Here is a 57,058-nt window from a genome sequence, read left to right as displayed (position 1 = left end):
CTCCGTTCGCCGAGCCCACCGCGTATTTCCCCGGCCCGGTGGCCGCGTTGCGCACCTTGAAGTCCGACGTACTGGTCGGTCTCGACGCGTCGACGGAGTCGGCTCTGGACGCCGCCCACGACCGGCGGTGGCGTACGGACGGCACGCACGCGCTGATCCAGATGCGGCCATGAACGTGCGCCGCTGATCAGGTCAGGTCACGTTTCCAGCGACGCACCGCTCGCCAGACACTCCCGCGGCGAACTGAGCGCTGCGGACGCCGCGTCGGGATCGTCGGACGCTGCCTCCAACTGCGCGTCGCCTACGGCTGCATGCTCGAATACCGCATCGCCCACGACCACCTCGATTCGCGCATCACCACCATCTACGGAGGCACCACGGAGATCATGAAGGAGATCGTCGCGCGCGACCTGGGTCCGTAGGCACAGGTCCGCCCCCGGTCGTTGTGTTGTTCACCTGCCCTCCGGACGGCATTGGGGATACCCTGGCCAGCTCGTAACTCCGGGGGTGCGGGAGGGGGTTGGGCAACATGGGGGACAGGGGCGGTTCAGCGGAGGATGTGGACGAGGGGCGGCGGCTGTCCGTCCTCGATCTGGTGGGACTCGCGGCGGGCGGCGTCGTGGGATCGGGCTGGCTGCTCGCGGCCGGGCAGGCGCACTGGGCGGCAGGCCGGGACGCCGTGTGGGCGTGGGTGATCGGCGGCGCCCTGATGCTGCTGATCGCCGCCGTCATGGTCGAGCTGGGTATCGCCGCGCCCAAGACCGGCGGCCTGATCTTCCTGCCGCTGCAGGCCGCCGGGCCGCTCGTGGCCACCGTCGTGGCCGCCGCCCTGTGGATCGTCTACGCGGTGAACCCGGCGAGCGAGGCCGCCGCCATGGTGCGCGGCCTCGCCCACTGGTTCCCGTCACTGCTGCGCAGCGGGCGGGCCGGCGCGGAGGTCGGCGGCCTGTCCCCGCAAGGCATGGAACGCGCCTACGACCTGTCGGTCACCGGCGCCCTCTTCGCCGTCGTTCTGATGGCGGTGATCGTCGGGTTCAATCTGCTGCCGGCCCGACGGCTGATCCGGCTGAACCTGTTCATCACCGTGGTCAAGGTGCTCGTCCCGCTGCTCATCATCGGCTGTCTCGCCCTGGCCGCGACCAGCACCGTCCGCGGCTGCGCCCCCGACCACGTCTGGTACCTCAGCGCCCAGTCGGGAAGCGTCCGGCATCTGCGCTCGGAGGCCGGACACTTCTCGCCCCTGTACGTGGTGCTCGGCGGCGGCATCATCTACGCGTACATCGGCTTCCAGGCCCCCTTGGACTTCGCGGGCAACGTCAAGCGGCGCGGCATGGGTGAGGCTGCCCGCCTGCGCTGGGCCGTCTACGGCACGCTCGTCGGCGCCGTCGCCCTGTACACGGCGCTGCAGTACGTGTTCTCCCGGCACTGCGGATCGCTCACCGCCGACATGCTGCAGTCGCCGTACGCCCAGTTCGCCACGGCCGCGTCCATGACATGGCTGGCCTGGCTGATCCGCCTGAACGCCGTGCTGTCCCCGATGGGCTCCGGCATCGTGTTCACCCACGCCCTGACCCGCGAGGTCGCCGCCCTCAGCCGCGCCCACCTCACCCATCGCGGACTGCAGACGGCGCGCCGGGCCTCGTTCCGCTTCCGGGGCGGGGAGATCGACGCGTACTGGATGATCCTCATCGTCAACCTCGTCATAGGGCTCGCCGCGCTCGCCGTCGTCCGCGGCAACTGGGAGGAACTCGTCGCCCTCAACAGCGTGCCGATCATGGTGGTCTACGCCATGCCGGGCGTGGTGCTCGTGGCGCTGCCCGGCGCCGACGTGAACGGTGTCCGCAGGGTGGTGCGGTGGTCCCTGGCGTACTGCGCGTTCGTGGCGATCGCCGTGGTGCTCCACGAGGCGGGGTGGGCCGACGTATGGCGGGGCATGGCGGCGGTCGGCATCGGCTCGGCGCTCCTGCTCGCACTGCCCTGGCTGGCCGTGCGCGACCTGCCGTACGTCGGGCGGCTGCTGCGCCACTACGACGCCCGCGAGCATCTCTCGCGTCTCGCCCGGCGGGGCGATCCCGCGGTGGCGCCGCTGTTCTTGCTGGTCGGCCACCTGGGTGTGCTGCTGGCCTGCACGGCGCTCCATGAACTGTTCGGAGACGGCATCGCGTCGGCCACGCGGTCCGGCTCCGTGCTGTCGGCCGTCGTGGTCTTCCCGCTGCTCGTACGGGCGGCCCGCCGCTACATGGACCAGGTGAGACCCACGCTGCCCACCGGACGCGGCGCGGCGAGCGCGCGCCCCCGGATCAGCGCAAGGACTTGACGATCCAGTCGGCCGCCTCGCGCCGGTCGGCCGAACGGAGGGCGTCGACCGCCTCGTCGCGGTGCCGCACGTCCGACCAGCGCCCCACGGTGGCCCGCAACAGCAGCTCCGCGTCGGGGAGCGGGATCGCCAGGATGCCGTTCACCACGACGAGCACGTCGCGCGGCTGCACCAACTGCTCGTTCTCCAGGAACCGTTCGAGGAGCGTCCAGGCCTCCTTCTCCAGGCCGACCATGTGCAACTGCCCCGCGACGTCGGCGACGAGCACCGCGTCGACCGTCAACTCCGGTGACGGATCGGACAGTTCACGGCACGCGGCGTCCACCGACTCGACATGCCTGCTCTGCCGCAGCACGCGCAGGCAGTCCACGAACCACTGCTGGTCGCCGAACGGATTCATCACGGTGACGGCCAGTTGCCGCCCCACCTCGTGCGCGGCGCGGGTGCGCTCGCGGCTGCGCTTGATCCGGTTCAGCAGTTCGGCGAGCTCGCTGCCGGATCGGCCGCGCACCTGTACGGCGGCGATATGGCACAGCAGCGCCGCGCAGGTGTCGTCGCCGCTCTCCTCCTCGTTCAGCCAGTCGCACAGCTGGGCGAGGACGTCGAGGGAGCGAGGCGCCCCGTCGGCGCCGACGGGGACGGTCACGATGTCGGTCAGCAGATCGCGCGTGGTCGTCGTCAGGACCGGGTCCCGGTGCCACAGCGATATCAGCTTGGCCAGCCCCTGGACATCCGTGTGCCCGGCGGCGTGGTGGCGCAGCAGCGCGCACTTGGCGGGGGAGTCCTCCTCGCGGGTCAGCAGGGCGCAGAGTTTGACCACGTCACGCGGTTGCGCGGTGCGGCCGATGTGGGCGGCCAGCGCGTCGTGCCCGGAGCCGCGCCGGGCGATCAGCCGGGCGATCAACTGCCGTGCGTGGTCCACCTGCCGGGCGTCCGGCGCGCTCAGCTGCGTCTGCGCCCACGTCTCCAGGATCTGCCCGTGCGGGCTGAGGTGCAGGAACGCCCCCGCGAGGTCGGCTATCTCCTCGCCCTGTTCCTCCGTGCCGCCGGGCCCGTCGGTGGCGACGGCGCGCAGCGTCAGCTCCAGCAGCCGGTCGGCCTGCCGAGGGCACTTCTCGTCGAGCAGCGCGGTGTGCAGCAGCACCTTGTCCAGGTTGGTGCGGCCCGAGCCGGGGCCGGCGAACACCGCCACCGTGCGGTCCGCGAGTTCGGAGTACTGCTCGTAGACGACCCGTACGAAGACCGCCACGTCGAACGCCGTGCGCTGGCAGGCGACGTCGTGCACGAGGCTCGCGGTGATCGGCGCGTTCGGGCGTCCGGTCTCGCGCACCTGTTGCAGCATGGCCAGTTCGGCGGCCTCGCTGACGGGGCGCGACAAAGCGGCGGTAGCCATGATCATGACGGCGTCCCGGGCATCGAACCCGTCCGACAGGTCCACCAGTTCGTCGACGCTGCGGCGCAGCGCGAAGGCGTGGAGCGCGCGCATCGCCATGGCCTCGCTGCGCGTGGACCGCATCTGGTCGAGGATCCGGGCGAACTGCGGCCCGTCGACCTGGGTGACCCACGCGTAGTCGTCCGTGAGCAGTTTGGCCACGTCCGGCTGGAACAGCAGATGGGTGCGGCGCCCGCCCGGGGCGCCGTCCCCGCCGCTCATCCGCCGCCCAGCAGCGCGGGCTCGATCTCACCCCAGTAGCGGACGAAGTCCACGGGGTTCGACAGCAGCGCCGCGGCGCCGCGCTCGACCCGGCTCGCCAGGTCGCGGCTCTGCTCGTCACCGGACTTGAGGCGGACCACCACGCGGCCCGCGAGGGCCGGCTCCCGCATCAGGCGGCGCAGCTTGCGCTCGCCGTACAGCCTGAGTTCGCGCACCCAGTCGTCCTCGGTCTGCGGCTCACGCCCTGGCGTGCGGCGGCCCTTGGCGTGATTGGTGAACAGCGATGCCGCCTCGGAGGCGTCGTTGAGCAGCATCCGGGGCGCGTCGTGGACCCCGCAGGCCTGCATGCCCTCGTCTATGCCGGCGCGCAGGGCGCCGAGCGTGAGGTCGTCGTCGTGCTCGGACATGCCCTCGCCGAGCACGTTCAGCAGATGTCCGCTGAAGGGGGTGCAGCCGTCGAGCGGGCCCGGCAGGTTGGCGCAGGCGTCGGCCGACGCGTTGTGCACGTGGCCGCCGACCGCGGTGAAGACGCAGGTTCCGTCGGAGCGGGTGCCCAGGATGCCGGGGAGCGGGGACTCCGGGCCGAGGTGGGGCAGCAGGTTCGAGTAACAGCAGTCCGTGATGAGGACCTTCAGGCCGGCCTTGCTCTGCCGCATCGCCCGGTACACGTACCAGGAGGACAGCCAGGTCCACGGCTCGTTGACGCGCGAGGAGCCGACGGCGAAGTGGACCTGTCCTCCGGGGACGTCCTTCCAGTACGCGCCGTGGCCGACATACACCACGAGCAGCGTGTCATCGGGTCCCTCGCCGGCCGATGCCGCGTCCTGCAGCGCGCGCATCACGCCGTCCGCGGAGCGCGCCGCGTCACCGGAGAGGATCACCGAGCGGGCCGCGTCGCCCCACCGCGGATCCCGCGCGAGGGTGTCCCCGTAGGCGCGGGCGCTCCTCTCGATCGTCGGATAACCGCTCATCCCGGAGTGCTCGTCGTAGGTCCCGACGCCTATCACCAGTGCCCGTGAGGCCACGTCCGTCAGCTCCCCTCGGGCGTGGCGGGGCCGTCGCCGTCGGCGGCGATCGGGGGCGGGGACGGCGGCGGTGGCGGGACGACGACGATGGTGACCGGCGGCGGATCGAGCCTGCGCCCACGCCAGTTGTCGATCGCGCGCTGAGCCGCGGCCTGCACCAGGGTGCTGGTGGCGCTGCTGAGCACCGCGATCAGCAGCGCCTCGCTCAGGCCTCCGTCGAGCGTTCCCCCGTCCTCGTCCGACGCGTCCAGCCGCCACTCGAGTCCGGTCTCCCGCCCCAGGTCGGTGAGGAGTTCCTCGGGCTCGTCGAGCCCGACGGGGCCCTCGACCCTCACGGAGATCGTCGCTGTCATGCCGTCCGTTCCTCCCCCGCGGCGGTCTGAACTCCTTTGTAGTCTGCCAGCCGGTCCGGCCCGGCGCGAGAGGGAGCCGATCTCCGTTACAGGCTCATGACACACATGAACTCCCCTTTCGCAGCCGTGTCTTGGCGGACATGGCTGCGCGGGCATGACGTGGCGTAGCCGGGCGAGGTGTCCCCGGTTCGCGGTGCCGCCGGCAGGTGAACCGACTAGGCTATGCCGGTTGTTTGATCCCAGGACCGGACAACCTCGGGCAAACCGGGGGTGGAACGGCGAACTCCCGGGGGTCCCCGGCCCTCGACGATAGGACCCGATGGACGCCACGCGCGCCAACGCTGAACTCGGCCTGCTGGAAGCCGAGTTGAGCGAACCCTTGGGGGAGCCCGCTCTCTTCGCCGCGGGGTGCGCGGCGCAGCCGCGCACCCTCATGGACATTCTCGACGCGACGGTGCGGTCGCACGCCGACGAGCCCGCCCTCGACGACGGCACCCGACAACTGACGTACCGGGCGCTGGCCGCGGAGGTGGAACAGCTACGGCGCGGGCTCGACGCCGCCGGAGTCGGCCGGGGCGACCGCGTCGGAGTCCGCGCGCCGAGTGGCACCAACGAGTTGTACATCGCGATCCTCGCCGTCCTCGCCGCCGGTGCCGCCTACGTTCCGGTCGACGCGGAGGACCCGGACGAGCGCGCCGACCTCGTCTTCGGCGAGGCGGAGGTCCGTACCGTCATCGGCGCCGGACACGGGTTCACCGTCGACAAGCCCGCCGACGTCCCCGCCGGACGGCCCGGGCCCGAGGACGACGCGTGGATCATCTTCACCTCCGGCTCGACCGGCAGGCCCAAGGGCGTCGCGGTCAGCAACCGCAGTGCCGCCGCGTTCGTGGACGCCGAGGCGAAGCTGTTCCTGACCGAGGAGCCGATCGGCCCCGGCGACCGCGTGATGGCCGGGCTGTCCGTCGCGTTCGACGCCTCGTGCGAGGAGATGTGGCTGGCCTGGCGGCACGGCGCCTGCCTGGTGCCGGTGCCGCGCGCGCAGGTGCGCAGCGGCGCCGACCTCGGGCCGTGGCTGGTCGAGCAGGAGATCACCGTGGTCTCCACCGTGCCGACCCTCGCCGCACTGTGGGAGCCCGAGGCACTGGGCGACGTACGCCTGCTGATCTTCGGTGGCGAGGCCTGTCCGCCGGAGCTCGCCCAGCGCCTGGTCACCGAGGGCCGCGAGGTGTGGAACACCTACGGCCCCACCGAGGCCACCGTCGTCGCGTGCGCCGCGCTGATGACAGGGGAGGAGCCCATCCGGATCGGACTGCCGCTGGACGGCTGGGAGTTGGCCGTCGTCGACGAGGCCGGCCGCCCCGTGCCGATGGGCGCGAGCGGCCAGCTCGTCATCGGCGGCGCGGGACTCGCCCGCTACCTCGACCCCGAGAAGGACGCCGAGAAGTACGCGCCCCTGGAGTCGATGGGCTGGCAGCGCGCCTATCGCAGCGGCGACCTCGTCAAGGCGGACCCCGCAGGCCTGATCTTCCTCGGCCGCGCCGACGAGCAGATCAAGCTCGGCGGCCGCCGCATCGAACTCGGCGAGGTCGACGCCGCCCTCCAGGCACTGCCCGGCGTCGCGGGCGCGGCCGCCGCCGTGCGCACGGCACGCGGCGGCAACCAGCTCCTCGTCGGCTACCTCGTCACCCAGGACAGCTTCGACCGCGCCGCCGCCGTCGGCCGACTGCGTGCCGAACTGCCCGCCGCACTCGTGCCGTTGCTGGTCCCCGTCGAGGAGCTGCCCACCCGCACCTCCGGCAAGGTCGACCGCAACGCGTTGCCCTGGCCGCTGCCCGACCTCGACACCGGCGCCGCGGCCGAGCAGCTGTACGGCACCGAGGCCTGGCTCGCCGAACAGTGGAGCGAGACCCTCGGCGCCTCCGTGACCGACGCGTCCGACGACTTCTTCGCGATCGGCGGCAGCAGCCTCGCCGCCGCCCGGCTCACCACCCGGCTGCGCACCCGCTATCCGCGCGCCGCCGTCATCGACATCTACGACCGGCCCATCCTGCGCAAGCTCGCCCGGCGGCTGGAAAAGTCCGTGCGGGACGACGGCGCGGCCCGGTCCGTCGCCCCCGTTCCCGTACGCGCCCAGGCGGCCCAACTAGCCCTCCTGTTACCGCTGTTCACCCTTGTCGGGCTGCGCTGGACCGTCGCGCTCGCCGCGCTCGGCAATGTCCTGCACCACTTCGGCGCCCACCCGTGGATCCCGACCGCCTCCTGGTGGCCGATCGCCGTCGGCGCCCTCGTCCTGTACAGCCCGCCCGGCCGTCTGGGCATCGCGGCGGGCGGCGCCCGGCTGCTCCTGCGCGGTGTCGCGCCCGGCAGCCATCCGCGCGGCGGCTCCGTCCACCTGCGCCTGTGGACCGCGGAACGCCTCGCCGAGTACAGCGGCGCGACCTCCCTGACCGGCTCCTGGCTGGAGCGGTACGCCCGCGCCCTCGGCGCCAGGGTCGGCCCCGACGTCGATCTGCACTCGCTGCCCCCGGTCACCGGTCTGCTCAGGCTCGGCCGCGGCTGCTCCGTCGGCACCGAGGTGGACCTGTCCGGGCACTGGCTGGACGGCGACCGCCTGGAGATCGGCGCCGTCAGGGTCGGCGCGGGAGCCGTGGTCGGCACGCGCAGCGTCCTGTTCCCGGGCGCCCGGGTCGGCAAGCGCGCCGAGGTCGCGCCCGGCTCGGCCGTGCGGGGGCAGATCCCGACCGGTCAGCGCTGGGCGGGAGCGCCCGCGCTCAAGCTGGGCAAGGCCAGGCGCGACTGGCCGAAGGAGCGACCGCCGCGCGCGGTGCACTGGCGTGCGATGTACGGCGCGACGGGCACGGCACTCAGCCTCCTCCCGGTCGCGGCCGCGGTACCCGCGCTCTTCGTGGCACGCGCCTTCGTGCCCGCCGATGCCGCACTCGGCGGGGCCGTACGCGGCGCACTGCTCGCGCTTGTCCCCGCGACCCTGGCCTTCGGCCTCGCCCACGCCGCGCTGATCCTCGTCGGCGTACGGCTGCTCGGCCTCGGCCTGCACACCGGCACCCACCCCACCCACAGCCGGGTCGGCTGGCAGGCCTGGACCGTCACCCAGCTCATGGACCTCTCCCGGCAGGTCCTCTTCCCGCTGTACGCCGCCCTCGTCACCCCACTCTGGATGCGACTGCTCGGCATGCGCGTCGGACGCGGCGCCGAAGTGTCCACCGTGCTCGCGCTGCCCGGCCTGACCACCGTCGGCGAAGGCGCCTTCCTCGCCGACGACACGCTGACCGCCCCGTACGAACTCGGCGGCGGCTGGGTCCTCATCGGCCGCGCGGAGATCGGCCGGCGCGCCTTCCTCGGCAACTCCGGCATGACCGGGCCCGGCCGCCGCGTGCCCGACGACGCGCTGATCGGCGTACTCTCGGCCACCCCGAAGAAGGCCAGGAAGGGCAGCTCCTACCTGGGGCTTCCGCCGGTCGAACTGCCCCGCCCGGCGGCCGCCCACGACGACAGCCGCACCTATGCGCCGCCCACCCGCCTGAAGTGGGCCCGCGCCCTGGTCGAGCTCTGCCGGATCGTCCCGGTGCTCTGCTCGGCGGTGCTCGTGATCCTCACGGCCGCGCTGCTCGCCGCGGCCGCGGAGCACGGGTGGTGGCTGGCGGCACTGCTGTCCGGGGCGGTGCTGCTGGGCGCCGGGGTGCTCGGCTGCCTCGCCGCCCTCGTCGCCAAATGGCTGCTCGTCGGCCGGCACCGCGCCGCAGAGCACCCGCTGTGGTGCGGCTTCGTCTGGCGCAACGAACTCGCCGACACCTTCGTCGAGACGGTCGCCGTGCCCTGGCTCGTCGGCGCCGTCCCCGGCACCCCGCTCCTGAACCTGTGGCTGCGCGGGCTCGGCGCCCGCGTCGGCCGGGGCGTGTGGTGCGAGAGCTACTGGCTGCCGGAGACCGATCTGGTCACTCTCGAACCCGCGGTGAGCGTGAACCGGGGCTGTGTACTGCAGACACACCTCTTCCATGATCGGATCCTGCGGACGGATACTGTGGTTCTCCGTGAGGGTGCCACCGTGGGCCCGGGCGGGATCGTGCTGCCCGGCAGCGAGATCGGAGCCCGTTCGACCCTGGGCCCCGCGTCCCTCGTGATGGCAGGCGAGTCGGTACCGGCGGACACCCGCTGGCTGGGCAACCCGATCGAGGCCTGGCGCCCCTGAGGCGGCGGGCCGCCACCGGACGACAACACGGCGGCACGTCGTACGAGTTCAGGGCAGGGAGCGGACCAGGCGTGAGCGGGCAGCAGAAGACGGCACCGGACCCCTACTTCCCGGGCAACGGTGACTCCCGCTTCCGGGTACACCGTTACGAGCTGGACCTCGACTACCGGCCGGGCCCCAACCGGCTGGAAGGATCGGCCCGGCTCAGCGCGATCGCGGGCCGGGCCCCGCTGGCCGAGTTCCAGCTGAACCTCGGCGACTTCCGGATCAACCGCATCCGCGTCGACGGCCGTGCCCCGCACTACACGCTGCGCGGCGGCAAGCTGCGGGTCCGCCCGGCGAAGACGCTGCCCGCCGGGTCCGCGTTCACCGTAGAGGTCCACTACTCGGGCAACCCGAGACCGGTCAACAGCCCCTGGGGCGGCATCGGTTGGGAGGAGCTGACCGACGGTGCGCTGGTCGCCAGCCAGCCGGTGGGGGCGCCGTCCTGGTTCCCGTGCAACGACCGGCCCGCCGACAAGGCCTCGTACCAGATCGCGGTCACCGCACCCTCGGCGTACCAGGTGGTGATGGGCGGACGGCTGCTGACGCGCACCACCAGAGCCTCCACCACCACATGGCTCTACGAACAGGCCGCGCCCACCTCCAGCTATCTGGTCGGGCTGTCCGTCGGCAGGTACCAGACGGTGCTGCTCGGCGACCCGGGGCTCAGGGGGGTGCCGCAGACCGGGCACTTCCCTGCCCATCTGCTCTCCGACTTCTCCCGGGACTTCGCGCGCCAGCCGCAGATGATGACGCTCTTCGAGGAACTCTTCGGGCCCTACCCCTTCGGCGAGTACGGCGTCGTCGTGGCCGACGAGGAGATCGACGTGCCCGTCGAGGCACAGGGCCTGTCGGTCTTCGGCGTCAACCACGTGGACGGGGCGCGTGGTTCGGAGCACCTGGTCGCGCACGAACTCGCCCACCAATGGTTCGGCAACAGCGTCACCGTCGCCGACTGGCGGCACATCTGGCTCAACGAGGGCCTCGCCAAGTACGCGGAATGGCTCTGGTCGGAACGCTCGGGCGCGCGCAGTGCCCAGGAACTGGCCGTGAGCGCACACCGCCTGCTCGCCACGCAGCCCCAGGACCTCAAACTGGCCGACCCCGGCCGCAAGTGGATGTTCGACGACCGGCTCTACGAACGCGGCGCTCTCGCCGTGCACGCGGTGCGACGCGCGCTCGGCGACGCGGCGTTCTTCCGGATGCTGCGCGAGTGGGCCGTCGTCCACCGGCACGGCGTGGTCGGCACGCAGATGTTCACCGCGCACGTGGAGAGGTTCGCGACCGGACCCGCGGACGAGCTGGACGAGCTGTTCGGCACGTGGTTGTACGGGACGCTGCTGCCCCCGCTCAGCTCGCCGTCCCCGCGCTGATGGCCGTCGCGGTCTCCGGGTGGTCCCAGGTAGAGGCGCGAGGCGGTGGGGTACGCGTCGCTTCCGTGCAGTGCTGACGGGCGTCGCACCATTGTGCGGCCCCGCAACTGCCTTCAGGATGCAGGCATGTCCGAGCCCACGGCAGCATCCGCCACAGCGTCCGGTTCTTCGTCGCCGTCCGTTCTCGCCGCCCTGGTGGCCGGGCTGCGGGGCGGGTCGATCGAAGTCGTCGATCTCACCGCGCCCTTGTCGTCCACCACGCCGGTGCTCCGACTGCCTGCCGAATTCGGGCAGACCGCCGAGTTCGCACTGGAGGAGATCAGCCGGTACGACGACCGGGGGCCCGCCTGGTACTGGAACAACTTCCGTTCCGGTGAGCACACCGGCACGCACTTCGACGCGCCCAACCACTGGGTCACCGGCAAGGACCTCGGGGACGTCGCCTCGGTGCCCGCCCGCCGGCTGGTGGCTCCCGCGGTGGTGCTCGACTTCACCGAGGAGGCCGCCAAGGACCCCGATCTCCTCATCGAGGTGGAGCACGTCCAGGCGTGGCAGGACCGGCACGGCGCGCTGCCCGATGGTGGGTGGCTCCTGGTGCGGACCGGGTGGAGCACCAGATCGCACACCCAGGAGTTGTTCCTCAACGCCGATGAGAACGGGCCGCACACGCCGGGCCTCTCCGCCGAGTGCGCCCGCTGGGTGGCCGAGGAGACGCCGGTGGCCGGGCTCGGCGTGGAGACGGTGGGTACCGACGCGGGCCGGGCGCACTCGTTCGAGCCGGCGTTCCCCTGTCACTCGTACCTGATGGGCAGCGGCAAGTACGGCCTGACGCAGCTGCAGAACCTGGCGGAACTGCCGCCGACCGGGGCCGTCGTGATCGCGGGGCCGCTGCCCATCGTCTCGGGCTCCGGGGCACCGGCGCGGGTCCTCGCCCTCGTCGAACGGGCGGGAGGGGCGTCGTGAAGGTCGCCGAGGCGGTCGGGCGGGCCCTGGTCGCGGCCGGGGTCGGACAGGTCTTCGGAGTGGTCGGCTCCGGCAACTTCCACGTCACCAACGCGATGGTGGCGGCGGGCGCGCGGTTCGTCGCGACGCGCCACGAAGGCGGCGCCGCCACCATGGCCGACGCGTACGCCAGGGTGCGGGGCACCGTGGCGGCGGTCAGTGTGCACCAGGGGTGCGGGCTCACGAACGCGCTCACCGGGATCGGCGAGGCGGCCAAGAGCCGTACGCCGCTCATAGTGGTCGCCGCGGAGGCGTCGCAGCCCGGCTCCAACTTCCGTGTCGACCAAGAGGGGCTGGCGCGGGCACTCGGCGCCGGGAGCGCCCGCGTGACATCCGCGGCGGACGCCGTCGCGCAGACGTACGCCGCCGTGCGCACAGCCGTCCAGGAGCGCCGCACCGTCGTGCTCAACCTGCCGCTCGATGTGCAGGCGCGGGAGTCTCCCGATCCGGACCGGGCGCTGGCCGCCGTCGTCCCGCCGCCTCCGCGCTCCGCCGTCGAGCCGGCCGAGGCGGACGTCGCGGCGCTCGCCGAGCTGCTCGCTCGGGCCGAGCGCCCGGTCCTCCTGGCCGGACGCGGCGCGCGCGGCCCCGGCTGCCGTCAGGCGCTGGAAGCGCTCGCCGAGAGCTGCGGTGCGCTCCTCGCGACCTCGGCGGTGGCCCACGGTCTGTTCCAGGGCAACCCCTGGTCGCTCGACGTGTCGGGCGGCTTCTCGTCACCGCTCGCGGCCGAACTGCTCCAGGGCGCCGATGTGGTCGTGGCCTGGGGCTGTTCGCTGACCATGTGGACGACGCGGCACGGCCGGCTCATCGGCCCGGACACGACCCTGGTCCAGGTCGACGACGACCCCGCGGCGCTCGGCACGCACCGCCCCGTGCACCTCGGGGTCACCGGCGACGTGCTCCTGACGGCGGACAGGACGCGCACCGCGCTCGGGGGGCGTGGCGGCCGCGGCCACCGCACGCCCGACACCGCCGCCGCCCTCGCCGCACGACTGCGGTGGCGCGACATCCCGTACGAGGACGAGGGCACCCGCGAGCGCATCGACCCGCGCACGCTCAGCATCGCCCTCGACGACATCCTCCCCGCCCAGCGCGTGATCGGCGTCGACTCCGGCAACTTCATGGGCCACCCGACGATGTACCTGTCCGTCCCCGACGAGCAGGGCCTCTGTTTCACGCAGGCCTTCCAGTCCATCGGCCTCGGCCTCGCCACCACGATCGGAGCGGCCCTGGCCCGCCCGGACCGCCTCGCGGTGGCCGCGCTCGGCGACGGCGGGACGCTGATGAGCGCCGTCGAACTCGACACGGTGCGACGGCTCGGGCTCCCCATGGTCATCGTCGTCTACAACGACGACGCGTACGGAGCGGAGGTGCACCACTTCGGCCCGGACGGATTCCCGCTCGGCACGGTCGAGTTCCCGCCCACCGACATCGCCGCCGTCGCACGCGGCTACGGCTTCGAGGCGGTCACCGTCCGGACGCCGGACGACCTGAAGCCCGTACGGGACTGGGTCGAGGGCGCGCGGACCGCGCCGCTGCTCGTGGATGCCAAGGTGGTGCGGGAGCGCGGGTCGTGGTGGCTGGAGGAGGCGTTCCGCGGACACTGAACCATGCCGCCCCCACGCTCGGCATGTCGGTCAGCCGGACCAGGGAGTCCCGTACTTGTCGGCCATCGCGCGCGCCTCCTCCTCGGTGAGGACGCGGGCCGGCAGGCCGCCGAGCGCGAGGAGCAGCGCTGCCGTCTCCTCCAGTTCGACGGCCGCCTCCATGGCGGCCGCGAGGGACGGTCCGGACACCACCGGGCCGTGGTTCTGCAGCAGCGCGGCCCGGAAGGGGAACGGCAACTGCTCCAGATCCGCGGCCTGTTGGACGTCTCCGGGCGGTGCGTAGGGGAGCAGGGGAGTCTGCCCCACGCGCATCACGAAGTACGGCGTCAGCGGCGGGAGTGCGCTGCGCTCCGACCAGGCGGGGCGGCAGGAGAACGCGGCTGCGTGGCGGGAGTGCAGGTGGATCACGGCGCGGGTGGCGGGGTCGCGCCGGTAGAACGCGGTGTGCAGGGGGAACTCCTTGGACGGGCGGGGGCCGTCCAGGTGGGTGCCGTCCAGGCCGAGGACGGTGAGACGGCCGGCGTCTATCGCGGCGAGGTCCGCCCCGGTGGGGGTGATCAGAACATGGTCGTCCTCGCGGATGCTGAGGTTGCCGGAGGAGCCGGGGCTCAGCCCCAGGGACGCGAGGTGGGCACCGGCGGCCGCGAGGTCGTGGCGGGCGGCGCTCATGCGAGCTCGTCCCAGGCCGAGGTGAAGATGGACGTGCCGCCGAAGTTGCCGGACTTCAGGGCCAGATCGATGCCCTCCGCACTTCCGCCCACTCCTGGCTGCGTGCGGGCCCAGGCGACGCCGGGGGCGATCTGCGCGCCGATGCCGAGCGTCCGGGCGCCGAGGGCGGTGACCACGGCGCCGGAGGTTTCGCCGCCGGCGACCAGCAGGCGGCGCGCGCCCGCCCCGACCAGCCCGACGGCGTAGTCGGCGAGGGCCCGCTCGATCAGTTCGGCCGCGGGGACGGAGCCCTCGGGCGTGTCGTGCTCCAGATCGTCGAGCGAGCCGACGGCGTAGACGAGCGGCGGCAGCGTCGGGTCGGTCCGCCAGCAGGCGCGGGCGAAGCCGACCAGCTCGGCGACGGCGGCCGCGGGGTCGGCCCGCAGCGCCGCGAGGTCCAGTTGGCGGTGCGGCAGCCGCTCCCGCGCGTGAGCGACCTGGGCGCGGGTGGCGGCCGAGGCGCTGCCGGCGAGGACGGCGCCGAAGTCACCGGGCCGGGAGGCCGCTGCGGCCCGCGCGGCCCCCTCGTGCGGCCCGGTCAGTCCGAGGGCGAGCCCCGCCGCGCCGGTGACCAGGCGCATCGACGAGGTCGCGGCGGAGATGGTGCGAAGGTCCTGGTCCTCGGTGGCGTCGACGACGGTGAGCGCGTCGGCGAACCCGGGTGCGGAGAGGGCCTCGCGCAGCGCGTGCACGCCGGCCCGCACCGTGTCCAGGCCGATGGTGCGCACCGGGCGCCGGGTCTGCGGTGCCAGCAGACGCACGAGGTGGGAGTCGCGCATCGGGGTCAGGGGATGGTCGCGCATGGGGCTCTCGTCGAGCAGGTCGTCGTGGACGAACAGCCGCGCCTTGTACACGGTGCGTCCGGTGGCCGGAAAGGCCGGGACGACCACGGTCGCGTTCTCGCCGAGGGCGTCCAGAAGGGCGTCCGTGACCGGGCCGATGTTGCCCCGGGGCGTGGAGTCGAAGGTGGAGCAGTACTTGAAGTAGAAGCTCCGGCACCCCGCGTCGGTCAGGGCGCGGAGGGCGGCCAGCGACGCCTCGACGGCCTCCGCGGGCGGCGTGGTGCGTGACTTGAGCGCGACGACGACGGCGTCGGCCCCGCGCACCTCCCGCGCGGCGGGCCCGTCGCCTGCCAGGTCCTCGGCGCCGACGGCCACCACCGTCCGGAACCCGCGGGCGACGAGCATCGTGGCGAGATCGGTGGCACCGGTGAAGTCGTCGGCGATGGCTCCGAGGAGTGGCATCGGACCTCCCTCTGTTCGTTGACGTTCATGGAACTTCGCTGGCGAGGTGACAGCGGGTGAGCGCCGAGCACCTTGCTCTGTGAAGTTATGTTAACAAGCTTTACTCGTATGGGAATGCCTGATACATGTTGTTAATCGGCGGAGTGTTTCCAGCCATGACGCTCCAGTCATTGCGCTCATCGAGGAGGGCCCATGAACCTGCACCACTTGTTCGCCACAGCCGACGTGGGGGCCGTGCGCTACGCACTGTCCGGCGCCGGCGGCGGATTCGCCCGGACCCTCCTTGCCCAGACCCTGCGCATCCCGGCGCTGGAGCCGACCGCGCTGTGCGACCGGGACCTGCCGCGACTGCGCGCGATGCTCGGCGAACTCGGTTACGACAGCGACCGGTTGGCGGACTGCGCGAACGCCGCGGAGGTCGAGCGCGCCGCACGGGACGGGCGCATCGCCCTGGTCGCCGACGGCGGACTGCTCGGCGCGGCCGGCTGGGACATCCTCGTCGAGGCGACCGGCAGCCCCGTGCACGGGTACGCCATGGCCAGGGAGGCCCTCCTCGCGGGGCGGCACGTGGCCATGGTCAGCAAGGAGGTCGACTCGGTCGCCGGTCTGCACCTGGCCGAGCTCGCCGCACGGTCCGGCCTCGTCTACACGACCGCCGACGGCGACCAGCCCGCCAACCTGATCGGCCTGGTGACCTGGGCCGAACTGCTCGGCCTCGACATCGTGGCGATCGGCAAGTCCAGCGAGTACGACCTCGTCCTCGATCCGGAGCGGGGGACCGTCACCCAGCTGGACACCACCGTCGAGGCACCGGGGCTCGACGCGCTGCTCGACCTCGGCGACGACGTGCCCGAGACCCTGGCGGCCCGGGCCCGTACCGTGTCCGCGCTGCCCGTCGGCGCGACCGCCGACTACTGCGAGATGGCCGTCGTCGCCACCAACACGGGCTTCGAGCCCGACACCGAGCTGCTGCACTACCCCGTGGCCCGCATCGCCGAACTCGCCGACATCTACCGGCCGCGCGAGGACGGCGGAGTCCTGCACAGGACCGGCGCGGTCGACGTGTTCAGCGCGCTGCGCCTGCCGGGCGAGGCCTCGTTCGCCGGCGGCGTCTTCGTCGTCGTGCGCACCGGCGACCCGGAGACCTGGGAGACCCTGCGCGGCAAGGGACACGTCGTCAGCCGCGACGGCAAGTACGCGGCCGTCTATCTCCCCTACCACCTGATGGGGGTGGAGACGCCCGTCTCCCTGCTCTCGGCGGTGCTGCACAAGCGCCCCTCCGGAGGCGCCGACCCCCGCGGACACGCCGTCCTCGCGGGCCGTGCCCGGCACGATCTGCCCGCCGGAACCGTCCTCGACATGGGCGGCCACCACCACGACGTCACCGGCGTCCAGGCCGTGCTGTTGCGCGACGAGGACACCCCCGCCGACATCGCGCCGCTCTACCTCGCCGCACACACGACACTCGCGCGCCCGGTCGCCGCGGGTGAACTGATCCGCCTCGGCGATCTCGCCGACGCCGACGACGAACTCCGCCACGCCTGGACCACCGGCCGCGCCGCCCGTCCCGCCGCCACGACCGCCGCGGCGGTGCGCTCGTGAGCACCGACATCCAGCACCTGCTGCTCGGCGCCGCGGCCGTCGTCGTGCTCGTCGTGCTGATCACCAAGTTCAAGATCCACCCGTTCCTCGCCCTGACCGTGTCCGCCCTGGGCCTCGGCCTCGCCGCCGGAATCGCGCCCGGCGCGACCGTCGAACACTTCCAGGACGGTTTCGGGGACGCCCTCGCCAGCAGCGGCCCGACCATCGGCCTCGGCACGCTCCTCGGCGGCATCCTGCTCGGCTCGGGCGGCGCGGACCGCATCGCGACGGTCTTCATCGGCGCCCGCCCCGTCAAGTGGATCCCCACCGCGATCACCGCGGCCGCGCTGCTCATCGGCATGCCGCACCTGTTCGACGTCAGCTTCGTCATGCTCGTGCCGCTGGTCTACGCCGTCGCCAAGCGCACCGGCTCCCACCTGCTCTACGTCGGCCTGCCGATGGCCGCGGGCCTGTACGTCTCGCACGGCCTGCTGCCCCCGCACCCCTCGCCGACCCTCGCCGTCTCCGCGTACGACGCCAACACCGGCCTGACGATCATGTACGGCCTCATCATCGGCATCCCGCTGGCGATCATCACCGGCCCCCTGCTGACGAAGTTCGCCTCCCGGTGGTTCGGCCCCGCGCCCGACCTCGACCGGGGACCCGTGCCCCAGGCCGACTTCGCCCCCGACAGCCAGCGCAAGCCCGTCTCCTTCGCGCTCGCGCTCATCACGGTGCTCCTGCCGCCCGGCCTCATGCTCATCGGCACGCTGGGCACGTCCAACACCGCCAAGGGCACACTGCCCTACGCGTTCTTCGAGGCCTGCGACTCCTCGGTGCTGTCCCTCCTCGCGGCCGTCGTGTTCGCCTTCTTCGCACTCGGCGTCCGCTCCGGATTCGGGCTCCCGCAGCTCCAGAAGATGGCGGGCAAGGGGCTCGGCCCGGTCGGTGCGATCGTGCTCATCCTCGGCGCGGGCGGCGGCCTCAAGGCGATGCTCACCGCGACCGGCATAGACAAGATCATCTCCGATTACGCCGTCGACTGGTCGGTACCGCCCCTGCTCCTGGCCTGGGTCGTCGCGGCGCTGCTGCGGATCTGCCTCGGCTCCGCGACCGTCGCCACCGCGGCGGCGACCGGCATCGTCGCCCCGCTGCTCACCGCTTACCCCGGGGTCTCCCCGGAGCTGATGGTCCTCGCCACCGCGTCCGGCGCCGTGATGCTCTCGCACGTCAACGACTCCGGGTTCTGGCTCTTCAAGGAGTACTTCCAGCTCTCCGTCTCCCAGACGTTCCGCACCTGGACGCTGATGCTGTCCCTGCAGTCGCTGCTGAGCCTCGGCGGAGTCCTGTTGCTCAGCACGTTCGTCGGCGGCTGAGAGCCTGCCCGACGAGCCGGGGCCGGGGCCGGGGCCGGGGCCGGGGTCGGTGCCGGGGCCGGCCCGGGGCCGGAAAAGAAGATCATCGGCTACCGTCGCGTACGAAAGAGACGTCGCGTACGAAAGTGAGAGGAGAGCGACGATGACCGCTCAGGAGCCCCTGCCGCTCATCCCGGACCAGCGGCGCGAGCAACTCCTGCGGCACCTGCGCAGAGAAGGCGTGCTGAGCGTTCAGCAGATCACCCAGCTCTTCGGCGTCTCCCACATGACCGTCCGCCGGGACATCGCCGAGCTGGAGCGGCAGGGCCTGGTCTTCTCGGTCCCCGGCGGCGTCCGGATCGCCAGTCACGTGAGCACCGAGCCCAGCTTCCAGGACAAGTCCGCCGTCGACCGGCCGGAGAAGCAGGCCATGGCCGCGCAGGCCGCCGAACTGGTCCAGGAGGGGATGACCGTCTATCTCGACGCGGGCACCACCCTCCTCGCGATGGTCCCGGCGCTCGCCCGCCTGAACTCCCTGACGGTGGTGACCAACGACTTCACCACCGTCGACCGGCTGATGACCGCGCCGCACCTGGACCTCGTGCACATCGGCGGCCAGGTCGACGTCGCCAACCGCTCCAGCGTGGGCCGGCTGGCCGCCGCGACGCTGCGCCAACTCGCCCTGGACATCGCCTTCATCAGCACCAGCTCCTGGGATCTGCTGCGCGGGGTGACGACGCCGTCGGAACCCAAGGTCGAGGTCAAGCAGGCGGCCATGGAATCGGCGGGCAGCTCGGTCCTCGTCGCGGGTTCCGCCAAGTTCGGCACGTTCGGCAAGTACCGGGTCGCTCCGCTGCCGGCGTTCGACACGGTCATCACGGACGCGGCCCTGACCGAGGCCGCCGCGGAGGGGGTCCGCGCGGGCGGAGCCGAACTGTGCGTGGCGCGTTCGTGAGCTCCGGTTCCTGGCCGGCGGGGCTCGCGAGCGGAGCCTGGGCGGTGGGGCCGTCGATGTCCCCCGAGCCAACAGGCCCTGGCCGACCGGCAGTTCCGCGGGACACGGCTCGCCCGAGTCGGCGGAGCGGCTGACCTTTTCCCAGGCTGTCGCCTCGGCCTGTTCGCGGCCCGAGTGGTCCAGGGCCATCTCCACCGCGTTCACACCGAGCAGGAGGTGGCTCGGGACCCGGCCGCGCCGGACGGCGCGCGCGAGGTGGTGATCCTGGACGCGGCGCGAGCGCTCGGGCGGCGGCGCGGCATCCGGGACGTCACCCTCACCGACATCGCCGCGGAAGTGGGCGTGCACAAGTCGGCCCTGCCGCGGTACTTCGAGACGAGGGAGCAGATCTTCCTGCGCCTCACGGCGGAGGGCCGGCGGCAGTGGTCCGCCGAGCTGCGCGGCGATCTCGGACGGAGGGAGCGGGCCGCTCCCGCGGAGATCGCCGCGGTCGTCGCCGCCACGCCGGCGGCGCGGCCCCTGTTCCGTGACCCGCCGGCGCAGGCGCCCATGAACCTGGAACGCAACGTGTCGGCCGACTCGGTGCTCGAGTTCAAGCTGGTGACGCTCGAGGAGATCGGGCTCATCGACGGCGAGCTGCGGCGGCTGCCGGGTCTGAGCGAGACGCGGACCGTCGACATGATCGCCACCGCGACCGGCATGGCCGGGGCCCTGTGGCAGACGGCCACTTTCGGCCCGCGCCTGCGGGAGCCCTATGAGAGCGACCCGCGGCTCGGCCATGCCGTCGTCGAGGTGGAGCCCCGGCCGCGACGCAGAGTCAGCAGGAGCCGTCCGACACCTTCAGGCCCTTGCCCGCGCCCGCCGTCCGGCCGACGATGTCCGGCACGCACTCCGCCTTGTCGAGCGTGTAGGCGTACGGGATCGAGACGGTGGTGGTGGACTTCGGGTCGGGCCCGGCCGGGTTGTTCTCGTCGCCGGGCGCGGACCAGGTCACGTTGTCGAAGATGTTGCCGCTGACCTGCCAGTAGCCGACGGCGTCGGTGTAGAAGGTGCCCAGGACGTCCTTGGAGTCCTTGAAGTAGTTGTTGTCCACCTTGGCCTTGGCGCCGGCGCGGGAGTTGATGCCGGACTCGTTCAGGCTCGCGTACGAGTTGTTGTAGATGTGGGCCGTGCCGCCGCGCAGCAGGGGCGCGCGCGAGTCGAGGTTCTCGTACAGGTTGTGGTGGAACGAGACGAAGCCGTTCGACAGGTCGCTCTCGCTGGAGCCGATCAGGCCGCCGCGGCCCGAGTTGCGCAGCGTGCTGTACGAGAGGGTCACGTACTGGGTGTTGTTCTTCATGTCGAAGAGGCCGTCGTAGCCCTCGGACTCGCCGCCGGACGCCAGCAGGGAGACGTGGTCCACCCAGACGTTGCGGACGTTCTTCTCCATCCCGATGGCGTCGCCGCCGTTGGAGGTGGGGGAGCCGGACTTCTTGACGTTCTTGACCGTCACGTTCTGGATGACGATGTTGCTCGACTCGCGGATGTGGATGCCCAGTTGGTCGAAGACGGCGCCGCTGCCGACGCCGACGATCGTGACGTTGCTGATCTGCTTCAGCTCGATCACGTCGGCCGCGGTGTTGCAGCTGTCGCCGGAGACCTTGCTGGTGTTGCCGTGGTTGATCGTGCCCTCGACCTGGATGGTGATCGGGGTGGAGTCGGCGGCGCGGTTGCACAGGGCCTGGTGGATCTGGGTGCCCGTGGTGGCGCGTACGGTCGTCCCGCCCGCGCCGCCCGTCGTCCCGCCGTTCTGGCTCGCGTAGCCGGTGGCACCGGCTGCGGCCGCGGAGGCCTGCGGCATCGACAACGCCATGCCCAGCCCGCCGGCGAGGGCGGCCGCGGCCAGCGTCGCGGCGAGCCGCGGCGCCATGGGCCGTTTCCTGCTGCTCGTCCTGCTTGCCCTGCTCGTCCTGCTCATCCTGGAGTCCCCAATTCGTCGTCGCGTAGCGGCAGTTGCGGGTGCAGCCTCTAGTGGTCGCGGCGACGCGATGGGTTGCCGGGTCAGGGATTCACGCGAGAACCTTCGCGACGAGCGCGGCGACGTTCGCCACGGTCCGCTCGATCTTCTCCTCGGTCGTGAGCGTCTCGTGCAGCCGTGCGCCGATGCCCGCGTCCTTCTTGCCGCGCACATACAGCGAGCAGGCGAGATCGCTGCAGATGTACGCCCCCACCGAGTTGCCCTGCTTCCCGGCTTTGCCCGCCTTCGGCGCGACCATCAGGGAGACGCCGCCGGTGTGTGTGGTGACGCACATCGAGCACATGCTGCGCCGCGTCTGCCACGACGCGGCGTGCGCGGAGCGCAGCGCGACCCCCTGAAGGCGGCCGTCGATCTCGGTCACGAGGTAGGCGCGGTCGGGGGCTCCCGGGTCGCGCCAGCCGAAGAAGTCCAGGTCGTCCCAGGGGCGCTCGGCCAGATCGTGCGGGACGTGCATGCGCTTCGCCTCGCCCTTGGTGCAGTTCACGAATGCGGAACGGATCTCCCGCTCGGTCAGTGGCTTCATAACAGCGAGGCTAATTTGCCTAAAGGTTTTAGGCAAATGCATAATGAGTGAGGGTTGGAGGTCGAGGGTTGAGGGTCGAAAGGAAGGACAGACGGTCATGGTGCGCGTGGGACTGAATGCGGAGCGGCTGGCGAGGGCGGGCGCGGAGCTGGCCGATGAGGTGGGCTTCGAGCACGTCACCGTCTCGGCGCTCGCCCGGCGGTTCGAGGTCAAGGTCGCGAGCCTGTACTCGCATGTGAAGAACTCGCACGACCTCAAGACCCGGATCGCGCTGATCGCGCTGGAGGAGCTCGCCGACCGGGCCGCCGAGGCGCTGGCCGGACGGGCCGGCAAGGACGCCCTGACCGCTCTGGCGAACGTCTACCGGGACTACGCACGCGAACACCCCGGCCGCTACGCCGCGGCCCAGTTCCGCCTCGACCCCGAGGCGGCCGCCGCCAGCGCGGGACCCCGGCACGCCCAGATGACCCGGGCCCTGCTGCGCGGCTACGACCTGACCGAGCCGGACCAGACGCACGCCGTCCGGCTCCTCGGCAGCGTCTTCCACGGCTACGTGAGCCTGGAGATGGGCGGCGGGTTCAGCCACAGCGCGCCGGATTCGGACGTGACGTGGGCGCGCACGCTGGACGCGCTCGACGCCCTGCTGCGGAACTGGCCCGAACAGAACACGTAACGCAGCACCTGGTCAGCACCATTCATCACTTGATCAACGGTTGAGGTCATGAACACTGAGTCGAACGCCGAGCGGGACACCGATTCACACGCCGATACGCACACCGAGTCGCACACTCCGCACCACTGGATCACCACACCGCTCACCGCCGGTTTGCTGCGCGGTGTGCTCGACATCGAACGCACCGAACTCGGGCTGCTGCCGCACCGCCTGCCGGCCTGGGCCCGCGCCCAGAACACCGACGGGCAGCTGGCCATGGTCGAGTCCCAGCCCTCCGGCGTACGGCTCGCGTTCCGCACCCGCGCGACCGCCGTCGAGCTGGACACGTTGCCGAGCAAGCGCGCATACGTAGGTGTGCCGGCCAGGCCGGACGGGACGTACGACCTTCTTGTGGGCGGACAGCTCGTCGCGCAGGGGAGCGTGCCCGGTGGCCACACCCTGACCATCGACATGGCCACCGGGACCTCCGAGCGGACACCCGGCGAACCCGGAACCGTGCGCTTCAGCGGCCTCTCCGACGTCATGAAGGACATCGAGATCTGGCTCCCGCACGACGAGACCACCGAACTCCTCGCCCTGCGCACCGATGCCCCCGTCGAGCCCGCCGCCGACCGCGGCCGCCCGGTGTGGCTGCACCACGGCAGCTCCATCAGCCACGGCTCCGACGCCGCGAGCCCCTCGACCATCTGGCCCGCACGTGCCGCGTCGCTGGCCGACGCCGACCTGATCAACCTGGGGTTCGGCGGCAGCGCCATGCTGGACCCCTTCACCGCGCGGACGATGCGGGACACCCCGGCCGACTTGATCAGCGTCAAGATCGGAATCAACCTCGTCAACTACGACGCGATGCGGATGCGCGCCTTCACCCCGGCCGTGCACGGCTTCCTCGACACCATCCGCGAGGGGCACCCGACGACGCCGCTCCTGGTCGTCTCACCGATCCTGTGCCCGATCCATGAGGACACCCCCGGCCCCGCGGCTCCCGATCTCGAGACGCTCGCCGACGGGCAGCTCAAGTTCAGGGCCATGGGCGATCCGGCGGAACGCGCTTACGGAAAGCTGACGTTGAGCGTGATCCGCGAGGAGCTGGCCCGGATCGTGCGGCAGCGCGCCGCCGACGACCCGCATGTGCACTACCTCGACGGCCGCGAACTCTACGGCGAGGCCGACCTCGGCGAACTGCCGTTGCCCGACGACATCCACCCCGACGCGGCCGCCCACCGGCGCATCGGCGAACGCTTCGCGGAGCTGGCGTTCGCGGCGGGCGGGCCGTTCGCGAAGCGCTGATCCGGGGGCGCCGAAGGGGCGCTGAGCGGGCGGGTTAGCATATGAGCGCCGCCTAGCTCGAAAGAGATGCACGTGACTGTCAATGACGACTCGTTCACCAATTGGAAGCACCGCGAGGAGACCGCGGAGTCGATGATCCCGATCATCGGGAAGCTGCACCGGGAGCGGGATGTCAACGTCCTGTTGCACAGCCGCTCCTTGGTGAACAAGTCGGTGGTCAGCATTCTCAAGACCCACCGGTTCGCCCGGCAGATAGCCGGCGCCGAGCTCTCGGTCACCGAGACGATGCCGTTCCTGCGCGCCCTGAGCACGCTCGACCTGGGGCCCTCCCAGATCGACATCGGCATGCTCGCCGCGACATACCGGAGCGACGAACGCGGCCTCGGCGTCGAGGAGTTCACCGCCGAGGCCGTCGCCGGTGCCATGGGTGCCGGGAAGGTCCAGCGCGGCGCCGGGCGCGATGTCGTCCTCTACGGCTTCGGCCGCATCGGCCGCCTCGTCGCCCGCCTGCTCATCGAGAAGGCCGGCTCCGGCAACGGCCTGCGACTGCGCGCCGTCGTCGTCCGCGGCGGCGGTGACCAGGATCTCGTGAAGCGGGCCTCGCTGCTGCGCCGCGACTCCATCCACGGCCAGTTCCAGGGCACGATCACCGTCGACGAGGCGAACAGCACCATCGTCGCCAACGGCAACGCCATCAAGGTGATCCACGCGAACGACCCGTCCGAGATCGACTACACCGCGTACGGCATCAACGACGCCATCCTGATCGACAACACCGGCAAGTGGCGCGACCGCGAGGGCCTGTCCCAGCACCTGCGCCCGGGCGTCGACAAGGTCGTCCTGACCGCCCCCGGCAAGGGCGACGTGCCGAACATCGTGCACGGCGTCAACCACGACACGATCAAGCCGGACGAGCGGATCCTGTCCTGCGCGTCCTGCACCACGAACGCGATCGTGCCCCCGCTGAAGGCGATGGCCGACGAGTACGGGGTGCTGCGCGGGCACGTCGAGACCGTCCACTCGTTCACCAACGACCAGAACCTGCTGGACAATTACCACGCGGCCGACCGTCGTGGCCGCTCCGCGCCGCTCAACATGGTCATCACCGAGACCGGTGCCGCCTCGGCCGTCGCCAAGGCGCTGCCCGATCTGAAGGCGCCGATCACCGGCAGCTCGATCCGGGTACCGGTCCCGGACGTCTCCATCGCGATCCTCAGCCTGCGCCTCGGCCGCGAGACCACCCGCGAGGAGGTCCTCGATCACCTCCGCGACGTGTCGCTGACCTCGCCGCTCAAGCGGCAGATCGACTTCATCACCGCGCCCGACGCCGTCTCCAGCGACTTCATCGGCTCGCGCCACGCCTCGATCGTCGACGCGGGCGCCACCAAGGTCGACGGTGACAACGCGATCCTCTACCTCTGGTACGACAACGAGTTCGGCTACTCGTGCCAGGTGATCCGCGTCGTCCAGCACGTCTCAGGGGTGGAGTACCCGACCTTCCCGGTCCCGGCCCCGGTGGCCTGACCCGGAACTCCGGCACGTCGCGGTCCGCCCCCGAAGGACGAAGGGGGGCGGACCGTGGGCTTGACCTGGTGATCCTTCACGGCGCAGGATGAGGACATGTTCTCGCATCGCGCCCACGCTTTCGGATCGGCCACCGCGCCGGACCGATGTGGTTGTGCGCGCAGCGGCTTGTAGCGGACCTCCGGTCCCTCGTCGCCCATGTCTCCGTACGTTCCGTAGGCCTCCCCGTCGACCGTCGATGGCCGCGCACGTGCGGACCATCCTCGCGTTCCTCACCACCGCGTGCCCTTCGGAGAGTGCCCATGTCCGTGACGGAAATCTCGCCCTCGATCCCGCCCTCGACCACCCCGCTGCGCCCCGCCCTGATCCCCGCCGACGGCCTCTACGAGGGGCGGCGACTGCTGCGGCGCACCCCGGACGGGTGGCAGGAGCGCCCGTACGAACTGTTCGAGGTCGTGCCGCAGGCGGCCACCATCGGTGCCGAGGTCCGCGGCATCGACCTCGCCCGGCCGCTCTCCGACGCGCTCCGTGAGGAGCTGAACCGCGCGCTCCTGGAGTGGAAGGTCCTGTTCTTCCGCGGCCAGCACCTGACCAGCGAGAGCCAGCGCGCGTTCGCCCGCAACTGGGGGGAGCTGGAGACCAACCCGTTGCTGGAGCGCGGCGACAGCGACGAGGTCGTGCGGTTCGACAAGAGCGCGTCGTCCACGCCGTCCTTCGAGAACGTGTGGCACACCGACGTCACCTTCCGCGAACGCCCCGCCATGGGTGCCGTGTTGCAGCTGCGCGACGTCCCGCCGTTCGGCGGCGACACCATGTGGGCCGACATGGCGGCGGCGTACGACAACCTGCCGCGCGAGGTACGGGTCCGCATCGACGACGCCGTCGCCGAGCACGACTTCCTGCCCGGTTTCCGGCGGTTCTACGGCCCTGAGCGGCTGGCCCGCTGGCAGGACGCGTTCCCGCCCGTGACCCACCCGGTCGTGCGCCGGCACCCCGAGACGGGGCGGCGGATGCTGTTCGTCAACACCTCGTTCACGACCCGGATCGTCGGCCTGGAGCGGGCCGAGAGCGACCGGCTGCTGCGGCTGCTCTTCCAGCAGGCGCACGTGCCGGAGTTCCAGGTGCGGTTCCGCTGGCAGGCCGGCGACGTCGCGTTCTGGGACAACCGGGCCACGCAGCACTACGCGGTGGCCGACTACGGCGACGCCCGGAGGGTCGCCGAGCGCGTCGCGATCGCGGGGGACCGGCCCTACTGAGCCGGCCGACGGCGCCACGCAGGAGGGCCCCCGCCTTGTGGGCGGGGGCCCTTCCCCGCATGTGCCGTCTCAGGCCACGGCGGCGATCGACCGCCCCGCCCACTCCGGCGCCTCTTCCGTGAGCTCGCGGAACCGCGCACGGATCTCGTCCGGGAACTCGGCTGCCCGGCCCGCTTGTTGATCGACGTGAATGGCCAGCAGCTCCGTCGTCGCCACCGGTGCCGCGTCCGGGGCTGGCTCGGCGGATTCGTCCGTGACCACGTACATCTCGTGCGTGAAGCGTGCTTTCTTCGCGGCGGCCCCCAACACCCGTGTGCGGATGGCCAGATGGGCCCGCTCGGGCACGTCGCGCAGATAGCGGATGTGCGACTCGACCGTGTAGAGGGAACAGCCGGTCGACTCGCGGTAGCCGGAGTGCAGGCCCGTCTCGATCATCAGGGCGTCCGTGGCGTGGCCGAAGGCCAGCACGTAAAAGGCCTCGCTCATATGGCCGTTGTAGTCGATCCACTCGGGGCGGACCGTGCGGTGCAGCAGGGGGATCGGAGTCGTGTCGCTCATCGCGGGTCCGCCTTCCGGTCGAGGCGGCCCGTCGCGCGCAGGACGTCGATGACGCCCCGGTCGCGTGCGGCCACCAGGTCGGCGATGGTGCGGCCGTCCGCCGCCTCGTCGCACCCGGCGACCACCGCGTCGTACAACTCCCGGTCGAGCTCGGGTGCTTCGAGGCGGGTCCAGGGTGACTTCAGGGACGGGCCGAAGTGGTCCAGCATGTGCGCCATGCCGCCCTCGCCGCCCGCCAGCGCGAACGTCAGCATCGGGCCCATGACCGCCCAGCGCAGGCCGGGCCCCTCGGTGATCGAGGCGTCGATGTCCTGGACGGTGGCCTCTCCGTTGGCGACCATGTGCAACGCCTCGCGCCACAGGGCCTCTTGGAGACGGTTCGCGATGAAGCCGGGCACCTCGCGGTCCATGGTGATGACCGACTTGCCCGCCGCCTCGTAGAAGCGGGAGGCCCACGCCACGGCCGCGCCGTCGGTGCGTTCACCGCCGACGACCTCGACCAGCGGGATCAGGTACGGCGGGTTGAAGGGATGCCCGACGACCAGGCGGGACGGATCGGCGGCCGTCGTCTGCATGTCCGTCATCGGGTAGCCGGACGTCGACGAGGCGATGACGACGCCGGGCGGCGTGGCCGCGTCCAGGCGGCTCAGCAGGTCGCGCTTGAGGTCGAGCTTCTCGGGCGCGCTCTCCTGTACGAACTCGGCTCCTGCGACGGCGAGTTCGAGCGTTGGCGCCACGGTCAGGCGGTCGCGGGAAGCGCCCTCGGCGAGGCCCAGCTGGGTGAGTGCGGGCCACGCCGCGTCGACCAGGCGGCGCAGCTTCGGCTCGGCGTCGGGCGCCGGGTCCCAGGCCGTCACGTCGTAACCGCGGGCCAGGAAATGGGCGACCCAGCCGCCGCCGATGACACCGGCACCGACACAGGCGACGCGCTGTACGTTCTCAGGGGGAGTGGGGGAGGTCATCAGCGGTCCGCCTTCCTGAGGCCGAGCAGTTCGCGGGCTTCGTCCGGGGTCGCGACGCGCGCGCCGATCGACTCGGTGATGGTCACGGCCCGCTCGACGAGCTGCGCGTTCGTCACCTTGTTGCCCTTGCCGAGGTAGAGGTTGTCCTCCAGGCCCACGCGGACGTGCCCGCCCAGCAGGATCGACTGCGCCACCCACGGCATCTGCATCCGGCCGAGCGAGAAACTCGCCCAACGGGCCCCGTCGGGAAGCATGTTGACCATTGACTGGAGCACCCCCGGGTCGGCCGGAGCGCCCCACGGGACGCCCATGCACAGCTGGAAGACGGTCGGGTCGTCGAGCAGTCCCTCGGCGAGGAGCTGCTTGGCGAACCACAGCTGCCCCGTGTCGAAGATCTCCAACTCGGGCCGCACGCCCAGCTCTTGGATGCGCCGGGCGCCCGCGCGGAGCATGTCGGGGGTGGAGACGTAGAGGTTCGAGCCGTCGCCGAAGTTGAGGGAGCCGCAGTCGAGCGTGCAGATGTCGGGGAGCAGGTCCTCGACGTGCGGGAGGCGTTCGAGGCCACTGACCAGGTCGGTGCCGGGGAGGTGGGTGAGCGGGTCGTCCGGGTCGATGACGAGGTCACCGCCCATGCCGGCGGTGAGGTTGATGACGACGTCGGTGCCGGTTTCCTTGATGCGTTCGACGACCTCGCGGTACAGCTTCGGGTCGCGGGACGGGTCGCCGGTCTCCGGGTCGCGTACGTGGATGTGGACGACGGCCGCGCCGGCCCCGGCGGCCTGGACCGCGCTCTGGGCTATCTGTTCGGGGGTGACCGGGACGTGGGGGCTCTTGCGGACGGTGTCACCTGCGCCGGTCAGGGCGCAGGTGATGATGACGTTCTCGGTGACGGGCATGTGGGGGCCTCCCAAATTCGGCCCCTCCGGCGATCGAGGAGCGGGGTCCGGGTCGGAGCCGCGCGGCCTTCGCGCCGTTGGGGGTGTGTGATGCGCTGCGGGGTTCGGGTCTCGTCGTGGTTGGTCGCGCCGAGGAGGCGGAGCCGCATGGGGGTACGGGTCCCGCGCCTTTGAAAAGTCCCGTTACGGGGCCTTCAGGAGCGCTGTTCTCACGTGCCTCTCCAGTGCGGTGTGCATCTCCTCCGGGCCGGTGCCGGCCGTTCCGGATGCCAGCACCTGCGTCGCCAGTCCGTCGATGAGCGCCGTCAGCGTCAGCGCCGCCGCCTCCGGGTCGAGCTCCTGACGGAACACGCCCTGGGCGACGCCTCTTCGGACGACGTCGGCGACGGTCTCCCGCCACTGCCGGTAGTACTCGGCGTGCAGCCGGCCCACCGCCGTGGAGCGCGCGGCCTCGGCCCACAGGTCGAGCCAGACCGCCCACTGGCGGCGCTGCTGTCCGGTGCGCGGCGTCTGCAACTCGATGAGCTGGGCCAGCTCCGCCACCGCGTCGTCCGCCGCGGCGAGCCGGGCGGCACGGCGGGCGGTGTCCTCGTCCATGCACCAGCGCACCGCCGCCTCCAACAGATCGGCGCGGCCGGGGAAGTGGTAGTGGATCGCGGCGGTGCTGGTGGCGCAGGCGCGGGCGATGTCGGCGACCCGCACCGCGTGGAATCCGTGCTCGGCGATCAGCCGGACCGTCTCGCGGACGATCTGCAGCGGACGCCCGCCCTCGACGGGCGCGACGACGGCCGGTACCTGCTCCTGGGGCAGCACCCCGAGCAGCCGGCCGGCGTCGACCCGGCCTTCGTCGGCGATCCGCGCCAGCTCGGCGGCCGTGAAGCGGCGGGTGCCGCTCAGCGAACGCGACAGCTTCGACGGATCCATGACGATGCGGCGCGCGAACTCGCGCTGACTGACCCCCGCGGCCGCGATGACCTCGCGGACGCGGGCGGCGGTGTCGGCACTCGGGGCACGGCCGGGGACGTCGTTGGTTTCCACGGGGCCCGACCCTAACCACGTATTGAGAAGAACTCAACACCAGACCCGGATAGACCTTGTTCAGAGCGGTGTTGCGCAGCTGACTTGCGCATCAGTCAGATGCGCAACAAGCGCCCCGCCCGCCACAGCCATGCCCTCTTGTCGCGTCCGCCGAGGGGTTTTTGGTGTGCAGCCCGCACAAGCGCTTTCTGTGAGATGTGCGAGTACCTGGAGGCGTTCCGTATGACCGCCCGCAGCACACAGAAGGTCTGTACCGCCGCGGCCCTGCGCCTCGCCGGCGGGGATGCGCGCGTGGCGGACGCCGCGCAGATCCTCGTCGACCTGAACCACATGGCGCCCACCTTCGGCGCGACACCCCGGCAGTCCCAAAAACCCGTACTCAGCGCCGAGTTGGCCGATTTCTGGAAGACGTACGAGACCGACCCGCGCGCCGCGATCGAACGCACCCCGGGCGTGCTCCGTACCGGCGCTCCCGACCAGCTGTTCCTGCGCGACGCCGACCGCCGGCTCACCGCCACCGAGCGCTGGGGCGAGGCGCTGCGCCAAGGCCGGCGGCGCTGCCCGCGATCGAGTCCCATGACGCGAGGGGCGCGGCGGCCGCACGAAAGGCCATGGACGCCGCCGCCGACACCGTCGCGCACATCACCGTCGACCCGGCCGAACACCACCGGCTCGGCCCCGTGAAAATCGCCGACCCCTGCCTCCAGGACTTCGTCACGAAGGTGGACGCACTGCACGACACAGCGACACAAGAGTCCTGAGCCGACGCGTCCCGCACACTGTGCGTGCGCCCTGAGAACCTTCAACTACCCTGGCCCTCGACGGCATTGACCCCTTAAGGTGCGGGCTCTATGTTCCCGCTGAGCACCAGGGGGGATCCATGTCCTGCACCCGTCGCACCTTCAGCACACTCGCCGCCGTGGCCCTGCTCGCCGCCACGGCGGCCTGCGGATCCGGCACCGACGACTCGAAGTCCCCAACGAACAGTGCGGGCACCACCACCGTGAAGCTCGGCGTCATCCCCATCCTCGACGTCGCGCCGGTCTACCTCGGGCAGAAGCAGGGCTTCTACGAGAAGCAGGGGCTCAAGCTGGAGCTGACCACGGCGCAGGGCGGCGCGGCGATCGTCCCCGCCGTCGTCAGCGGCCAGTTCCAGTTCGGCTTCTCGAACGTCATGTCGCTGATGATCGCCCAGTCCAACAGCGTGCCCGTCGAGGGCGTCGTCAACGGCGTCAACTCGACGGGCAGACCCGGTGCCGACTTCGGCGCCGTCGTCGTCAAGAAGGACAGCCCCCTCAAGACCGCCAAGGACCTGGAAGGCAAGAAGGTCGCGGTCAACACGCTCAAGAACATCAACGACACCACGGTGCGCGCCTCGGTACGCAAGGCCGGCGGCGACCCCTCCAAGGTGAACTTCGTCGAACTGGCCTTCGACCAGATGCCCGCCGCCCTCGCCGCCGGGCAGATCGACGCGGCCCAGGTCGTCGAACCCGCCCTCGCCACCGTCAAGGCGCAGGGCGGCCGCGTCATCGCCTCCAACTTCACGGACACGGCGCCGAACCTGACCGTGGCGATGTACTTCACCTCCACCACGTACGCCGAGCAACACCCGGACATCGTCAAGAAGTTCGCGGCGGCGACGAAGGAGTCCCTCGCCTACGCCGACCGGCACCCCGACGAGGTCCGGCAGATCCTCACCACGTACACCAAGATCCCCTCCGCCACTCTCGACAAGCTGGTCCTGCCGCGCTGGCCCGCCACGGCGGACCGCGCCTCGATCGAGAAACTCGCGCAACTCGGCGATCAGGACGGCCAGTTCAAAAAGGCCCCCGACCTCGACACGCTCCTTCCGTGATCCTCGGAACCCTCGGGCTGCTCGGGTGCGCGGCACTGTGGGAAACGGTTTCACGCACCGGTCTCGTCGACTCCGCCTACTTCCCCCCGTTCACCACCACCATGAGAGCGCTCGGTGACGAACTCGCCGACGCCGCCTTCTGGTCGGCGCTCGGGTCCACCCTCACCGGCTGGGCCGTCGGCCTCGCCGTCGCGACCGTCGCCGGGATCCTCGTCGGCGTCGTCGTCGCCACGGTCCCCCATCTGCGCGTGATCACGGCCTCCACCGTCGAGTTCCTGCGCCCCATCCCGTCGGTGGCGCTCATCCCGCTGGCGGTCCTGATGTTCGGCACGGAACTGCGCTCGGTGCTGCTCCTCGTCGTGTACGCCTCGTTCTGGCAGGTCCTCGTGCAGGTCCTGTACGGCGTGCGGGACGTCGATCCGGTCGCCGAGGACACGGCCCGCGCCTTCGGCCTCGGCCCCTGGGCCCGTATCCGGCACGTCGTGTGGCCCACCGCGCTGCCGTACGTGATGACCGGCGTCCGGCTCGCCGCAGCCGTCGCCCTCATCCTCGCCGTCACCGCCGAACTCGTCATCGGAGCACCGGGGCTGGGGGCACGCATCGCCGTCGCCCAGACGTCCCAGGCGGTCCCCGAGATGTACGCGCTGATCGTCGTCGCCGGCTGCCTCGGCGTGCTGATCAACACCGGCGCCCGCGTCGTGGAGCGGCACGCCCTCGGCTGGCACCAGTCGGTGCGCGGGGAGGTGCCCGCGTGATCCGTGTCCTGCGCGCCCTGCTGTTCGCCGTCGCCCTGCCCTGCCTCCTCGTCGGTGTCTGGTGGCTGGCCTCCGACTCCAGTACGAGCGTCTACGCACCGCCCCTGCGCACGATCGTGTCCCGCTTCGACGACGTATGGACGGCGGACCGGCTCCGCGCCGACGTCCTGCCCAGCCTGCTGCGACTCGCGGCGGGGTACGCGACGGCGGCGGTCACGGGTGTCGTTCTCGGCGTGGGCATCGCAAGCTCGCGCACGGCCCGCGCCGTCTGCGAACCGGCCCTGGAGTTCCTGCGCGCCGTGCCCCCTCCGGTCCTCGTCCCGGTGATCATGCTCTTCGCGGGCATCGGCGACACGATGAAGATCGCCGTGATCGCCTCCGGCTGCGTCTGGCCGGTCCTGCTCAACACGGTGGCCGGGGTGCGGGCCCTCGACACGGTCGCCGCCGAGACGGCCCGCTCGTACGGTGTCACCGGCCTCGCCCGCCTCCGGTACCTGGTGCTGCCGTCGGCGAGCCCGCAGATCTTCGCCGGACTGCGCCAGGCGCTGTCCATCGGCGTCATCCTGATGGTCATCAGTGAGATGTTCGCCGCGAGCAACGGACTCGGCTACGCCGTCGTCCAGTTCCAACGCGGCTTCGCCATACCGGAGATGTGGACCGGCATCCTCGTCCTGGGCCTGCTCGGCGTCGTACTGGCGCTGCTGTTCGGCCTCGTCGAGCGACGGGTGCTCGCCTGGTACCACGGTTCGCGGGGCGCACGACGCACGACAGGGAGCGGCCGTGCTTGAGGTCAAGGGACTGCGCAAGGTCTACGAGGGTGCGGGCCGGCAGGTGGAGGCGCTGCGGGACCTGACCTTCCGGGTGGCGGAGGGCGAACTGGTCTGTGTCGTGGGCCCGTCCGGCTGCGGCAAGACGACCCTGCTGAAGTGCGTGGCCGGGCTGCTGCGCCCGACGGAGGGCGCGGTGACCCTGGGCGGTTCGGCGGTGGCCGGTCCGCGCCCCGGCCTCGCCGTGGTCTTCCAGGAGTACGGCAGGAGTTTGTTCCCTTGGATGCGGGTCGCGGAGAACATCGAACTCCCTCTGCGCCAGAGGAAGTCGATGCCGCGTGCCGCACGGCGGGAGCGGGTCGCCGACGCCCTGGAGGCGGTCGGCCTCGGCGACGCCGCCCGCGCCTATCCGTGGGAGCTGTCCGGCGGCATGCAGCAACGGGTGGCCATAGCCCGCGCGTTGGCCTACGAACCCGAGGTGCTGCTGATGGACGAGCCGTTCGCGGCGGTGGACGCGCAGACCCGCGCGGACCTCGAGGATCTGGTGCGCGGCCTGTGGCGGCAACGCGGCATGACGGTCCTGTTCGTCACACATGACATAGACGAGGCCGTGTACCTGGGGGAGCGGGTGCTGGTGCTCAGCTCGTCGCCGACGGTGGTGCGCGAGGAGGTCGCCGTCGAACTCCCGCAACTGCGCGACCAGTTGACGACGCGAGCCGACGAGCGGTTCGTGGGGTTGCGGAGCCGGGTGCTCGGGTTGATCAGGGACGGTGCGACGGGCAGTGGCCGGACGGACAGGAGACCGGGGGTGTGACACCCGGGGGTGCGACGCCGTCGCCGCCGCGGTCGCATGACTACGTTGTCAGCACCGCACTCGCGTGCCGGGCCGCCGACCGGCGTACTCCGTGACCCCCCGAATGGCCTACGGTGTGGCGGTGGACAGTCAGGGGAAGCGGGCGGTTCGGCTGCGCCTGACCGGGGCCGCCGCCGTCGCTGTCGTATCGGGTGCGGCGGGTTCGTGGGCGTACGCGCGGTCCGGTGCGTCCGCGGGCGATCTGGTGCGCGACCTCGCGGTCGGCTGGGCGTACGTGGTCGCCGGGCTCATGGCGTGGCGGCGCAGGCCCGCCAACAACACCGGCCGTCTCATGGTGCTCGAGGGCATCACCTGGTTCTTCGGCAACCTCCAGGGCACCGCGAGCCCGGCCCTGTTCACGTTCGGCGCCTGGTGGGAGGCGTTGAACATGGCGGTGCTCCTGCACCTCATCCTGTCCTTCCCCGAGGGCCGGCTCACCACGGTCCTGACCCGGCGCCTGGTTCAGTTCGCGTACGGTCTGGTCGCCGTCGGCGGTCTGCTGCGCACGCTCCTGTTCGACCCGGCGACCGACACCGGCGCGACGTATCTGGACTGCCGCTCCTGCGGCCCCAACCTCTTCTTCGTACCGTCCTGGCACGGCATGTTCGACACCTTCGACGCCGTGTACCACGCGGCGGGCTGGGTGATATCGGCGGTCGCCGCCGTCGCGATCGTGCTGCGCTGGCGGCACGCGTCCGCCGCGCGCAGGCGGGCGCTGCTCCCCGCCTGGATCGGCATCGGTGTCGCCGTCGTGTTCCTGATGTGGGACATGCTGTTCTACGTCGTCCCGTGGTTCGGCGAGGTCGGCTCCGTCGCCGAACAGGCCGTGTACCTGCTCTCCGACCTCGCCCAGGTCGCCGTCCCCTTCGCCTTCCTCGGCGGCCTGCTGCGCATGCGTCTGCAGCGGGCCGAGGTCAGCGGCCTTGTCATCGACATCGGCACGGACCCCGACCCGTCCAAGGTCCGCGAGGCCCTCGTGCGCGTCCTCGGCGACCCGACGCTGCGGCTCGGCCTGTGGCGCGAGGAGCGGGACGCGTACGTCGACGGCGCGGGCCGCGAGGTGAGCCCCGAGGGGACCGGACGCACCCGGGTCGACGCCTCCGACGGCCGTCCCCTGGCCCTGCTGCACCACGACCCGGCCCTGCTGGAGGACCCCGAACTGCTGGAGTCCGTCGCGGCCGCGCTGCGTCTCGCCCTGGAGAACGTCTGGCTGCGCACCCGCGCCAAGGACGTCGCCACCCGCATCGTCCAGGCCGCGGACGCCGAACGCGGGCGCCTCGAACGGGACCTGCACGACGGGGCGCAGGCCCGCCTCGTCTTCGCGCTCATGGCCGTACGCCGGGTGCAGCGCGGCCTCGCCGACCACGCCGACGAGACGTTGCGCGCGGCCGCGGGCGAGGCCGAGTCGAGCCTGCGCCTGGCCATCGATGAGCTGCGCGGCATCGCCCAGGGCATCCACCCGGCGGTGCTCACCCGCGAAGGGCTCGCGCCCGCGCTCAACGCCCTCGCGAAGGAGGCCGCGATGCCGGTCGTCGTCGCGGCCGAGCCCCGGCGCTACGACCCGCTCGTCGAGAGCACCGCCTACTTCACCGTCTGCGAGGCCCTCTCGAACGCGGCCAAGCACGCGCGGGCCCGCGCCGTCAGCGTCTCGGCCCGGCACCAGGACGGCCTGCTCGTCGTGGAGACCGTCGACGACGGCGTCGGCGGCGCCGACACCGGCAGCGGCACCGGACTGCGCGGCCTCGCCGACCGGCTCGCCGCCGTCGACGGCGTACTGCACATACACAGTCCCGCCGGTGGCGGGACCAGGATCAGGGCGGAGCTTCCGTGCGGGTGATCGTGGCCGAGGACTCGGCGCTCCTTCGGCAGGGGATCGTGCGGCTGCTCACCGACGAGGGGATCGAGGTGATCGCCGAGTGCGCGGACACCGTGCCGCTGCTCGCTCTCGTCGCCGAGCACGCGCCCGACGCCGTGCTGCTCGACATCCGGATGCCGCCCACCCACACGGACGAGGGCCTCGTCGCGGCGGCCGCGATCCGCGCCGCCCACCCGGGCACCGGCGTCCTGCTGCTGTCGCAGTACGTGGAGACGTCGTCCACCGTGCAGGCGCTGGCCGAGCGGCCGGAAGGCTTCGGCTATCTGCTCAAGGAGCGCGTCGCCGACATCGAGGAGCTGCACGGTGCGCTGAAGCGGGTCGCCGCGGGTGAGACCGTCCTCGACCCGCTCGTGGTGGCCCGGCTGATGGAGGCGCCGCGGGCGCCGGGCCCGCTCGACGAGCTGACCGGGCGCGAGCGCGACGTGCTGACGCTGATGGCCGAGGGCCGCTCGAACGAGGCCATCGCGCAGCAGCTGGTCATCGGCGGCAAGACCGTCGAGACCCACGTCCGCAACATCTTCGGCAAGCTGCGCCTGGAGCCCGACCTGCTGGAGCACCGGCGGGTCATGGCCGTTCTCACGTATCTGCGCGGCTGAATCCCGCGCGGACCCGTGCAAGAGGTCCCGGCTGTCCGCTCCGGAGACGACGTCGTCCCCCGTTTTCCCCCGTGGCCCCCGTACATCGTCTGCGGAGCGGTGCCGGACTTCCAATGTAGGCGGGACGGGGTGCCGGGACATCAGGGCCAGCCCTGAGATGTGGAACCGCGCTCACCTCTTTGATCACGGCATGTCCCCTTTTGCTCACCGGGTGATCGCTCGGGTGATTGCTCCCCTGTGCCTCTTCACAGTGCCCGCGGCCCGGGTCTATAGTCCAAAACTAGCAGTGCTAATTTACCGCTGTCCCTTGGAGCTGACCGTGCGCCCCGTCCACTTCGCCGCCGCCCGCCGCACCCCGATCGGAAAGCTGCGCGGAGCCCTCTCCGTCATCCGCCCCGACGACCTCGCGGCGACCGTGATGCGGGGCGTACTGGCGGACGCGCCCGGGCTCGACCCGGCCCGGATCGACGACATCTACTGGGGCGCCGCCAACCAGGCCGGCGAGGACAACCGCAACGTCGCGCGGATGGCCGCCCTCCTCGCCGGCCTGCCCGAATCGGTGCCCGGCGCGACCGTGAACCGGCTCTGCGCCTCCGGCCTGGAGGCCGTCACCACCGCGGCCCGCACCATCGCCGCGGGCGAGGCCGACATCGTGCTCGCGGGCGGCTCCGAGTCTATGAGCCGCGCCCCCTTCCTGCTGCCCCGCCCCGAGGAGGCGCTGCCGCACGCGATGCAGACGTACGACACCCGCCTGGGCTGGCGCCTGGTCAACCCGAAGATGCAGGAGCTGCACGGCGTCCTCGCGATGGGCGAGACCGCGGAGGAGGTCGCCGACCGGTACGAGGTCTCGCGCGAGCGGCAGGACGCGTTCGCGCTGCGCAGCCATCAGCGGGCCGCCGCCGCCCGCAAGGACGGCCTGTTCGACGCCGAACTCCTCCCGGTCACGCGCCCCGACGGCGTCGTCGTCGACGCCGACGAGTGCATCCGCCCCCATACGTCCCTGGAGAAGCTGGGCGGCCTCAAGCCCGTGTTCCGCAAGGGCGGTTCGGTCACCGCGGGCAACGCCTCCCCGATGAACGACGGCGCCGCGGGACTGCTCCTCGTCAGCGAGGAAGTCCTGCACGACCTGGGCCTGGAATCCCTCGGCCGCTACGTCGCCGGAGCCTCGGCCGGCGTCCACCCCGACGTCATGGGCATCGGCCCGGTGCCCGCCACGCAGAAGGCGCTCGGCCGCGTCGGCTGGTCGATCGACGACATCGCGGAGGCCGAGTTCAACGAGGCCTTCGCCGCGCAGGCCCTCGCCTGCGTCGACGGCCTCGGTATCGACCCTGAGCTCGTCAATCCCACCGGCGGCGCCATCGCGCTCGGCCATCCCCTCGGCTGCTCCGGCGCCCGCATCCTCACCACCCTGCTGCACCGGCTGCGCCGCACCGGCGCCACCCGCGGCCTCGCCACCATGTGTGTCGGCGTCGGCCAGGGCAGCGCCGTACTCGTCGAGCGCGGCTGAACTCCCTTTCCACGCAAGCAACTCAAGGAAGCCGAGAAAAGATGAGCAGGTTCACCGGCCGTGTCGCCGTCGTCACCGGCGCCGCCCAGGGCATCGGCGCCGCCACCGCGATGCGGCTCGCCGAGGAGGGCGCGACCGTCGCCGTCGTCGACCTCACCGCCGAGCGCGCGCAGGGCACCGTGGACGCGATCGAGGCGAAGGGCGGCACGGCCCGCGCCTACGGCTGCGACGTGACCGACCAGGACGCCGTCGAAGCCACCTTCGCGCAACTCCACGAGGACCTCGGCGGCCTGCACATCCTCGTCAACAACGCGGGCATCACCCGCGACGGCATGTTCTTCAAGATGCCGAAGACCGACTGGGACGCCGTCATCAACGTCAACCTGAACAGCGTCTACACCTGCTCGCAGGCCGCGCAGAAGTACATGTCGCGACAGAAGTACGGCAAGATCGTCTCCCTGTCGTCGCGGTCCGCGCTCGGCAACCGCGGCCAGGCCAACTACGCCGCGGCCAAGGCCGGAATCCAGGGCTTCACCGCGACCCTCGCCATCGAGCTGGGCCGCTTCAACATCAACGTCAACGCCGTGGCCCCCGGTTACATCGCCACCGCGATGACGGCCGCCACCGCTGAGCGCGTCGGTTCCAGCGCCGACGAGCACCAGAAGCTCGCCGCCGAACGCACCCCGCTGGGCCGCGTCGGGCAGCCCGAGGACATCGCCGCGGTGGTCGCGTTCCTCGCCTGCGACGACGCCTCTTACGTCAGCGGCCAGACGCTGTACGTCAACGGCGGCGCCCGCTGAGCCGGTTCCACCGCCGAGACCTGGTCCAGAGCCGTACCAGCAGTCAGCACCGAACGGAGCACCACCCCATGGCAACCCTGTCCCTCGCCGCGATCCTCGCCGAGTCCGCGCGGCGCCGCCCCGACAAGATCGGGCTCGTGGAGGGTGAACTGCGCCTCACCTTCGCGGAGTTGTGGTTGCAGGCCCGCAAGCAGGCCGCGGCCCTGACCGGTCTCGGAGTCCGCCCGGGGGACCGGGTCGCCCTGATGGCACCCAACACCGCCGAATTCCCGCGCGCCTACTACGCGGCCCTCGCGGCCGGCGCGGTCGTCGTGCCCGTACACCTGCTGCTGTCGGCCGAAGAAGTACGGCACGTCCTTCAGGACAGCGAAGCGACTCTGCTCCTGTGCCACCCCGGGCAGGCCGCGGTCGGCGCGGCCGCCGCCGAGGCCACGGGCGTGCGCATGGTGACGCTCGGCGCGGCCGGTGAGCTGGAGCAACTGACCGAAGCCGCCGAGCCGTTGGCGTCCTACGTCACGCGCGAGGCCGACGACCCGGCCGTCATCTTCTACACCAGCGGCACCACCGGCGTCCCCAAGGGCGCCGAACTCAGCCACTTCAACCTGGTGATGAACGCGACGGTCAGCGCATTCGACGCCCACGACGTGCACCCCGACGACATCGCGCTCGGCGCGCTGCCGCTCTTCCACGCGTTCGGCCAGACCGTCTCCATGAACGCGACCTGGCGGGCGGGCGCGACCCTCGTCCTGCTGCCCCGCTTCGACGCGGCCCGCGCGATCGACCTGATGGTCACCGAGAACGTCAACACGTTCCACGGTGTCCCGACGATGTACGTGAACCTGCTCTCCGCGGCGCCGGGGGCCGAGAAGCTGCCGCAGCTCAAGATCTGCGTCTCGGGCGGCGCCTCGCTCCCGGTCGCTGTCCTGGAGGGCTTCGAGCAGGCCTTCGGCGCGACCGTCTACGAGGGCTACGGCCTCTCGGAGACGTCCCCGGCGGCCGCCGCCAACCAGCCCGTGTTCGGGGCCCGCCCGGGCACCATCGGACAGCCCCTGTGGGGCGTCGACGTGGAGATCGCGCGCGCCGAGGTCGAGGACCGCGTCGACCTGCTGCCGACGGGAGAACTCGGCGAGGTCGTCGTCCGCGGCCACTGTGTCTTCACCGGCTACCTGGGCCGTCCCGAGGCGACCGCCGAGGCCCTGGTCGACGGCTGGTTCCGCACCGGCGACCTCGGCACCAAGGACGAGGACGGCTATCTGCGCATCGTCGACCGGAAGAAGGACATCATCATCCGCGGCGGCTACAACGTGTACCCGCGCGAGGTCGAGGAGGTCCTGATGCGCCACCCCGCCATCGGCCACGCCGCGGTCATCGGCCTGCCCGACGACGTGCACGGCGAAGAGGTCTGCGCGGTGATCGTCCTGAAGCCCGGCACCGAACTGGACGCGGCGGAACTCACCGCCTGGTCCAAGGATCACCTCGGCAAACACAAGTACCCGCGCCGCATCGAGTTCACCGACCAACTGCCGCTCGGCCCCAGCATGAAGATCCTCAAGCGCGAACTGCGGGCTACGTATGCGGGCAGCTAGGACCTGTCCTACGTAGGCACGAGGCAACGCGTATCACCATGTGGTGCCCCTGACGCGCGCCGAATAGGTGGGTCTACCATCGGCCCGCTATGCACGACATATTCGGGATCACCGCCTGGGGCTTCACCGCCCTGGCCGCCGCGGCACTGCTGGTGGGCTTCTCCAAGACCGCCGTCAGCGGCGCCAACACGGTCAGCCTCGCCGTCTTCGCCGCGATCCTGCCCGCCCGCGCCTCGACCGGCGTGCTGCTGCCGATCCTGATCTGCGGCGACATCCTCGCCGTCCTCACCTACCGGCGGCACGCCCACTGGCCCACCCTGTGGCGGCTGTTCCCCGCCGTCGCCGGGGGAGTGGTGCTCGGCACGGTCTTCCTCGCCTTCGCCGGCGACGGGGCCGTGCGCACGTCCATCGGCGCGATCCTGCTGCTGATGGCCGCGGTCACCCTCTGGCGGCGCCGGAAGGCAGGAGCCCCCGAGGCCGAGGAGACGGCGACCCGAGCGGCCCGGGTCAAAGCGGGCTCCTATGGAGTGCTCGGTGGCTTCACCACGATGGTCGCCAACGCGGGCGGCCCCGTGATGTCGATGTACCTGCTCTCCGCGGGCTTCCGGAAGCTTGGCTTCCTCGGCACCTCCGCGTGGTTCTTCCTCATCGTGAACTCCGCGAAGGTGCCGTTCAGCGTGGGCCTCGGCCTCATCGACGGCCGCTCGCTGCTCCTCGACGCGGCCCTCGTCGCATTCGTCGTGCCGGGCGCGCTGCTCGGCAAATGGGCTGTGACCCGTATCAACCAGCGATTGTTCGAGCGCCTGGTCATCGCGGCCACGATCCTCGGCGGCCTGCAGCTCCTGTTGCGCTGACCTACGTAGGGCGGTGCTACGTAGGGCTGAGCGTGCGGTCGGAACCCGGCTGGTGCGGCAGCCCCTGCTCCAGATCCTCCGCGAGCAGCCGCTTCGCGATCGTGTCGACCGCCGCCCGCAGATCCTCGCCCGGCGGCCGGCCCAGATCCGCCTCGACCTTGTCCGCCAGCCACTCGCCCCAGGCCTGGTTGATGACACCGGCCTCCCTGCGGCCCGCCTCCGTGTGCGAGAAGTACGAGCCCGTACGCGACAGATAGCCCTCGTCGACCATGCGCTGGAACACCGGCACCAGGACCTCCGGCGGCAGCATGCGCCGTGCCGAGATCATGCCGAGGCTCGCGTGCCCGACCATCCGCGTGAAGAACTCCACCTGCATCACCGCCCAGGCCCCCGCGATGTCGAGCCGGGTGTCGGAGGCCGTGAGGATCCGCCGGGCGGTCTCCAGGTCCGTCGTCTTCACGATGGTGCCGACGGTCCGCTCCAGCAGATGCGCCGGATCGCCGGTGGTCGGCTGCGCGAAGCCCTCGCCCATGTCGGAGGAGCCCATCCGCGCGCTGTCGCGCAGTTGCACCTGCTTGAGGAAGAGCGCCACCAGGAACCCGATCACGGCCACCGGCACCGTCCACAGGAACACCGTGTGCAGCGAGTCCGCGTACGCCTCGACGATCGGCGCCCGCGCGGCGGCCGGCAGCGCGTGCAGACCCTCCGGATTCTGCGCGGCCTTCGCCAGCGCCGCCGGGTCGATCCCCGTACCGGCCCTGGCGGCCTCGGCCACCCCGTCCGCCAGATTCGGCTTGAGCGTGTTGGCGTAGATCGTGCCGAAGACTGCCGTCCCGAAGGAGCTGCCGAGCGTACGGAAGAACGTGACGCCCGAGGTCGCCGTGCCCAGATCCGCGTACTCGACGGTGTTCTGCACGGCGATCGTCAGCACCTGCATGCACAGGCCGATGCCGACGCCGAGCACGAACATGTACAGCGATTCGAGCCAGATGCCCGACGAACTCCCCATCAAGGAAAGGAGATACAGGCCGAGCGCCATGACGAGCGAACCGACGATCGGGAAGATCCGGTACTTGCCGGTTTTACTGACCACGTTGCCGGAGAAGACCGACGCGATCAGCAGGCCGATCACCATGGGCAGCGTCCGCACGCCGGAGATCGTGGCCGAGTCCCCGTCGACGTACTGCAGATACGTCGGCAGGAACGTCATCGCGCCCAGCATCGCGAAGCCCACGATGAAACTGAGGATCGAGCAGACCGTGAAGACGGGATTGCCGAAGAGCCGCATCGGCAGCATAGGTTCGGCCGCGCGCGACTCCACCCAGCAGAACAGGCCGAGCGCGACGATGCCGCCCGCGAACAGGCCGATGATGGTGGCCGAGCCCCACGCGTACTGGTTGCCGCCCCAGCTCGTGGCGAGGATCAGCGCGCTCGCGCCGATCGCGACCAGCGCGATGCCCAGGTAGTCGATCACCGGCCGCGTCGCCGACTTCACCACCGGGATGGTGCGCGCCGCGGCGATCACCACGATGATCGCGATCGGTACGTTGACGTAGAAGGCCCAGCGCCAGGTGAGATGGTCCGTGAACAGTCCGCCGAGGAGCGGCCCGATGACCGTGGCCACGCCGAACACGGCCCCGATCGCACCCTGGTACTTGCCGCGCTCGCGCAGCGGGATGACGTCCGCGATCAGCGCCATCGCCGTCACCATCAGACCGCCCGCGCCGATGCCCTGCATCGCCCGCCAGGCGATCAGCAGCGTCATGTTCCCCGCGAGGCCGCACAGGAACGAACCGGTGATGAAGACGACCGCCGAGACCTGGAAGACCACCTTGCGCCCGAACAGGTCACCGAATTTGCCGACGAGCACGGTGGCGACCGTCTCCGCCAGCAGGTACGCCGTCACCACCCACGACATGTGGGCCGCGCCGCCCAGGTCCGAGACGATCGTGGGCAGGGCCGTGCCGACGATCGTCTGGTCCAGGGCGGCGAGCAGCATGCCCAGCATGATCGTGACGAAGACGACGTTGCGGCGGCGCTTGTCCAGTACCGGCTGGGCCGGGGCCTCTGCGGTCGGCTGGGAGGTATCGGTGGCTGTCACTGTTGCAGGGTCACCCGGGGCGGCGGGGGGCGCATTCGGGTAGGGGCCGGACCGGTGACGCGTCGGCGCCGCTGATCGGTACGGCCCGCGCCCCTTACGCGGCTCGCCTCAGCCGGGGCGCGGAGCCTGCCGCGTCCACGGGGGCCCCTCGGTCCACCCGGGCCGCGAGGGCGCGCGCCCAGCGGATGAGCCCCTCCGTGTCCAGGCCCGCCGGGGCCTCGCCCGTCCAGGCCGCCAGGCCGTCCGCTCCGCGGCGGAGCAGGCGGGCGCCGCCCCTGGCGTTGCCGCGCGCCGCGTGGGTGAGGCCCACCGCCGCCTGGGCCAGCGCCCGCCACAGGGCGCGCTCGGACCCGGGGCCGGATTTCCAGGCGTCCTCGAAGACCTCGTGGGCGTGGAAGGGGCGGCCCGCGTCGAGCAGGTCCTGCGCCTCGGTGAGGGTCTCGGCGGGGGTGCGCACGATGCCCTCCGGCTGGCGTTCGACGCCGGGGGTGCCGTAGGGGAGGGGACGGCCGAGACCGTCACGGGGGCGGGCGTTACGGGCCCGGCCCTCCTCGTCGCGGTCCCGGCCGTCGCTGCGCGAAGTGCTCATGGCCCGATTCTCGCCCACGTCCGGCGACGGCCGCGGAATCGGTTTCAAACCACCCGTGAGCTTGGGGTATCGTTCTGTCTGTCGCCGCCGGACGGGACTCCGGAAGGCAGCCGACATCGGGACGTGGCGCAGCTTGGTAGCGCACTTGACTGGGGGTCAAGGGGTCGCAGGTTCAAATCCTGTCGTCCCGACTTAATGAAGTCGCGGGTCGTGGGGCTGTTTCAGAGAGATCTGAGGCGGCCCCGCAGTCGTTCCCGGGTTTCCCGCCGCGCCCCTCACCCGGGGTGTGCCGCGCGCCAGGCCGCCATGGACGCGTCCCAGTCGTCCCCCGACAGCGCGGTCAGCGACGCCGGGAACAGACCGTCCTCCTCCTTCGCGATGTGCCGGTGCAGTTCGTGCGCCGCCTCGGCGAAGGCGCGCACGTCGTCGGGGTCCGTCAGGTCCAACGCGGGGAGCAGCGCGGCCAGTTCGCGGTGCTCCGTCACCAGGGCCGCGATGTAGTCCGCGTACTCGGGGTCCTCGCGCATCACCCGGAACAGGCCGTCCTCCTCGCCGCGCCAGTGCGCCGCGAGTTCCTCGGCCATCCGGTCCACGAGGGCACGTGCCCGCTCCGGGTCCCCGCGGACGAGAGCCCGCAGCGCGTCTCCCGCGGCGTCCGTGACCCGCTCGTGCTCGGCGATGAACTCTTTGATGAGGGGAATGTCCCGGCATTCGCAGTAGTGGCACATGGGGTCAGTGATACGTCAGTCCCGAGGAGGGATCGTGGAGGCGGCCGGTGCGTGGCGCCCCTCATGGCAGCATGCATGTAAGCAGCAGTTAAAACGGCGGTTGAACCATCGGTTACAGCGGAGGGACGGGAACGGGCATGTCCGGCGGGGCGGTTGAGGCGACACCTGACGACGGCGCGGCGGCGGGCGTGGACGGGCCCGCCCGGCTCACCGTCGCCGCGCGCCTGGACGCCGTGCCCGTCAGCGCGTGGCACTGGCGGATCACCCTGCTCGCCGGACTGGCCACCTTCTTCGACCTGTACGAGGTGTTCCTCGGCGGCGTGCTCACCGAGCAGTGGCAGTTGGACTCGGACGGCAAGGCGCTGCTCGTCGGTGCGCCCTTCTTCGGCATGTTCGCGGGGGCGGTGCTGCTCGGCAGGGCGGCTGACCGCTTCGGCCGGCGCCCGCTGTTCATGCTCAACCTCGCGGGCTACAGCGTCAGTTCGCTGCTCGCGGCCTTCGCCCCCGACCTGACGTGGCTGATCGTGCTGCGCGTCGTCGCCGGCGTCTTCCTCGGCGCCGAACTCCCGCTCGTCGACACGTACGTCAGTGAACTGCTGCCCGGCGCGGTCCGCGGGCGCTTCATCGCCGTCGCGTACACCCTCGGCTTCTGCGGCGCGCCGGTCGCCGCCCTGCTCGGCGGACAGCTCGTCGCCGAACGGGAGCTGCTGATCGACGGCTGGCGGTGGCTGCTGATCTTCGGCGGCCTCGGCGCGGCGTTCGTCTGGGTGCTGCGTCGCTCCCTGCCCGAGTCGCCGCGCTGGCTGAGCGCCCAGGGACGGCACGCCGAGGCGGACCGGATCGTCGCCGACGTGGAGCGCGGCGCCGGGCTCACTCCGCCTCCCGCGGCCCAACTGCCGCCGCCCGCACCACAGCCGACGCAGACCGAGACTGTCGTACCCGTGCGGGAACTTTTCCGGCCGCCCTACCTTCGTAGCACCGTGATGCTCTGGATCTTCCAGGTGTTGCAGACCGTCGGCTACTACGGCTTCGGTTCCCTCGCGCCCCTCGTCCTGATGGCCAAGGGCCACGACGTGGTGCACTCGTTGACGTACACGGCGCTGAGCTTTCTCGGCTATCCGATCGGCTCCGCCGTCTCGATCCTGTTCATCGAACGGATCGAGCGCAAGACACTGGTCATCACGTCGGCCGCGGGGATCGCCGTGTTCGGCCTCGCCTTCGGCACCGCGGAGTCGTCGGTGGCGATCGTCGCGGCGGGCGTCCTCATGACGCTCACCCAGAACATCTTCTCCAACGCCTTCCACGTCTACCAGGCCGAACTGTTCCCCACCGCGATGCGCGGCAGCGCCGTCGGCATCGCGTACTCGCTGTCCCGGCTCACCGGCGGCGTCCTGCCCTTCGTGGGCCTCGCGGTCCTCGACGCGTTCGGCGCGACCGGGATGTTCGCCGGGTGCGCCGTCCTCATGGCGCTGCTCTGCCTGGACGTGGCACTCCTCGGGCCGCGCACGACGGGGCGGGCACTGGAGAGCGTACGGCCCTGAGGCCCGGCGCCGCAGAAAACGCCGTGCACCGCAGGATCGGTGCCGGATACGCTCGCGCGGCGTTGACGATCCCCGCAGATCCCCGCCTGGAAAGGCGAAAAGACGACCATGGGCGTTCGCAAGCTGCATTCCGACGAGGCCGACATCGACGAGGCGCTCGTCCGCGCGCTGGTCGACGAGCAGTTCCCACGGTGGGCGGCGCTGCCCCTGCGGCACGTCGAGTCGCACGGCACGTCGAACGTCCTGTACCGGCTCGGCGACGCGTACGTCATCCGGCTGCCGCGCGTACGCGGGTCGGTTCCGGACCCGGCGGGCGGGAGCCGGTGGATGCCGTTCCTGGCCGCGCGGCTGCCGGTCGCCGTGCCCGAGCCCGTCGCCGAGGGGAAGCCGGGGCACGGGTTCCCCTTTCCGTGGGCGGTGCACCGCTGGCTGCCCGGCGCGATCCCGGTCGTGGGGAGCCTGGCGGAGCCGGAGGCGCTGGCCGGGGACCTGGCCGCGTTCGTCGCCGCACTCCGACGGATCGAGACCGCGGGCGCCCCCGTGGCCTACCGGGGCCGCCCGCTCACCGGACGGGACAGCGACACCCGCGAGGTACTGGGACGCCTGGCCGGCGCGATCGACTCCGACGCGGCCCTCGCCGTCTGGGACGCCGCCGTGCGCGCCCCGCGCGGCCCGCTCCCCGATGTGTGGCTGCACGCCGATCTGCAACCCGGGAATCTCCTGGTCGACGACGGCCGGCTCAGTGCCGTCATCGACTTCGAGTGCATGGGCACCGGCGATCCGGCCGTCGACCTCATCGTCGCCTGGTACGTCCTGGACGCCGGGGCCCGCCAGGTCTTCCGCGCGTCTCTCGGAGCGGACGCGGACGCCTGGGCGCGCGGGCGGGGCTGGGCCCTGACCATCGCGGCCCACGAACTCGTGTACTACCGGGAGTCGAACCCGTTCATGGCGCGGACCGCCGAGCGCGTCATCGGGGAGGTACTGGCCGAGTGCCGCGCCTGAGCCACCGGACTACATGACCGGCGTGATCGAAGGGCTGTCCGACGCGTCCCGCTGGTGCGGGATGACGACCGGCGCGCTGCCCTGCGACAGGGCCACCGTCCGCGTCGGCGCCGGGATGCGGATGCCCTCCTCGCGGAAGCGCCGGTGCAGCCGTTTGATGAACTCGTGCTTGATCCGGTACTGGTCGCTGAACTCGCCGACGCCGAGGATCACCGTGAAGCTGATCCGCGAATCCCCGAACGTGTGGAAGCGGACGGCCGGTTCGTGCTCCGGCATCGCACCCTCGACGTCCTTCATGACCTCCGCGACGACCTCGACGGTCACGCGCTCTACGTGCTCCAGGTCGCTGTCGTAGCCGACTCCCGCCTGCACGAGCAGCGTCATCTCCTGCTCGGGGCGGCTGAAGTTGGTCATGTTCGTGCCCGAGAGCTGGGTGTTCGGGATGATCACGAGGTTGTTGGAGAGCTGCCGCACCACGGTGTTGCGCCAGTTGATGTCGACGACATACCCCTCCTCACCGCTGCTGAGCCGGATGTAGTCGCCCGGCTGCACCGTCTTCGACGCCAGGATGTGCACGCCCGCGAAGAGGTTGGCGAGCGTGTCCTGGAGGGCGAGCGCCACCGCGAGACCGCCCACGCCCAGCGCGGTGAGCAGCGGCGCGATGGAGATCCCGAGCGTCTGCAGGACGACCAGGAAGCCCATCGCGAGGACCACGACCCGCGTGATGTTCACGAAGATCGTCGCCGAACCGGCCACCGCCGCGCGGGACTGCGCCACCGCCCGGACGAGTCCGGTGACGATGCGGGCGGCAGTGAGCGTCGCCGCGACGATGACGAACGCCGTCAGCGCCATGTTCACATTGCGCCCGGTGCGGACGGTCAGCGGCAGCGCCTCGGCCGCCACCGCCGCGCCCGCGGCGACGGCGGCCCACGGGACGAGCGTGCGCAGCGCGTCGACGAGCACATCGTCGCCGCCCCAGCGCGTCCGGCTGGCCCGCTCGCCGAGCCAGCGCAGCAGGATCCGCAGGAGCAGCCCGGCCAGCAGCCCCACGACGAGCGCGACGCCCGCGATGATCAGGTCGTGGAGTTCGAGTCCGCGAGTCATCGGACGCCTCCCGCACACAACGCTGCGATGGGGACGGGTATGTGATGTTTCGTCACGTGCACCTGCTCGGTAGGGGGTGGGGCCGGCGCGGCCACCGGAGCGCCGCACGCCGGGCCATCCTGCCGCACGCGGGACCGCTCCGCCGCCACAAGGGCGTCCCTCGGGCCACCGGCCCCCCGCCGGCCTGCCTCCGCTACCTCACGGCCACCGTGCGCCCCACCCGCGCCGACTCGTAGGCGGCCGCCACGATCCGCAGGGCCCGCACCCCGGCCTCGCCGTCCGTCACCCCGATCGGGCCGGTGTCGTCCCCGAAGAGGAACGCGCGCAGCATCAGCGCGTCCAGGTCGACCCCGTAGGGGAGTTCGACCCCGGAGCGCGATGTCTCGCTGAAGCCGTGCACCTTCTGGTCGAAGGCGTCCATCTCCAGGGTCGCCCGGTCGCCGATCACCTGCATCGCGAGGCCGCCCCACGCCGGGTGGTGCCGCGGCTGGCTCCAGCTGCAGTCGATCGTGGCCACGGCCCCGTTCGCGTACGTGAGGGTGAGCAGGCCCGCCGTCTCGACAGGGACCTCGCCCTCGTACAGGACGTTGTTGGTCTGCGCGTAGACGGAAGCCGCGGGGACGCCGCCGAGCAGGTCGTCGAGGAGGTCCGCGATGTGCACCGTGTGGTCCATCAGGGCGCCGCCGCCCGCGAGTTCGGGGTCGACGAACCAGCGGCGCCGCGCGCCCGGCATGTAGCCGTTGTTCGTGCCGGACACCGCGAGCACCTCGCCCGCCGTGCCCGCGCGCACCGCGTCGCGCACCGCGAGATAGGCGGGGCTGAACCGCACCGGGTGCGCCACCGCCAGCCGCACCCCGGCCGCCCGGCACGCCTCGACCATGGCCGCGCCGTCCTCGGGCGTGGTGGCGAGGGGCTTCTCGCACAGCACGTCCACGCCGTGCGCGGCGGCGAGTTCGACCAGGGGGCGGTGCCGCACGTTCTCGGAGCAGATCACCACCTTGTCGGGCCCCCAGGCGAACAACTCCTCATATGTGTCTACGTAGTTCACGCCCAGCTGGTCCGCGAAGTCCTTGCCGCGGACCTCGCCCGGCGCCGCCAGATCCGTGTCCGGGTCGGCCGCCAGAACCTCCACCCCGTCCATGGCGGCGAGCAGGCGGGCGAACCCGCCCGCGTGGACGTGCGCGAACGACAACACCCCGACCTTCACGCCCCGCATGCCCTTCACAGTCCGGCCTCCTCGGTCGGCTTCGGTTCGACGGGTTCTCCGGTGCGCGCGGACTCGGCGGCCGCTGCCGCGATACGGACGGCCTCGACGCCGTCGCGCGCCGACACCCGGGGCGCGGGCCCGCCGGTGACGGCGGCCGCGAACTCCCGCAGCTCCGTCAGATAGGGGCTCTCCGTCATCGCGCTGCCGGGGATGCCCTCGCCGAGAGACCGTGCGCCCTGGGCCAGAACACGGAACCCCGTGTGGGCAGTTGAGTCGTGCTCCAGGATTCCGCCGGGTCCGGCCACGCGGAACGTCGTGCGGAACGGGAGGTCCGGGAGGCCCCACACGCCGAGGACGTGGCTGACCGCGCCGGACGCGTGGGTGAGCACGGCCGTGCCCGTCGCCACGTCCCCGTCGGCCGCGCCCGGCTCCTGGCGGCCGCGGACCTGCGCGTGGACCCGGACGACCTCACCCGCGAGAAGACGTGCGAAGTCGAGGTCGTGGATCATCTGGTCGACCAGGATGCCCCCGGACAGTGCCGGGTCGGAGAACCACGGCGCCCACACCGGGTAGCGGCCCGAGCGGGTGAACCGCAGGACGGCGGGCGCGCCGATGCCGCCCGCCGCGACGGCCTCGGCGAGCGCCGCGTACGCGGGGAAGTAGCGCACGACGTGTGCCGGGAACAGCAGTACCCCCGCCGCCTCGGCCGCGTCCACCATGTGCTGGGCCTCGTCGACGGTCAGCGCGAGCGGCTTCTCGCAGACGACGTGCTTGCCCGCGGCGATCGCGTCGAGGGCGAGCCGCCGGTGCGTGAACGTCGGGGTGCACACGTCCACGACCGTGCTGCGGTCGAGCAGCTCGCCGAGACTGCTCACCGACGTGACGCCGAACTCCGCGTATCGGGCGGCCAGTTGTTCCGCCTGACCGTCGGTGGACAGGATCGTGACGCGTGCGCCGAGCTCCGTCCAGGCGGGCAGATGCGCGCGGGCGATGCCGCCGGCGCCGAGCAGACCCACGTCGAGGCGTGCCATGAAGGTCCTTTCGCTAGGAGTACGGGACGTCAGCCCTTCGTGCCGCTCTGGGCGATGCCCTGCACGAAGTGCCGCTGGAGGAAGAGGTAGAGGAGGATCATCGGAAGGCTCGCGATCAGCGAACCGGCCATCATCACCGGGTAGTTGGTCTCGAACTGCCCTTCAAGGGAGGTCAGTCCGGCGCTGATCGGCATCTTCGCCGGGTCGGTGTTCACGACCAGCGGCCACAGCAGGTCGTTCCACGACCACATCGCCGTGATCACCGCGAGCGCGGCGAGCGCCGGCCGGATCAGCGGCAGCATGATCGACCAGAAGATGCGGAACGGGCCCGCGCCGTCGATGCGGGCCGCCTCCTCCAACTCCTGTGGCAGGGACAGGAAGAACTGGCGCAGCATGAACGTGCCGAACGCGCTGAACATGCCGGGCAGGAACAGCGCGGGCGGCGAGTTCAGCAGGCCGAGCCGCTGGATGATGTCGTATTGCGGCAGGATCAGCAGCGAGGACGGGACGAGCAGCACGGACAGGAAGAGGGCGAACAGCACGTTCTTGCCGCGGAACCGCATCCGGGCGAAGGCGTACGCGGCGAGCGAGCAGAACACCAGCTGGCCTACGGTGCGTCCGACCGTGTTGATGACGCTGTTGCCGAGCATCTCGCCATAGGGCATCGCGGTGAACACGTCATGGAACGCCGCCCAGTTCCACCGCTCGGGAAAGAACGTCGTCGGTACGTGCACGGCTTCCGGCAGCGTCTTCAACGCCGTGAGGAGCTGCCACAGGAACGGGAAGACCATGACGAGCGCGCCGAGCGACAGGAGGAGATGCGTGGCGACGGCGCCGCCGTCCACGCGACGCAGCCGTTCACGCATAGTGCACCCACTTCTTCTGCAGCCGGAACTGGAGGTAGGTCAGGGCTGCGGTGAGCAGCATCAGGAGGAACGCGAGGGCCGCCGCCGCGCCCTGGTTGTTCTGCTGGAACGCCCACTGGTAGAAGAGGCTCACGACCGATTGCGTGGAGCCGAGCGCCGGGTTCGTCGGGCTCATCATCACGTAGATCAGGTCGAACATCTGGAGCGAGTTGATCACGCAGATGATGGCCGCGAAGAAGATGCTCGGGGTCAGCAGCGGCAGCGTGATCGTGAAGAAGCGCCGCACAGGCCCCGCGCCGTCCAGCTCGGCCGCCTCGTAGTAGTCCTGCGGAATGCCCTTGATCCCCGCGATGAAGATGATCAAGTAGTAGCCGACGCTCTGCCACACGGAGACGACGCCGATCGCCCACAGCGCGGTCGACGGATCCGAGGCCCAGAAGTGCCGGGAGACGCCGAACCACGACAACATCTCGTTCAGGAGGCCGAAGTTGCCGTTGTAGAGCCAGTTCCAGACGAGACCCACCGCGACCGGCAGCGTGACGAACGGGAGGAAGTACAGGGCGCGGTAGACGCCCACGCCGCGCAGTCCGCGCCGGTTGAGGAGTGCCGCCACCGTGATCGAGAGCGGCAGGGTGACCAGGCCGATCGCTCCGTACAGCAGCGTGTTGCCGACGGCCCGCCACACCGTGACGTCCTTGACGACCCGCGCGTAGTTGTCGCCGCCGGTCCAGGTGTTGCCGCCGAACGGCCCGAAGTGGGTGAAGCTGAAGCCGAACGTCTGGATCATCGGCCCGATGTAGAACACCAGGAAACCGAGGCCGATCGGCGCGATGAAGACATAAGCGGCCTTCTGCGTACGGGAGTTCGGGCCGCGCGTGACACCGTCGGGTCCGGCCTTCGAGCGCGGTTTCCTGATCCGGCCGTCCGCCTCCGCGGCGGCCGTCGACGGGAACACAGCCATTACTTGTCCTCCTCGACGAGTGCCCGGTCCATCTGTTTCGCCAGCGTCCGCGCCGCCTGCTCGACACCGCCCTTGCCGCTGAACGGAGCACCGAGCAGCAGATACTCCTGGTCCTCCCAGACGGCCGTGTTGCGTGAACTCGGGTACGGGACCGCGTAGTCGAGCATCTCGACGAAGTACTTCAGGTCGAACTCCGGCATCGACTTCAGCCAGGCGCCCTGCGTCCCCTCGTACGAGGAGATGGTGATGCCGCCCTTGGCCTGGATCTCCGCCGCCTCGCGCCGTGCCATGAAGTCCACGAACTTCCACGCCGCCTGCTTCTTGCGGGACTTGGCACTCACGACGTTCGCGAGCCCGTGGATGACAGTGGCGCGCTCGCGGCCCTTCGGCAGCACGGCGACACCGCCGTGGTCCTTGATGGCGGGCCCGGTGTACATGAGCGCCGCCATCGCGGAGAGGTCGTAGTTCATCGCCACCTGCTCCGACAGGAACAGATTGCGGGCCCGCACCTCCGACATGGCGCTCTGCGGCGGCGACCAGCCCCTGTCCACCAGGTCCGTCCAGAACCGCAGGCCCTCGACGGACCGCGGATCGGCGAACCCGGAGCGTCCGTCGCGCAGCACATACCCGCCGGCGCCGAACACCGTCGGATAGAACTTCGCCTGCCGGTCCATCTCGGCGGCGATCCCGTAGACCCGCTTCCCCGGATTCGTCAGCTCGTGCGCGGCGTCCCGCAGATCGTCCCAAGTCCACGTGTCATCCGGGTACTTGATCCCCGCCTTGTCGAAGAGCGCCTTGTTGTACCAGAGCCCGATGGTGTCGAAGTCCTTCGGCAGCCCGTACTGCTTGCCCTCGTACGCGTAGATGTCGACGAGCGCGTCGGGGTGCTTGCCGACCGGGGTGCGGTCCCGGGCGATGTGCTCGCTCAGCGGCTCCAGCGCGCCGTTCGCCGCGTACAGCTGGATGTTCACCGCGTTCATCCAGAACACGTCCGGCGCGGTGCCGCCGCGCATCGACGTGCGCAGCGTCGTCCAGTACGAGGACCAGGGCGTGAGCTGGATCTCCACGGATATCCCGGGGTTGTCGCGCTCGAAGGCATCGATGATCTGCTGCAGCACCGGGGCCTGGGTGACGTCCCAGATGCCGTACGAGAGGGTGGTGTGGCCACGCGCCGAGGCGGTGTCGGAAGCTCCGCCGCCGCTGCTGCAGCCGGTGGCGAGCGGCGCCGCCGCGAGCGCACCGGCGAGAAGCGTTCTCCTGCGCATACGCGTCTCCGGTCGATAGGAGGAGAGTGGGGATGGAGAGGGAGAGGGGGTCAGTGCGGAGCGGGCAGCTTCAAGGGGCCCGCCGAATGGGGGAGGTGAGCCTCGACGGCGTCCAGGGCGCGGCGCACCGCTCCCAGGGCCACACCCTCGCGGCCGAGGGTGCTGACCGCGATGCGCGGCACGTGCAGGGTCAGGGGGCGCAGGTGCTCGGTGAGGAGCGGCCCGAGCGGAGCGCCGACCGGGGCCAACGCCCCGGACAGCACCAGGAGTTCGGGGTCGAGCGCGAGGACGAGCGCCGCGATGCCGGGGGCGACCCCGGCCAGGTACCGGTCGAGGACGTCGAGGGCCCCGGGGTCGCCGGCGCGCACGGCCCGCGCGAGCGCGTCCGTCCCCGACTCCGCGGGCAGCCGCTCCTTGTCCCATGAGAGGGCCTTCGCGGCCTCGTCCAGGCCGAGTTGCGGCAGGATGCCCAGCTCGCCCGCGCCGCCGCGGCGCCCCCGGTGCAGCCGGCCGTCGATCATCAGGCCGCACGAGATGCGCCGCCCCACGAGCACGCACGCCACGTCGTCCGCCAGCACAGCCGCGCCCCGCCAGTGCTCGGCCAGCACGGCGAGGTTCACGTCGTTCTCCACGAAGACGCGGCAGGGGATGTCGTCGGCGAGGCGTCGCGCCAGGTCCAGGTCGGTCCACTCCGGCACGATCACCGAGCGGATCCGCCCGGTGTCGTCGACCATGCCCGGCACGCCGATGCCCATCGACCACACGTCGTCCGGGCCGAGGCACTGGTCCGCCAGGAAGCGGCGCAGGCGGCCGCGCAGCAGCTCGATGCGTTCGGTGCCCGTCAACTCCGCCGGAAAATCCTCACGTTGACGCGCGACGACCTCGCCGTCGAGCCGGGCGAGGAGCAGCACCAGCTTCCGGAGCCCGATGTCGACCCCGATCACGTGCCCGGCCTCGGCACGGAACCGGAACCGGCGCGCGGGCCGCCCCGGCGCGCGCCCGGCCGCCGGGGCGTCCGTCTCGGCGATCCAGCCCTGCCCGGCCAGCTCCTCCACGAGCGCCTCGACCGTCGGCCGGGACAGCCCCGTCGCGGTGGCGAGACCGCTCACGGTCCGGGGGCTCTCCTGCCGCAACGCCCGCAGCACCACGGCCGTGTTGAGACCGCGCAGCGCCGCGAGGTCGTGCCCGCGAGCCCCGTTGTGCACCGCCATGGCCTGTTTCCCTCCGAGCGCCGGTCGGTCGGGTTGCGCAGGACTGTTGCATAACTCCGAGGGCTTGGGAAGCCCGCCCGGACCGAAATTACGTAGAACTCCTGCCAATTGAAGGAGCGGAGGCGCCGCGGACGTGGCCGGAGTTCGTCACACATGCCCCATTGACGCCTCTTCGGCCCGGGACTGAGGGTGGAGGGCATGACCCAACTGTCCGAGCATCTGCGCCAGGCCACCCCCGTCGTCGCGCAGCGCGGGGAAGGCGTCCACCTCTACGGCATCGACGGCCGTCGCTATCTGGACTTCACCGCCGGGATCGGGGTCACCAGCACCGGCCACTGTCATCCCCGCGTCGTCGCCGCCGCGCAGGAACAGGTGGCCACCCTCATCCACGGCCAGTACACGACCGTCATGCACCAGCCGCTGCAACGCCTCGTCGAGAAGCTCGGCGACGTGCTGCCCACGGGCCTCGACAGCCTGTTCTTCGTGAACTCGGGAAGCGAGGCCGTCGAGGCGGCGATGCGGCTCGCCCGGCAGGCCACGGGGCGGCCCAACATCGTGGTCGCGCACGGCGGCTTCCACGGCCGGACCGTGGCGGCGGCGTCCCTGACCACGTCCGGCACCAAGATCCGTACGGGCTTCGGCCCGCTCATGGCGGGCGTGGCCATCACGCCGTTCCCGAACGCCTACCACTACGGCTGGGACGAGGAGACGGCCACGCGGTTCGCGCTGCGCGAGTTCGACCACCTGCTGCAGACGGTCACCGACCCCGACGACACGGCGGCGATCCTCATCGAACCGGTCCTCGGCGAAGGCGGCTACGTCCCCGCCAACACGGCCTTCCTGCAAGGCCTGCGCGAACGCGCCGACCGCCACGGCATCCTCCTCATCCTCGACGAGATCCAGACCGGCGTCGGCCGCACCGGACGCTTCTGGGGCCACGACCACTTCGACGTACGGCCCGACGTCCTGATCACCGCGAAGGGCCTGGCCAGCGGCTTCCCGCTGTCGGGCATCGCGGCGCCGGCGGACCTGATGCACAAGGCCAGGCCGGGCTCGCAGGGCGGCACGTACGGCGGCAACGCGGTCGCCTGCGCGGCGGCCGTCGCCACGCTCGACGTCATCGCCGAGGAGGGCCTGGTGGCCAACGCCGCGGCGATGGGCACGCGGCTGCGGGCCGGCCTGGAGGACGTCGCGGCGAAAACCCCGGCCATCGGCGACGTACGAGGCCTCGGCCTGATGCTCGCCAGCGAATTCACGACCCCGTCCGGCGACCCCGACCCGACGACCGCCCTCCGGGCCCAGCAGGCGGCAGCGGACGAGGGCCTCCTGCTCCTCACGTGCGGCCCCTGGGGCAACGTGGTCCGGATGATCCCGGCGCTGGTGGTGACGGAGACCCAGGTGGACGAGGCGCTACGGGCGTGGTCGTCCGCGGTGGCGGGGGCGACGGGTTCGTAGCCCATCAACACAGTCGCGGAACAAGACCCGATGCCCGCACCCCGTCAATGAGGCCGGCAGGCGGTGTCCTCGCATGCGCCCCCGTCAGGGGTGCGGGGAGCGGCGCTGCCCAGCCACGACGAAACTCGCACGCGGCGACACCGCACGAGTCTCGTCGGGGGTGCGGGGAACGGCGCTGCCCAGCCACGACGAAACTCGCACGCGGCGACACCGCACGAGTCCCGTCGGGGGTGCGGGGAACGGCGTGCCCGGCCTCGACGAAACTCGCATGCGGCGACACCGCTCGAGTCTCGTCGGGGGCGCGGGGAACGGCGTGCCCGGCCTCGACGAAACTCGCATGCGGCGACACCGCTCGAGTCTCGTCAGGGGCGCGGGGAACGGCGTGCCCGGC

General features: G+C 71.5%; 48 protein-coding genes, 1 tRNA gene and 3 pseudogenes (1 of these 52 only partly in view). 30 read left to right on the top strand and 22 right to left on the bottom strand.

Going from position 1 to position 57,058, the window contains the following annotated elements:
- The 3 genes from AB0J02_RS21775 to AB0J02_RS21765 all read left to right on the top strand — a co-directional run.
- Positions 1-173, top strand: partial view of a damage-control phosphatase ARMT1 family protein gene (locus AB0J02_RS21775; protein ID WP_363195373.1) — the 3' end only. The gene continues 1,003 nt to the left of window position 1, outside the view; the window shows 173 of its 1,176 coding nt (coding positions 1,004-1,176); its start codon lies off the left edge, out of view; the stop codon is at positions 171-173.
- A 138-nt stretch (positions 174-311) separates the two neighbouring features.
- On the top strand, positions 312-422 hold the full coding sequence (locus AB0J02_RS21770) for an acyl-CoA dehydrogenase family protein (protein WP_363195372.1): 111 nt from the start codon (positions 312-314) through the stop codon (positions 420-422).
- 107 nt (positions 423-529) lie between these two features.
- Positions 530-2,317, top strand: coding sequence for an APC family permease (locus AB0J02_RS21765; RefSeq protein ID WP_363195371.1), 1,788 nt, complete (start codon positions 530-532; stop codon positions 2,315-2,317).
- On the opposite strand, the gene AB0J02_RS21760 is transcribed toward AB0J02_RS21765, so the two are convergent.
- Genes AB0J02_RS21760 through AB0J02_RS21750 form a run of 3 tightly spaced genes read right to left on the bottom strand, consistent with a single transcriptional unit; the run spans position 2,301 to position 5,349 of the window.
- On the bottom strand, positions 2,301-3,971 hold the full coding sequence (locus AB0J02_RS21760) for a hypothetical protein (protein ID WP_363195370.1): 1,671 nt from the start codon (positions 3,969-3,971) through the stop codon (positions 2,301-2,303). The genes AB0J02_RS21765 and AB0J02_RS21760 overlap by 17 nt on opposite strands.
- Positions 3,968-4,996, bottom strand: coding sequence for a hypothetical protein (locus AB0J02_RS21755; protein ID WP_363195369.1), 1,029 nt, complete (start codon positions 4,994-4,996; stop codon positions 3,968-3,970). The genes AB0J02_RS21760 and AB0J02_RS21755 overlap by 4 nt, the downstream gene beginning before the upstream one ends.
- Before the next feature lie 5 nt (positions 4,997-5,001).
- A complete protein-coding gene (locus AB0J02_RS21750; protein ID WP_363195368.1) occupies positions 5,002-5,349 on the bottom strand; it encodes a hypothetical protein in 348 nt (115 codons plus the stop codon).
- 319 nt (positions 5,350-5,668) lie between these two features.
- On the opposite strand from AB0J02_RS21750, the gene AB0J02_RS21745 reads away from it, so the two are divergent.
- The 4 genes from AB0J02_RS21745 (at position 5,669) to AB0J02_RS21730 (ending at position 13,580) form a co-directional block, all read left to right on the top strand.
- A complete protein-coding gene (locus tag AB0J02_RS21745) occupies positions 5,669-9,556 on the top strand; it encodes a Pls/PosA family non-ribosomal peptide synthetase (protein WP_363195367.1) in 3,888 nt (1,295 codons plus the stop codon).
- A gap of 71 nt (positions 9,557-9,627) precedes the next feature.
- Complete coding sequence (locus AB0J02_RS21740) at positions 9,628-10,971, top strand: M1 family metallopeptidase (protein ID WP_363195366.1); 1,344 nt, start codon at positions 9,628-9,630, stop codon at positions 10,969-10,971.
- Between the two features lie 126 nt (positions 10,972-11,097).
- Positions 11,098-11,934 (top strand): cyclase family protein, encoded by an 837-nt coding sequence (locus AB0J02_RS21735; RefSeq protein ID WP_363195365.1) that lies wholly within the window; start codon positions 11,098-11,100, stop codon positions 11,932-11,934.
- The gene (locus tag AB0J02_RS21730) at positions 11,931-13,580 is read left to right on the top strand and encodes a thiamine pyrophosphate-binding protein (RefSeq protein WP_363195364.1); all 1,650 of its coding nucleotides are present in this window, start codon (positions 11,931-11,933) and stop codon (positions 13,578-13,580) included. Before AB0J02_RS21735 ends, AB0J02_RS21730 begins: the two co-directional genes overlap by 4 nt.
- A gap of 30 nt (positions 13,581-13,610) precedes the next feature.
- Here the strand turns inward: AB0J02_RS21730 and AB0J02_RS21725 are convergent, their stop codons facing one another.
- On the bottom strand, positions 13,611-14,249 hold the full coding sequence (locus AB0J02_RS21725) for a class II aldolase/adducin family protein (RefSeq protein WP_363195363.1): 639 nt from the start codon (positions 14,247-14,249) through the stop codon (positions 13,611-13,613).
- The gene (gene otnK / locus AB0J02_RS21720; protein WP_363195362.1) at positions 14,246-15,532 is read right to left on the bottom strand and encodes a 3-oxo-tetronate kinase; all 1,287 of its coding nucleotides are present in this window, start codon (positions 15,530-15,532) and stop codon (positions 14,246-14,248) included. Before otnK ends, AB0J02_RS21725 begins: the two co-directional genes overlap by 4 nt.
- Before the next feature lie 192 nt (positions 15,533-15,724).
- Between otnK and AB0J02_RS21715 the strand changes: the two genes are divergently transcribed.
- The 3 genes from AB0J02_RS21715 to AB0J02_RS21705 all read left to right on the top strand — a co-directional run bounded on the left by AB0J02_RS21715 (position 15,725) and on the right by AB0J02_RS21705 (position 19,423).
- On the top strand, positions 15,725-17,134 hold the full coding sequence (locus AB0J02_RS21715; protein WP_363195361.1) for a homoserine dehydrogenase: 1,410 nt from the start codon (positions 15,725-15,727) through the stop codon (positions 17,132-17,134).
- Positions 17,131-18,489, top strand: coding sequence for a gluconate:H+ symporter (locus tag AB0J02_RS21710; protein ID WP_363195360.1), 1,359 nt, complete (start codon positions 17,131-17,133; stop codon positions 18,487-18,489). Before AB0J02_RS21715 ends, AB0J02_RS21710 begins: the two co-directional genes overlap by 4 nt.
- 142 nt (positions 18,490-18,631) lie before the next feature.
- Positions 18,632-19,423 carry a DeoR/GlpR family DNA-binding transcription regulator gene (locus AB0J02_RS21705; RefSeq protein WP_363195359.1) on the top strand — a complete coding sequence of 264 codons (792 nt, stop codon included), beginning with the start codon at positions 18,632-18,634 and terminating at the stop codon, positions 19,421-19,423.
- A gap of 87 nt (positions 19,424-19,510) precedes the next feature.
- Here AB0J02_RS21705 and AB0J02_RS21700 read toward each other — a convergent pair.
- Positions 19,511-19,678, bottom strand: a pseudogene (locus AB0J02_RS21700) (short-chain dehydrogenase/reductase); the annotation flags it as partial.
- On the opposite strand from AB0J02_RS21700, the pseudogene AB0J02_RS21695 reads away from it, so the two are divergent.
- Positions 19,640-20,236: pseudogene (locus AB0J02_RS21695) on the top strand (TetR family transcriptional regulator); the annotation flags it as partial. The pseudogenes AB0J02_RS21700 and AB0J02_RS21695 overlap by 39 nt on opposite strands.
- Before the next feature lie 7 nt (positions 20,237-20,243).
- On the opposite strand, the pseudogene AB0J02_RS21690 reads toward AB0J02_RS21695, so the two are convergent.
- Positions 20,244-21,380, bottom strand: a pseudogene (locus AB0J02_RS21690) (pectate lyase); the annotation flags it as partial.
- Positions 21,381-21,471: 91 nt separating this feature from the next.
- On the bottom strand, positions 21,472-21,963 hold the full coding sequence (locus tag AB0J02_RS21685; protein ID WP_363195358.1) for an FBP domain-containing protein: 492 nt from the start codon (positions 21,961-21,963) through the stop codon (positions 21,472-21,474).
- A gap of 97 nt (positions 21,964-22,060) precedes the next feature.
- Here AB0J02_RS21685 and AB0J02_RS21680 point away from each other — a divergent pair, with 97 nt between their 5' ends.
- From AB0J02_RS21680 to AB0J02_RS21665, 4 genes are all read left to right on the top strand, one after another.
- A complete protein-coding gene (locus AB0J02_RS21680; protein WP_363195357.1) occupies positions 22,061-22,636 on the top strand; it encodes a WHG domain-containing protein in 576 nt (191 codons plus the stop codon).
- A 48-nt stretch (positions 22,637-22,684) separates the two neighbouring features.
- Complete coding sequence (locus AB0J02_RS21675; protein WP_363195356.1) at positions 22,685-23,923, top strand: GDSL-type esterase/lipase family protein; 1,239 nt, start codon at positions 22,685-22,687, stop codon at positions 23,921-23,923.
- Positions 23,924-23,995: 72 nt separating this feature from the next.
- A complete protein-coding gene (locus tag AB0J02_RS21670) occupies positions 23,996-25,447 on the top strand; it encodes a glyceraldehyde-3-phosphate dehydrogenase (RefSeq protein WP_363195355.1) in 1,452 nt (483 codons plus the stop codon).
- Positions 25,448-25,749: 302 nt separating this feature from the next.
- Positions 25,750-26,703, top strand: a complete 954-nt coding sequence (locus AB0J02_RS21665; protein ID WP_363195354.1) for a TauD/TfdA family dioxygenase — start codon at positions 25,750-25,752, stop codon at positions 26,701-26,703.
- A 69-nt stretch (positions 26,704-26,772) separates the two neighbouring features.
- On the opposite strand, the gene AB0J02_RS21660 is transcribed toward AB0J02_RS21665, so the two are convergent.
- The 4 genes from AB0J02_RS21660 to AB0J02_RS21645 form a co-directional block, all read right to left on the bottom strand.
- Positions 26,773-27,261 (bottom strand): thioesterase family protein, encoded by a 489-nt coding sequence (locus AB0J02_RS21660; RefSeq protein ID WP_363195353.1) that lies wholly within the window; start codon positions 27,259-27,261, stop codon positions 26,773-26,775.
- Positions 27,258-28,223 carry a 3-hydroxyacyl-CoA dehydrogenase NAD-binding domain-containing protein gene (locus AB0J02_RS21655; RefSeq protein ID WP_363195352.1) on the bottom strand — a complete coding sequence of 322 codons (966 nt, stop codon included), beginning with the start codon at positions 28,221-28,223 and terminating at the stop codon, positions 27,258-27,260. Before AB0J02_RS21655 ends, AB0J02_RS21660 begins: the two co-directional genes overlap by 4 nt.
- Positions 28,223-29,119: a 3-keto-5-aminohexanoate cleavage protein gene (locus tag AB0J02_RS21650; RefSeq protein WP_363195351.1), complete on the bottom strand. Its 897-nt coding sequence runs from the start codon at positions 29,117-29,119 to the stop codon at positions 28,223-28,225. The genes AB0J02_RS21655 and AB0J02_RS21650 overlap by 1 nt, the downstream gene beginning before the upstream one ends.
- A gap of 183 nt (positions 29,120-29,302) precedes the next feature.
- Positions 29,303-30,157 carry a TetR/AcrR family transcriptional regulator gene (locus AB0J02_RS21645; protein WP_363195350.1) on the bottom strand — a complete coding sequence of 285 codons (855 nt, stop codon included), beginning with the start codon at positions 30,155-30,157 and terminating at the stop codon, positions 29,303-29,305.
- 222 nt (positions 30,158-30,379) lie between these two features.
- Between AB0J02_RS21645 and AB0J02_RS21640 the strand changes: the two genes are divergently transcribed.
- The 11 genes from AB0J02_RS21640 to AB0J02_RS21590 all read left to right on the top strand — a co-directional run bounded on the left by AB0J02_RS21640 (position 30,380) and on the right by AB0J02_RS21590 (position 41,606).
- The gene (locus AB0J02_RS21640; RefSeq protein WP_363195349.1) at positions 30,380-30,841 is read left to right on the top strand and encodes a hypothetical protein; all 462 of its coding nucleotides are present in this window, start codon (positions 30,380-30,382) and stop codon (positions 30,839-30,841) included.
- Between the two features lie 196 nt (positions 30,842-31,037).
- Positions 31,038-32,012 carry an ABC transporter substrate-binding protein gene (locus tag AB0J02_RS21635; RefSeq protein WP_363195348.1) on the top strand — a complete coding sequence of 325 codons (975 nt, stop codon included), beginning with the start codon at positions 31,038-31,040 and terminating at the stop codon, positions 32,010-32,012.
- Positions 32,009-32,767 (top strand): ABC transporter permease, encoded by a 759-nt coding sequence (locus AB0J02_RS21630; RefSeq protein ID WP_363195347.1) that lies wholly within the window; start codon positions 32,009-32,011, stop codon positions 32,765-32,767. Before AB0J02_RS21635 ends, AB0J02_RS21630 begins: the two co-directional genes overlap by 4 nt.
- Entirely contained in the window at positions 32,764-33,555 is a 792-nt protein-coding gene (locus AB0J02_RS21625; RefSeq protein WP_363195346.1) for an ABC transporter permease subunit, read from the top strand. The genes AB0J02_RS21630 and AB0J02_RS21625 overlap by 4 nt, the downstream gene beginning before the upstream one ends.
- The gene (locus AB0J02_RS21620; RefSeq protein ID WP_363195345.1) at positions 33,548-34,348 is read left to right on the top strand and encodes an ABC transporter ATP-binding protein; all 801 of its coding nucleotides are present in this window, start codon (positions 33,548-33,550) and stop codon (positions 34,346-34,348) included. The genes AB0J02_RS21625 and AB0J02_RS21620 overlap by 8 nt, the downstream gene beginning before the upstream one ends.
- Positions 34,349-34,469: 121 nt before the next feature.
- Positions 34,470-36,224 carry a histidine kinase gene (locus AB0J02_RS21615; protein WP_363195344.1) on the top strand — a complete coding sequence of 585 codons (1,755 nt, stop codon included), beginning with the start codon at positions 34,470-34,472 and terminating at the stop codon, positions 36,222-36,224.
- Positions 36,221-36,859, top strand: a complete 639-nt coding sequence (locus AB0J02_RS21610) for a response regulator transcription factor (RefSeq protein ID WP_363195459.1) — start codon at positions 36,221-36,223, stop codon at positions 36,857-36,859. The genes AB0J02_RS21615 and AB0J02_RS21610 overlap by 4 nt, the downstream gene beginning before the upstream one ends.
- A gap of 319 nt (positions 36,860-37,178) precedes the next feature.
- Positions 37,179-38,366: a thiolase family protein gene (locus AB0J02_RS21605; RefSeq protein WP_363195458.1), complete on the top strand. Its 1,188-nt coding sequence runs from the start codon at positions 37,179-37,181 to the stop codon at positions 38,364-38,366.
- Positions 38,367-38,407: 41 nt separating this feature from the next.
- A complete protein-coding gene (gene fabG, locus AB0J02_RS21600) occupies positions 38,408-39,166 on the top strand; it encodes a 3-oxoacyl-ACP reductase FabG (protein WP_363195343.1) in 759 nt (252 codons plus the stop codon).
- Positions 39,167-39,234: 68 nt separating this feature from the next.
- The gene (locus AB0J02_RS21595) at positions 39,235-40,752 is read left to right on the top strand and encodes a long-chain fatty acid--CoA ligase (RefSeq protein ID WP_363195342.1); all 1,518 of its coding nucleotides are present in this window, start codon (positions 39,235-39,237) and stop codon (positions 40,750-40,752) included.
- A gap of 89 nt (positions 40,753-40,841) precedes the next feature.
- Positions 40,842-41,606 (top strand): sulfite exporter TauE/SafE family protein, encoded by a 765-nt coding sequence (locus tag AB0J02_RS21590; RefSeq protein WP_363195341.1) that lies wholly within the window; start codon positions 40,842-40,844, stop codon positions 41,604-41,606.
- Between the two features lie 16 nt (positions 41,607-41,622).
- Here the strand turns inward: AB0J02_RS21590 and AB0J02_RS21585 are convergent, their stop codons facing one another.
- The gene (locus tag AB0J02_RS21585) at positions 41,623-43,707 is read right to left on the bottom strand and encodes an MDR family MFS transporter (RefSeq protein ID WP_363195340.1); all 2,085 of its coding nucleotides are present in this window, start codon (positions 43,705-43,707) and stop codon (positions 41,623-41,625) included.
- Positions 43,708-43,801: 94 nt separating this feature from the next.
- Positions 43,802-44,296, bottom strand: coding sequence for a DUF309 domain-containing protein (locus tag AB0J02_RS21580; protein ID WP_363195339.1), 495 nt, complete (start codon positions 44,294-44,296; stop codon positions 43,802-43,804).
- Positions 44,297-44,413: 117 nt separating this feature from the next.
- Between AB0J02_RS21580 and AB0J02_RS21575 the strand changes: the two genes are divergently transcribed.
- Positions 44,414-44,487, top strand: a tRNA-Pro gene (locus tag AB0J02_RS21575).
- An 84-nt stretch (positions 44,488-44,571) separates the two neighbouring features.
- Here the strand turns inward: AB0J02_RS21575 and AB0J02_RS21570 are convergent.
- Positions 44,572-45,024 (bottom strand): hemerythrin domain-containing protein, encoded by a 453-nt coding sequence (locus AB0J02_RS21570; RefSeq protein WP_363195338.1) that lies wholly within the window; start codon positions 45,022-45,024, stop codon positions 44,572-44,574.
- Positions 45,025-45,161: 137 nt separating this feature from the next.
- Between AB0J02_RS21570 and AB0J02_RS21565 the strand changes: the two genes are divergently transcribed.
- A complete protein-coding gene (locus AB0J02_RS21565; RefSeq protein ID WP_363195337.1) occupies positions 45,162-46,565 on the top strand; it encodes an MFS transporter in 1,404 nt (467 codons plus the stop codon).
- A gap of 108 nt (positions 46,566-46,673) precedes the next feature.
- Positions 46,674-47,567: an aminoglycoside phosphotransferase family protein gene (locus tag AB0J02_RS21560; RefSeq protein ID WP_363195336.1), complete on the top strand. Its 894-nt coding sequence runs from the start codon at positions 46,674-46,676 to the stop codon at positions 47,565-47,567.
- A 9-nt stretch (positions 47,568-47,576) separates the two neighbouring features.
- On the opposite strand, the gene AB0J02_RS21555 is transcribed toward AB0J02_RS21560, so the two are convergent.
- The 7 genes from AB0J02_RS21555 to AB0J02_RS21525 form a co-directional block, all read right to left on the bottom strand.
- Entirely contained in the window at positions 47,577-48,671 is a 1,095-nt protein-coding gene (locus AB0J02_RS21555) for a mechanosensitive ion channel family protein (RefSeq protein ID WP_363195335.1), read from the bottom strand.
- A 193-nt stretch (positions 48,672-48,864) separates the two neighbouring features.
- Entirely contained in the window at positions 48,865-49,887 is a 1,023-nt protein-coding gene (locus AB0J02_RS21550; RefSeq protein ID WP_363195457.1) for a Gfo/Idh/MocA family oxidoreductase, read from the bottom strand.
- Positions 49,888-49,892: 5 nt separating this feature from the next.
- Positions 49,893-50,909 carry a Gfo/Idh/MocA family oxidoreductase gene (locus AB0J02_RS21545; RefSeq protein ID WP_363195334.1) on the bottom strand — a complete coding sequence of 339 codons (1,017 nt, stop codon included), beginning with the start codon at positions 50,907-50,909 and terminating at the stop codon, positions 49,893-49,895.
- Between the two features lie 29 nt (positions 50,910-50,938).
- On the bottom strand, positions 50,939-51,775 hold the full coding sequence (locus AB0J02_RS21540) for a carbohydrate ABC transporter permease (protein WP_363195333.1): 837 nt from the start codon (positions 51,773-51,775) through the stop codon (positions 50,939-50,941).
- A complete protein-coding gene (locus AB0J02_RS21535; protein WP_363195332.1) occupies positions 51,768-52,736 on the bottom strand; it encodes a sugar ABC transporter permease in 969 nt (322 codons plus the stop codon). The genes AB0J02_RS21540 and AB0J02_RS21535 overlap by 8 nt, the downstream gene beginning before the upstream one ends.
- Positions 52,736-54,001: a sugar ABC transporter substrate-binding protein gene (locus AB0J02_RS21530; protein WP_363195331.1), complete on the bottom strand. Its 1,266-nt coding sequence runs from the start codon at positions 53,999-54,001 to the stop codon at positions 52,736-52,738. Before AB0J02_RS21530 ends, AB0J02_RS21535 begins: the two co-directional genes overlap by 1 nt.
- A gap of 50 nt (positions 54,002-54,051) precedes the next feature.
- Positions 54,052-55,212, bottom strand: a complete 1,161-nt coding sequence (locus tag AB0J02_RS21525) for an ROK family transcriptional regulator (RefSeq protein WP_363195330.1) — start codon at positions 55,210-55,212, stop codon at positions 54,052-54,054.
- Between the two features lie 198 nt (positions 55,213-55,410).
- Between AB0J02_RS21525 and AB0J02_RS21520 the strand changes: the two genes are divergently transcribed.
- Positions 55,411-56,667, top strand: coding sequence for an aminotransferase class III-fold pyridoxal phosphate-dependent enzyme (locus tag AB0J02_RS21520; protein ID WP_363195329.1), 1,257 nt, complete (start codon positions 55,411-55,413; stop codon positions 56,665-56,667).
- Positions 56,668-57,058 lie beyond the last annotated feature (391 nt).

Origin of the sequence: Streptomyces sp. NPDC050264 (genome assembly GCF_040655895.1) — a bacterium.
Taxonomy (GTDB): domain Bacteria; phylum Actinomycetota; class Actinomycetes; order Streptomycetales; family Streptomycetaceae; genus Streptomyces.
The sequence above is the reverse complement of the archived record's forward strand: the minus strand, read 5'-3'. Positions and strand labels throughout refer to the sequence as shown.

Excerpts from the sequence above, each read along its gene's own strand:
- AB0J02_RS21715 (WP_363195361.1), top strand. The coding sequence starts at position 15,725 with ATGAACCTGCACCACTTGTTCGCCACAGCCGACGTGGGGGCCGTGCGC.
- AB0J02_RS21705 (WP_363195359.1), top strand. The coding sequence starts at position 18,632 with ATGACCGCTCAGGAGCCCCTGCCGCTCATCCCGGACCAGCGGCGCGAG.
- AB0J02_RS21560 (WP_363195336.1), top strand. The coding sequence starts at position 46,674 with ATGGGCGTTCGCAAGCTGCATTCCGACGAGGCCGACATCGACGAGGCG.
- AB0J02_RS21570 (WP_363195338.1), bottom strand. The coding sequence starts at position 45,024 with ATGTGCCACTACTGCGAATGCCGGGACATTCCCCTCATCAAAGAGTTC.
- AB0J02_RS21555 (WP_363195335.1), bottom strand. The coding sequence starts at position 48,671 with ATGACTCGCGGACTCGAACTCCACGACCTGATCATCGCGGGCGTCGCG.
- AB0J02_RS21525 (WP_363195330.1), bottom strand. The coding sequence starts at position 55,212 with ATGGCGGTGCACAACGGGGCTCGCGGGCACGACCTCGCGGCGCTGCGC.
- AB0J02_RS21565 (WP_363195337.1), top strand. The coding sequence starts at position 45,162 with ATGTCCGGCGGGGCGGTTGAGGCGACACCTGACGACGGCGCGGCGGCG.
- AB0J02_RS21725 (WP_363195363.1), bottom strand. The coding sequence starts at position 14,249 with ATGAGCGCCGCCCGCCACGACCTCGCGGCCGCCGGTGCCCACCTCGCG.
- AB0J02_RS21665 (WP_363195354.1), top strand. The coding sequence starts at position 25,750 with ATGTCCGTGACGGAAATCTCGCCCTCGATCCCGCCCTCGACCACCCCG.
- AB0J02_RS21735 (WP_363195365.1), top strand. The coding sequence starts at position 11,098 with ATGTCCGAGCCCACGGCAGCATCCGCCACAGCGTCCGGTTCTTCGTCG.
- AB0J02_RS21750 (WP_363195368.1), bottom strand. The coding sequence starts at position 5,349 with ATGACAGCGACGATCTCCGTGAGGGTCGAGGGCCCCGTCGGGCTCGAC.
- AB0J02_RS21760 (WP_363195370.1), bottom strand. The coding sequence starts at position 3,971 with ATGAGCGGCGGGGACGGCGCCCCGGGCGGGCGCCGCACCCATCTGCTG.
- AB0J02_RS21535 (WP_363195332.1), bottom strand. The coding sequence starts at position 52,736 with ATGGCTGTGTTCCCGTCGACGGCCGCCGCGGAGGCGGACGGCCGGATC.
- AB0J02_RS21765 (WP_363195371.1), top strand. The coding sequence starts at position 530 with ATGGGGGACAGGGGCGGTTCAGCGGAGGATGTGGACGAGGGGCGGCGG.
- AB0J02_RS21675 (WP_363195356.1), top strand. The coding sequence starts at position 22,685 with ATGAACACTGAGTCGAACGCCGAGCGGGACACCGATTCACACGCCGAT.
- AB0J02_RS21660 (WP_363195353.1), bottom strand. The coding sequence starts at position 27,261 with ATGAGCGACACGACTCCGATCCCCCTGCTGCACCGCACGGTCCGCCCC.
- AB0J02_RS21685 (WP_363195358.1), bottom strand. The coding sequence starts at position 21,963 with ATGAAGCCACTGACCGAGCGGGAGATCCGTTCCGCATTCGTGAACTGC.
- AB0J02_RS21590 (WP_363195341.1), top strand. The coding sequence starts at position 40,842 with ATGCACGACATATTCGGGATCACCGCCTGGGGCTTCACCGCCCTGGCC.
- fabG (WP_363195343.1), top strand. The coding sequence starts at position 38,408 with ATGAGCAGGTTCACCGGCCGTGTCGCCGTCGTCACCGGCGCCGCCCAG.
- AB0J02_RS21580 (WP_363195339.1), bottom strand. The coding sequence starts at position 44,296 with ATGAGCACTTCGCGCAGCGACGGCCGGGACCGCGACGAGGAGGGCCGG.
- AB0J02_RS21540 (WP_363195333.1), bottom strand. The coding sequence starts at position 51,775 with ATGCGTGAACGGCTGCGTCGCGTGGACGGCGGCGCCGTCGCCACGCAT.
- AB0J02_RS21680 (WP_363195357.1), top strand. The coding sequence starts at position 22,061 with ATGGTGCGCGTGGGACTGAATGCGGAGCGGCTGGCGAGGGCGGGCGCG.
- AB0J02_RS21650 (WP_363195351.1), bottom strand. The coding sequence starts at position 29,119 with ATGCCCGTCACCGAGAACGTCATCATCACCTGCGCCCTGACCGGCGCA.
- AB0J02_RS21745 (WP_363195367.1), top strand. The coding sequence starts at position 5,669 with ATGGACGCCACGCGCGCCAACGCTGAACTCGGCCTGCTGGAAGCCGAG.
- otnK (WP_363195362.1), bottom strand. The coding sequence starts at position 15,532 with ATGCCACTCCTCGGAGCCATCGCCGACGACTTCACCGGTGCCACCGAT.
- AB0J02_RS21550 (WP_363195457.1), bottom strand. The coding sequence starts at position 49,887 with ATGCGGGGCGTGAAGGTCGGGGTGTTGTCGTTCGCGCACGTCCACGCG.
- AB0J02_RS21640 (WP_363195349.1), top strand. The coding sequence starts at position 30,380 with ATGACCGCCCGCAGCACACAGAAGGTCTGTACCGCCGCGGCCCTGCGC.
- AB0J02_RS21545 (WP_363195334.1), bottom strand. The coding sequence starts at position 50,909 with ATGGCACGCCTCGACGTGGGTCTGCTCGGCGCCGGCGGCATCGCCCGC.
- AB0J02_RS21520 (WP_363195329.1), top strand. The coding sequence starts at position 55,411 with ATGACCCAACTGTCCGAGCATCTGCGCCAGGCCACCCCCGTCGTCGCG.
- AB0J02_RS21635 (WP_363195348.1), top strand. The coding sequence starts at position 31,038 with ATGTCCTGCACCCGTCGCACCTTCAGCACACTCGCCGCCGTGGCCCTG.
- AB0J02_RS21655 (WP_363195352.1), bottom strand. The coding sequence starts at position 28,223 with ATGACCTCCCCCACTCCCCCTGAGAACGTACAGCGCGTCGCCTGTGTC.
- AB0J02_RS21770 (WP_363195372.1), top strand. The coding sequence starts at position 312 with ATGCTCGAATACCGCATCGCCCACGACCACCTCGATTCGCGCATCACC.
- AB0J02_RS21595 (WP_363195342.1), top strand. The coding sequence starts at position 39,235 with ATGGCAACCCTGTCCCTCGCCGCGATCCTCGCCGAGTCCGCGCGGCGC.
- AB0J02_RS21530 (WP_363195331.1), bottom strand. The coding sequence starts at position 54,001 with ATGCGCAGGAGAACGCTTCTCGCCGGTGCGCTCGCGGCGGCGCCGCTC.